Source organism: Limnohabitans sp. DM1 (genome assembly GCF_001269385.1).
In the GTDB taxonomy this organism is placed as follows: domain Bacteria; phylum Pseudomonadota; class Gammaproteobacteria; order Burkholderiales; family Burkholderiaceae_C; genus Limnohabitans_A.
The window spans coordinates 57,672-115,342 of record NZ_CXOO01000026.1; the positions used below are offsets into that span (position 1 = coordinate 57,672).

At 59.6% G+C, this 57,671-nt stretch carries 49 protein-coding genes and 1 pseudogene (2 of these 50 cut by a window edge); 18 read left to right on the forward strand and 32 right to left on the reverse strand.

Going from position 1 to position 57,671, the window contains the following annotated elements; genetic code table 11:
* On the forward strand, positions 1-599 hold the 3' portion of the coding sequence (locus tag AMM33_RS10150) for a UDP-2,3-diacylglucosamine diphosphatase (protein WP_090140973.1). The gene continues 205 nt to the left of window position 1, outside the view; 599 of the gene's 804 nt are visible here — the last part of the coding sequence; its start codon lies beyond the left edge, outside the window; its stop codon occupies positions 597-599.
* A 155-nt stretch (positions 600-754) separates the two neighbouring features.
* On the opposite strand, the gene AMM33_RS10155 is transcribed toward AMM33_RS10150, so the two are convergent.
* From AMM33_RS10155 to AMM33_RS10165, 3 genes are read right to left on the reverse strand one after another with little or no spacing between them, the layout of a single operon-like run.
* Positions 755-2,077 carry a 3-deoxy-D-manno-octulosonic acid transferase gene (locus AMM33_RS10155; RefSeq protein ID WP_228768067.1) on the reverse strand — a complete coding sequence of 441 codons (1,323 nt, stop codon included), beginning with the start codon at positions 2,075-2,077 and terminating at the stop codon, positions 755-757.
* A gap of 41 nt (positions 2,078-2,118) precedes the next feature.
* Complete coding sequence (locus tag AMM33_RS10160; RefSeq protein ID WP_090140975.1) at positions 2,119-3,189, reverse strand: glycosyltransferase family 4 protein; 1,071 nt, start codon at positions 3,187-3,189, stop codon at positions 2,119-2,121.
* 28 nt (positions 3,190-3,217) lie between these two features.
* The gene (locus AMM33_RS10165; RefSeq protein WP_090140977.1) at positions 3,218-4,621 is read right to left on the reverse strand and encodes a phosphomannomutase/phosphoglucomutase; all 1,404 of its coding nucleotides are present in this window, start codon (positions 4,619-4,621) and stop codon (positions 3,218-3,220) included.
* A gap of 153 nt (positions 4,622-4,774) precedes the next feature.
* Here AMM33_RS10165 and AMM33_RS10170 point away from each other — a divergent pair, with 153 nt between their 5' ends.
* From AMM33_RS10170 to AMM33_RS10180, 3 genes are read left to right on the forward strand one after another with little or no spacing between them, the layout of a single operon-like run.
* Entirely contained in the window at positions 4,775-6,367 is a 1,593-nt protein-coding gene (locus AMM33_RS10170; RefSeq protein WP_090140980.1) for an Ada metal-binding domain-containing protein, read from the forward strand.
* Complete coding sequence (locus AMM33_RS10175; RefSeq protein WP_090140982.1) at positions 6,364-6,894, forward strand: methylated-DNA--[protein]-cysteine S-methyltransferase; 531 nt, start codon at positions 6,364-6,366, stop codon at positions 6,892-6,894. Before AMM33_RS10170 ends, AMM33_RS10175 begins: the two co-directional genes overlap by 4 nt.
* On the forward strand, positions 6,891-7,787 hold the full coding sequence (locus tag AMM33_RS10180) for a DMT family transporter (protein WP_090140985.1): 897 nt from the start codon (positions 6,891-6,893) through the stop codon (positions 7,785-7,787). The genes AMM33_RS10175 and AMM33_RS10180 overlap by 4 nt, the downstream gene beginning before the upstream one ends.
* A 90-nt stretch (positions 7,788-7,877) precedes the next feature.
* On the opposite strand, the gene AMM33_RS10185 is transcribed toward AMM33_RS10180, so the two are convergent.
* Entirely contained in the window at positions 7,878-8,948 is a 1,071-nt protein-coding gene (locus AMM33_RS10185; protein ID WP_090140987.1) for an RNA methyltransferase, read from the reverse strand.
* A complete protein-coding gene (locus tag AMM33_RS10190) occupies positions 8,948-9,169 on the reverse strand; it encodes a SlyX family protein (protein WP_053175127.1) in 222 nt (73 codons plus the stop codon). Before AMM33_RS10190 ends, AMM33_RS10185 begins: the two co-directional genes overlap by 1 nt.
* Before the next feature lie 264 nt (positions 9,170-9,433).
* Here AMM33_RS10190 and metK point away from each other — a divergent pair, with 264 nt between their 5' ends.
* The 3 genes from metK to AMM33_RS10205 all read left to right on the forward strand — a co-directional run bounded on the left by metK (position 9,434) and on the right by AMM33_RS10205 (position 12,310).
* Complete coding sequence (gene metK / locus AMM33_RS10195) at positions 9,434-10,615, forward strand: methionine adenosyltransferase (protein WP_090141299.1); 1,182 nt, start codon at positions 9,434-9,436, stop codon at positions 10,613-10,615.
* Positions 10,616-10,749: 134 nt separating this feature from the next.
* Positions 10,750-11,388 (forward strand): phosphoribosyltransferase, encoded by a 639-nt coding sequence (locus AMM33_RS10200; protein WP_090140990.1) that lies wholly within the window; start codon positions 10,750-10,752, stop codon positions 11,386-11,388.
* Positions 11,389-11,629: 241 nt separating this feature from the next.
* Positions 11,630-12,310 carry a response regulator gene (locus AMM33_RS10205; protein ID WP_090140992.1) on the forward strand — a complete coding sequence of 227 codons (681 nt, stop codon included), beginning with the start codon at positions 11,630-11,632 and terminating at the stop codon, positions 12,308-12,310.
* A gap of 3 nt (positions 12,311-12,313) precedes the next feature.
* On the opposite strand, the gene AMM33_RS10210 is transcribed toward AMM33_RS10205, so the two are convergent.
* The 17 genes from AMM33_RS10210 to AMM33_RS10290 form a co-directional block, all read right to left on the reverse strand.
* Positions 12,314-14,554 (reverse strand): PAS domain-containing protein, encoded by a 2,241-nt coding sequence (locus AMM33_RS10210; RefSeq protein WP_090140994.1) that lies wholly within the window; start codon positions 14,552-14,554, stop codon positions 12,314-12,316.
* A gap of 53 nt (positions 14,555-14,607) precedes the next feature.
* Positions 14,608-15,042, reverse strand: a complete 435-nt coding sequence (locus AMM33_RS10215; protein ID WP_090140997.1) for a host attachment protein — start codon at positions 15,040-15,042, stop codon at positions 14,608-14,610.
* A gap of 327 nt (positions 15,043-15,369) precedes the next feature.
* Positions 15,370-16,515 carry a BMP family ABC transporter substrate-binding protein gene (locus tag AMM33_RS10220; RefSeq protein WP_090140999.1) on the reverse strand — a complete coding sequence of 382 codons (1,146 nt, stop codon included), beginning with the start codon at positions 16,513-16,515 and terminating at the stop codon, positions 15,370-15,372.
* 44 nt (positions 16,516-16,559) lie between these two features.
* The gene (locus AMM33_RS10225) at positions 16,560-17,480 is read right to left on the reverse strand and encodes an ABC transporter permease (protein WP_090141001.1); all 921 of its coding nucleotides are present in this window, start codon (positions 17,478-17,480) and stop codon (positions 16,560-16,562) included.
* On the reverse strand, positions 17,480-18,553 hold the full coding sequence (locus AMM33_RS10230; protein ID WP_090141003.1) for an ABC transporter permease: 1,074 nt from the start codon (positions 18,551-18,553) through the stop codon (positions 17,480-17,482). Before AMM33_RS10230 ends, AMM33_RS10225 begins: the two co-directional genes overlap by 1 nt.
* Positions 18,540-20,108, reverse strand: coding sequence for an ABC transporter ATP-binding protein (locus AMM33_RS10235; protein WP_090141005.1), 1,569 nt, complete (start codon positions 20,106-20,108; stop codon positions 18,540-18,542). The genes AMM33_RS10230 and AMM33_RS10235 overlap by 14 nt, the downstream gene beginning before the upstream one ends.
* A 39-nt stretch (positions 20,109-20,147) precedes the next feature.
* A complete protein-coding gene (locus tag AMM33_RS10240) occupies positions 20,148-21,098 on the reverse strand; it encodes a LysR family transcriptional regulator (protein ID WP_090141007.1) in 951 nt (316 codons plus the stop codon).
* Complete coding sequence (locus tag AMM33_RS10245; protein WP_090141010.1) at positions 21,095-21,448, reverse strand: hypothetical protein; 354 nt, start codon at positions 21,446-21,448, stop codon at positions 21,095-21,097. The genes AMM33_RS10240 and AMM33_RS10245 overlap by 4 nt, the downstream gene beginning before the upstream one ends.
* Positions 21,449-21,508: 60 nt before the next feature.
* Complete coding sequence (locus tag AMM33_RS10250; protein WP_090141012.1) at positions 21,509-22,351, reverse strand: outer membrane protein OmpK; 843 nt, start codon at positions 22,349-22,351, stop codon at positions 21,509-21,511.
* Between the two features lie 77 nt (positions 22,352-22,428).
* Positions 22,429-24,762, reverse strand: a complete 2,334-nt coding sequence (locus AMM33_RS10255) for an aldehyde dehydrogenase family protein (protein ID WP_090141301.1) — start codon at positions 24,760-24,762, stop codon at positions 22,429-22,431.
* A gap of 43 nt (positions 24,763-24,805) precedes the next feature.
* Complete coding sequence (deoC, locus tag AMM33_RS10260; RefSeq protein ID WP_090141014.1) at positions 24,806-25,732, reverse strand: deoxyribose-phosphate aldolase; 927 nt, start codon at positions 25,730-25,732, stop codon at positions 24,806-24,808.
* Between the two features lie 29 nt (positions 25,733-25,761).
* A complete protein-coding gene (locus AMM33_RS10265; protein ID WP_090141016.1) occupies positions 25,762-26,952 on the reverse strand; it encodes a phosphopentomutase in 1,191 nt (396 codons plus the stop codon).
* Complete coding sequence (gene xapA / locus AMM33_RS10270) at positions 26,949-27,791, reverse strand: xanthosine phosphorylase (RefSeq protein WP_090141017.1); 843 nt, start codon at positions 27,789-27,791, stop codon at positions 26,949-26,951. Before xapA ends, AMM33_RS10265 begins: the two co-directional genes overlap by 4 nt.
* A gap of 11 nt (positions 27,792-27,802) precedes the next feature.
* The gene (locus tag AMM33_RS10275; protein ID WP_090141019.1) at positions 27,803-28,765 is read right to left on the reverse strand and encodes an ABC transporter permease; all 963 of its coding nucleotides are present in this window, start codon (positions 28,763-28,765) and stop codon (positions 27,803-27,805) included.
* Positions 28,766-28,774: 9 nt separating this feature from the next.
* Positions 28,775-29,896 (reverse strand): ABC transporter permease, encoded by a 1,122-nt coding sequence (locus tag AMM33_RS10280; RefSeq protein ID WP_090141021.1) that lies wholly within the window; start codon positions 29,894-29,896, stop codon positions 28,775-28,777.
* Entirely contained in the window at positions 29,893-31,443 is a 1,551-nt protein-coding gene (locus AMM33_RS10285) for an ABC transporter ATP-binding protein (RefSeq protein WP_194945371.1), read from the reverse strand. Before AMM33_RS10285 ends, AMM33_RS10280 begins: the two co-directional genes overlap by 4 nt.
* Before the next feature lie 110 nt (positions 31,444-31,553).
* The gene (locus AMM33_RS10290; protein ID WP_090141023.1) at positions 31,554-32,570 is read right to left on the reverse strand and encodes a BMP family lipoprotein; all 1,017 of its coding nucleotides are present in this window, start codon (positions 32,568-32,570) and stop codon (positions 31,554-31,556) included.
* A gap of 120 nt (positions 32,571-32,690) precedes the next feature.
* Here AMM33_RS10290 and AMM33_RS10295 point away from each other — a divergent pair, with 120 nt between their 5' ends.
* From AMM33_RS10295 to AMM33_RS10315, 5 genes are all read left to right on the forward strand, one after another.
* A complete protein-coding gene (locus AMM33_RS10295; RefSeq protein WP_090141025.1) occupies positions 32,691-33,572 on the forward strand; it encodes a LysR family transcriptional regulator in 882 nt (293 codons plus the stop codon).
* A gap of 140 nt (positions 33,573-33,712) precedes the next feature.
* Positions 33,713-35,185: a xanthine dehydrogenase small subunit gene (gene xdhA / locus AMM33_RS10300; RefSeq protein ID WP_090141305.1), complete on the forward strand. Its 1,473-nt coding sequence runs from the start codon at positions 33,713-33,715 to the stop codon at positions 35,183-35,185.
* A complete protein-coding gene (xdhB, locus tag AMM33_RS10305) occupies positions 35,182-37,473 on the forward strand; it encodes a xanthine dehydrogenase molybdopterin binding subunit (protein WP_090141027.1) in 2,292 nt (763 codons plus the stop codon). The genes xdhA and xdhB overlap by 4 nt, the downstream gene beginning before the upstream one ends.
* Before the next feature lie 226 nt (positions 37,474-37,699).
* Positions 37,700-39,034: a guanine deaminase gene (guaD, locus tag AMM33_RS10310; RefSeq protein WP_090141307.1), complete on the forward strand. Its 1,335-nt coding sequence runs from the start codon at positions 37,700-37,702 to the stop codon at positions 39,032-39,034.
* A gap of 922 nt (positions 39,035-39,956) precedes the next feature.
* Positions 39,957-40,190, forward strand: coding sequence for an oxidoreductase-like domain-containing protein (locus AMM33_RS10315; protein ID WP_090141029.1), 234 nt, complete (start codon positions 39,957-39,959; stop codon positions 40,188-40,190).
* On the opposite strand, the gene AMM33_RS10320 is transcribed toward AMM33_RS10315, so the two are convergent.
* Together AMM33_RS10320 and AMM33_RS10325 are read right to left on the reverse strand one after the other, a co-directional pair.
* The gene (locus AMM33_RS10320; protein ID WP_090141309.1) at positions 40,183-40,608 is read right to left on the reverse strand and encodes an SRPBCC domain-containing protein; all 426 of its coding nucleotides are present in this window, start codon (positions 40,606-40,608) and stop codon (positions 40,183-40,185) included. The genes AMM33_RS10315 and AMM33_RS10320 overlap by 8 nt on opposite strands.
* Before the next feature lie 58 nt (positions 40,609-40,666).
* Positions 40,667-41,749: a PA0069 family radical SAM protein gene (locus AMM33_RS10325; protein ID WP_090141031.1), complete on the reverse strand. Its 1,083-nt coding sequence runs from the start codon at positions 41,747-41,749 to the stop codon at positions 40,667-40,669.
* A gap of 221 nt (positions 41,750-41,970) precedes the next feature.
* Between AMM33_RS10325 and AMM33_RS10330 the strand changes: the two genes are divergently transcribed.
* Positions 41,971-42,501, forward strand: coding sequence for an HdeD family acid-resistance protein (locus AMM33_RS10330; protein ID WP_194945372.1), 531 nt, complete (start codon positions 41,971-41,973; stop codon positions 42,499-42,501).
* A gap of 51 nt (positions 42,502-42,552) precedes the next feature.
* Here AMM33_RS10330 and AMM33_RS10335 read toward each other — a convergent pair whose 3' ends face one another.
* From AMM33_RS10335 to AMM33_RS10350, 4 genes are read right to left on the reverse strand one after another with little or no spacing between them, the layout of a single operon-like run.
* Positions 42,553-43,740, reverse strand: a complete 1,188-nt coding sequence (locus AMM33_RS10335; RefSeq protein ID WP_228768068.1) for a hypothetical protein — start codon at positions 43,738-43,740, stop codon at positions 42,553-42,555.
* Between the two features lie 11 nt (positions 43,741-43,751).
* Positions 43,752-46,580 (reverse strand): ATP-binding protein, encoded by a 2,829-nt coding sequence (locus AMM33_RS10340; RefSeq protein WP_090141312.1) that lies wholly within the window; start codon positions 46,578-46,580, stop codon positions 43,752-43,754.
* A gap of 7 nt (positions 46,581-46,587) precedes the next feature.
* Positions 46,588-47,298 carry a hypothetical protein gene (locus tag AMM33_RS10345; protein ID WP_090141035.1) on the reverse strand — a complete coding sequence of 237 codons (711 nt, stop codon included), beginning with the start codon at positions 47,296-47,298 and terminating at the stop codon, positions 46,588-46,590.
* Between the two features lie 22 nt (positions 47,299-47,320).
* Entirely contained in the window at positions 47,321-48,700 is a 1,380-nt protein-coding gene (locus AMM33_RS10350) for a hypothetical protein (RefSeq protein ID WP_228768080.1), read from the reverse strand.
* Between the two features lie 125 nt (positions 48,701-48,825).
* Between AMM33_RS10350 and AMM33_RS10355 the strand changes: the two genes are divergently transcribed.
* A complete protein-coding gene (locus AMM33_RS10355; protein ID WP_090141036.1) occupies positions 48,826-49,389 on the forward strand; it encodes a DNA-3-methyladenine glycosylase I in 564 nt (187 codons plus the stop codon).
* A 66-nt stretch (positions 49,390-49,455) separates the two neighbouring features.
* Here AMM33_RS10355 and AMM33_RS10360 read toward each other — a convergent pair whose 3' ends face one another.
* Genes AMM33_RS10360 through AMM33_RS10370 form a run of 3 tightly spaced genes read right to left on the reverse strand, consistent with a single transcriptional unit; the run spans position 49,456 to position 53,731 of the window.
* Entirely contained in the window at positions 49,456-50,631 is a 1,176-nt protein-coding gene (locus AMM33_RS10360) for an efflux RND transporter periplasmic adaptor subunit (protein WP_090141039.1), read from the reverse strand.
* A 14-nt stretch (positions 50,632-50,645) separates the two neighbouring features.
* Positions 50,646-53,003, reverse strand: coding sequence for an ABC transporter permease (locus AMM33_RS10365; protein ID WP_090141041.1), 2,358 nt, complete (start codon positions 53,001-53,003; stop codon positions 50,646-50,648).
* Positions 53,004-53,005: 2 nt separating this feature from the next.
* The gene (locus tag AMM33_RS10370; protein WP_090141043.1) at positions 53,006-53,731 is read right to left on the reverse strand and encodes an ABC transporter ATP-binding protein; all 726 of its coding nucleotides are present in this window, start codon (positions 53,729-53,731) and stop codon (positions 53,006-53,008) included.
* Between the two features lie 252 nt (positions 53,732-53,983).
* On the opposite strand from AMM33_RS10370, the gene AMM33_RS21930 reads away from it, so the two are divergent.
* Positions 53,984-54,559: a DUF4377 domain-containing protein gene (locus AMM33_RS21930; RefSeq protein WP_194945374.1), complete on the forward strand. Its 576-nt coding sequence runs from the start codon at positions 53,984-53,986 to the stop codon at positions 54,557-54,559.
* On the forward strand, positions 54,556-55,035 hold the full coding sequence (locus AMM33_RS10380; protein ID WP_090141047.1) for a hypothetical protein: 480 nt from the start codon (positions 54,556-54,558) through the stop codon (positions 55,033-55,035). The genes AMM33_RS21930 and AMM33_RS10380 overlap by 4 nt, the downstream gene beginning before the upstream one ends.
* 187 nt (positions 55,036-55,222) lie before the next feature.
* On the opposite strand, the pseudogene AMM33_RS10385 reads toward AMM33_RS10380, so the two are convergent.
* Positions 55,223-55,616, reverse strand: a pseudogene (locus AMM33_RS10385) (4-oxalocrotonate tautomerase family protein).
* A gap of 289 nt (positions 55,617-55,905) precedes the next feature.
* Here AMM33_RS10385 and AMM33_RS10390 point away from each other — a divergent pair.
* On the forward strand, positions 55,906-56,613 hold the full coding sequence (locus tag AMM33_RS10390) for a LysR substrate-binding domain-containing protein (RefSeq protein ID WP_090141049.1): 708 nt from the start codon (positions 55,906-55,908) through the stop codon (positions 56,611-56,613).
* 104 nt (positions 56,614-56,717) lie between these two features.
* On the forward strand, positions 56,718-57,671 hold the 5' portion of the coding sequence (locus tag AMM33_RS10395; RefSeq protein WP_090141314.1) for a D-alanyl-D-alanine carboxypeptidase family protein. Its footprint extends 309 nt past the window's final position; 954 of the gene's 1,263 nt are visible here — the first part of the coding sequence; its start codon is at positions 56,718-56,720; its stop codon lies off the right edge, out of view.

Here is a 57,671-nt window from a genome sequence, read left to right on the forward strand (position 1 = left end):
GGGTGGGCGACGATGCCGTGCCGCTGGACCCGTTTTTGCAACGCTGCGCTGAGGTGCTGCGGCAAGCTTCGCGTCGCTTGCATGTGGGCTTCATGCCCGGCAACCGGGACTTTCTGGTTGGCCCCGACTTTCTCTCAGCCTGCGGCGTGCAGGCATTGACCGACCCGACCGTGCTCTGCCTGGGCAGCCAGCGCCTCTTGCTGACCCACGGCGACGCCTTGTGCCTGGAAGACAAAGCCTATCAAGCCTTTCGCCTGCAGGCGCGCAACCCGCAGTGGCAGCAAGCTTTTCTGGCCAAGACTCTGGAAGAACGCATGGCATTCGCCCGCAGCCTGCGCCAGTTGAGTGAATCACAAAAACACCCAGGCATGCACTTTGCCGATGCCGACCTGCCCATGAGCCTGGCCTGGCTGGCCCAAACCCAAGCCGACCGACTCATCCACGGCCACACCCATCGCCCTGCCGAGCATCCTTTGGGAAGCGCTCAAAGGCATGTGCTCAGCGACTGGTCCTTGGACCACCCCCCGCAGCGCGCCGAAGTGATGCGCTTGCAACGCGACGGTGCATGGGCGCGTCACAGCCTGCTGACTGCCCATTGAAGGCATTGGTCCTGCACGCTGGAATTTGAATTTTTTTCAGCGTCACCCCACAGGTTGGCAGCAACAGAGCCGACATTGCTGGCTTCGGCGAAAGCCCTTGTCGGGGCTGAAGCCGCCGACCTACAAATACACACCCCCTATAGGCCGAGAGGAGGCTATTCCTTCAGCATGGCTTGGGCGTAGCGGTCGGCAGCACCTCGGCTTTGGGCGATCAAGGTCAGGCCTGCCTGTTGGGCCTGAGCCAAGGCTTGTGGTGCTTCCAGCCAGGCCAGCACCTGATTCAAGGCGCCGTCCATATCGCGCACTCGCGCTGCCGCGCCAGCCTCTTCAGCCTGTTGCGAAGCTTCTGCAAAGTTGAAGGTGTGCGGCCCCATGACGATGGGACAGCCAAATGCAGCCGCTTCGATCAGGTTTTGCCCGCCCAAGGGCATGAAACTGCCGCCCAGCAAGGCCATGTCGGCCATCTGAAAGTAAACCGGCATCTCGCCCAGGCTGTCGCCCAGCCAGACGTCGGCCTTAAGGGCCGCTGCGGGCCAGGGCTCAGGCGCTGGGGGCAAGGCGCTGCGCCGAAAAACCGCCCAGCCGCGACCCTGCACCTGTTGGTGCACTTCCTCAAAACGCTGGGGGTGACGCGGCACCAAGAGCCACAGCACGCCCATCGCCTTGAAAGCTTGCGCGCGGTCCACATTGGCCGCCAAAGCGTCCAGCCACAGGTTTTCTTCGCCTTCTCGGGTGCTGGCCAGCATGACCACCGGCCGGGCCGAACCTTGCGCCTTCAAACCGGCACGCCATTGCAGGGCCAGCGCTTTCGCCTCGGGTTGCGGCTTGACGTCGAATTTGAGGTTGCCTAAAACCGCCAAAACCTTGGCCCCCAAAGCCTGCAAGCGCTGGGCATCGGCATCCGATTGGGCAAAAACACCGCTCAAGCCCCGGTAAGCAGGCCCTGACAGGCTGGGCCAACGCTTTGCTGCTTGAAAGGATTTGTCATTCAAACGGGCATTGACCAGGTACAAGGGCACCGCTTGCTGTTGGCAGGCGCGGACCAAGGCGGGCCAGACTTCGGTTTCCATGAGCAGGCCACAACAGGGGCGGTGGTGCTTCAAAAAACGGCGCGTGGCCTCTGGCGTGTCCCAAGGCAACCAGACTTGCGCGTCACCGGGCAGCAGCAGCGCCTGGCCTTGCGCCCTGCCGGTGGCGGTGCTGTGGGTCAGCAACAAACGCATACCCGGAAGGCGCTGACGCAAGGCGTCGATCAACAGGGCTGCGGCGCGGGTTTCTCCCAAAGACACGGCATGCACCCACACCGCTCCGGCCTGCGCAGGCGGGGTGTCGTAATGCCCAAAGCGCTCAGGCACCTGCTGCAAATAGCCGGGCTCGGTGCGTCCACGCCGCTGCAATTTGCGGCGCAACAGGGGCTGCAAGGCCTGCATGAGCAGTGCGTAGCCGCCCAGCGTGAAGCTTTCCTGGAGGTGCTGCATGCGACGCCCCCACGCACTGAGCGGCTGGGCTCTGCCAGCCATCACCGGGTAAACAGCTGCGTGTACACGTCAGCAATGCCCTGGGCTTCTTTGGCCAGAGAAAATTGCGCGATCACCCGCTCACGCGCCGCCCGGCCCATGGCCAGCGCCTGGTCCTGATCGCGCAAGACCTTGAGCACCGCTTGCGCCAGGCCCGGGGCGTCACCGGGCTCCACCATCTCACCCGTCAGTCCGGGCACCGTGATCAAATCAAAAGCGCCGGTGCGCGAGCACACCAGGGCGCATTCCGCCGATGCGGCCTCGAACGGGGTCAGGCCAAAGGGCTCATAGCGCGGGCAGGCCACACACAGCAGGCAACGCTGGTACCACAGGTGGATATCGCTGGTCGGCAATTGCCCCAGAAAGATGATGCGCTCGCTCAGCCCTGCGGCAGCGATTTTGGCGATCAAGGCGTCCTGATACGCCTTGTGCTTGGGCAAGGCCATGCCGGTGATGACTGCCGTGGCGCCGGGCAATTGCGGCAGGGCTTCGATCATGGCGTCCACAAACACATCGGTGCCCTTGGTGGGCCGAATGCGGCCAAACACGCCAATGCCGTATTCACCCGGCAAGCCCGATTCCTTCCAGGCGGTGCGCTTGTCTGCCGGTGGCGAAAAACGTGACAGGTCAATGCCATGCGGCACCACCGCCGTGGTGTTGGGCACAAAGGCGGCGGCCTCTTGGGTGGTCGAAATAACCGCGTCCATTTTGGAGATCAACCAGCGAGGGAAAGCGCTGTGCAAATGCTTGGCCGCCGAGGTGAACACCAGCTTGATGGGCAGGCGCAAGACATCGCGCGCAAAAATGGCTGCCACCATTTCCGGATCACGGCGCACATGCCAGATGCGAAACGCCCGGCCCTCGGGCGGCTTGCGCGAGATTTTGATGGCCTCGCGCAAACTCATGCCGTCAATGCCGTTGGACATGCGCGTTCCGCAAAACCCCAGTCGCCATTGCTGCGCCTGCAAAGGCACCAGCGCATTGATGGTGGCCGACACGCCGGTGTAGCGCTCTTTCAAATTGAAAACGATGACCTCGGGGTCGGGGCTGAGCACGGAGCTGGCGGAATTCATGAGGAGAGCTTTCTGGAAGGAGGCGTGTTCAGTGCGCAGAGGCTTCGATCTGCGCATCGGGCTTGACCGAACGCAGCAGGGCCAGCATTTCGCCTTCGATGCGGTGCAGCGCCGCTTCGGTCTGGCCTTCAAAGCGCAGCACCAGCACGGGGGTGGTATTAGAGGCACGGATCAGGCCAAAGCCATCGGGCCAGTCCACGCGCAGCCCGTCGATGTCCGACACCTTGGCGGGCGCAGTGAAGGCGCTGGCCGCCTTGGCTTGCAGGGCGCGGGTCACGCTGTGCGGCTCGCCTTCGGCGCACTTCACATTCAACTCGGGCGTGCTGAAACTGGTGGGCAAGGCGTTGAGCACGGCGTTGGCATCCGGGCTCTTGCTGACGATTTCCAGCAAGCGGCAACCGGCGTAAGTGCCATCGTCAAAACCGTACCAGCGCTCCTTGAAGAAGATGTGTCCGCTCATCTCGCCGCCCAGCGGGGCCTGGCCGCCTTCGGCCTCAATCGCTTTCATCTTGGCCTTGATCAAGGAGTGGCCGGTTTTGTACATCAAGGCCTTGCCGCCAGCGGCCTCAATGGCCGGGGCCAGGCGCTGCGAGCACTTCACGTCAAACAAAATGGTGCCGCCGGGCACGCGGCTGAGCACGTCCTGGGCAAACAGCTGCATCTGGCGGTCGGGGTAAATGTTGTTGCCGTCTTGGGTCACGATGCCCAGGCGGTCGCCGTCACCGTCAAACGCCAGGCCCAACTCGGCCCCGGAGGTTTTCAGGGCGTTCATCAGGTCTTGCAGGTTTTCGGGCTTGCTGGGGTCGGGGTGGTGGTTGGGAAATTCGCCATCGACCTCGCTGAACAGCTCGATCACTTCGCAGCCCAGGGCGCGGAAAATGCCGGGCGCCGAGGCCCCTGCGATGCCGTTGCCCGAGTCCACCACGATCTTCATGGGACGGGCCAATTGGATGTCGCCCACGATGCGCTGGGTGTAGTCGGCCAGCACATCCAAATGCGACACGCTGCCACCGGCCTTGAGCTGCCAGGTTTCGGCTTCCATCATCTGGCGCAGGGCCTGGATTTCGTCGCCGTAAATGGCACGGCCCGCCAAGACCATCTTGAAGCCGTTGTAGTCCTTGGGGTTGTGACTGCCGGTGACCTGGATGCCGCTTTGGCAGGCGGTGTTGGCCGCAAAGTAGAGCATGGGCGTGGTGGCCATGCCGATGTCGATAACCTGTATGCCTGCGGCCACCAGACCGCGAATCAGCGCGGCCGACAAGCCAGGCCCGCTCAGGCGGCCATCACGCCCGACAGCCACCTGGGTCTGGCCCTCGGCCAGCGCTTGGGTGCCAAATGCCTTGCCCAGGCCTTCGGCCACTTGCTCGTTCAGCGTGGACGGCACCACGCCGCGGATGTCGTAGGCTTTGAAGATGGAGGAGGTGACTTGCATGGGATGAACCAATCAAAAGCCATCAGGCTTGGTTTATGAATTGAATGCGCATTGTAGGCGGCAAGGGCTGGCCAAACAGGGCATCACCATGGGTCCGAAAACAGCACAAACCCGCCGCTTGTGCACACCCGTTTGCCGATAACATGACCGTCAATGCGGCCCCTTCAAACTCCCCCACCCACACAAGCTGCCAGTGAATCAGGCCTGGACGCGCAGCGCTGTTACCAAGCCATGGCCGACAAGGATGCGGCGTGGGATGGGCTTTTTTTCACCGGTGTGACCTCCACCGGCATTTATTGCCGCCCGGTTTGCCGGGTGAAACTGCCCCGCCAAGCCAACTGCCGCTTTTTTGAAACAGCCGCTCAAGCCGAAGCGCAGGGCTTCAGGCCCTGCCTGCGCTGCCGCCCGGAACTGGCACCCGCACGTCGCTTTTGGTCCACCACCGACGCCCAGGCGGTGCTGGCCGAATGCGCGGCCCAACAATTGCAATCGGCCATTCAGCAAGGCCTCAAGCCGCCCAGCATGGCCGCATTGGCGGCGCAGCTGGGCGTGAGCGACCGGCACCTGAGGCGCCTGTTTTTGCGCCATTGGCAGGTCTCGCCCCTGCAATACCTGCAAACCCAAAGGCTGCTGCACGCCAAACAGTGGCTGCAAGACAGCCCCCTGTCGGTGGCCCATGTGGCGCGTGCCAGTGGCTTTGGCTCGGCCAGGCGCCTGTACGCCGCATTTGCCCAGCACTACCAACTCAGCCCGGGGCAACTTCGAACCACAAGCGTGCAGCAGCGCAAGGCCCCCCAGCCCGGCACCGCGCTGGTTTTGCACTACCGCCCGCCTTGTCAAATCGCCACGCTTTGGCAGTTTCTGAGAGACCGCAGCTTGAGCGGCATGGAAAGCTGGGAGGGCCAAGGCCCGGACGCCGTGTTGCGCAGGACGGTGCGCTGTCCCCATGCAAGCCACGCCATCACCGGCTGGCTGGAACTGCGCTGGGACCGCACGCAAGCCGTGGTGCACCTGCTTGCCAGCGCCTCATTGGACCCCGTGTTGCCCCAGGTGGTGGCGCAGGTGCGGGACTGGCTGGACCTGGACGCCGAGCCCGCCCGCATCGCACAGGTCATTGGGCGTGATTTTCCGCAAGCCCTGGGCCAACGTCTGCCCGGCTGTCTGGATGGTTTCGAGCTGGCCGTGCGGGCCATTTTGGGCCAGCAAATCAGCGTCAAAGCCGCCCGCACGCTGGGGCAAAGGCTGGTCAACACACTGGGCGAGCCCTGCAACACCCCCTGGCCCGAGCTGAACCGCACGTTTCCCAGCCCGGCCACTTTGGCGCGAGAAGAAAACGCCGCACACATGGGCAGCCTGGGCTTGGTGCGTCAACGTCAAAAAGCCATACAGGCCCTGGCGCGGGCGGTCGAATCGGGCAGCCTGGACCTCAGCCGCCAAGCCAAACTGGAGCCCACCTTGCAGGCGCTCATGGCCTTGCCCGGCATCGGCCCCTGGACGGCGCACTACATCGCCATGCGCGCCCTGCGCTGGGCAGACGCCTGGCCCGTGCAGGACGTGGCCTTGCAAACCGCCTTGGGCGTGCGTCAGCACCCGCGTCCCACCCAAGCCCTGGAAGCCTTGGGCCAGGCCTGGCGGCCCTGCCGCAGCTATGCCCTGATCGCGGCCTGGCAGCGCTCGGCCCCTCAACCCGAGCGATCCGATCACCCCGAGCCCCACAACCAGAACCACAACCACCCCGCACCATGACACCCCTGTTGACCCAACAATGGAACAGCCCCTTGGGGCCGATGATCCTGGCCGCTTCAGACTTGGGCCTGTGCGGCGTCTGGTTTGAAGGCCAGCGGCATGGCCCCAGCGATGAACGCCTGCGCGGCTGGACAAGCGTCACCGCACACCCGCTGCTGCAAGACGCCTGCGCGCAATTGCAGGCCTATTTCGCAGGCGATCTGAACCGCTTTGATCTGCCACTGGACCTGTCGGCCGGCACCGCATTCCAGCAATCGGTTTGGCGGGCTTTGCTGGGCATCCCGTCTGGCCAAAGCCAAAGTTATGGCGGCCTGGCCCGGCAGCTGAGCAACCCCAAGGCAGTCCGGGCGGTGGGCGCTGCCGTGGGGCGCAACCCGGTGAGTATCATCGTGCCCTGTCACCGCATCCTGGGCGGCGATGGCCAGCTCACGGGCTATGCAGGCGGGCTGTGGCGCAAACAGGCGCTGCTCCAACTTGAAGGCCACCCCATCGCCCTGCCCTCCTCTGCTTCCCTCTTTCCTGAATGACCACTTCTCACGCCAAAGGCTGGCTGGCCGACTTTTTGATTCTGTCGGCCATCTGGGGCTCGTCCTTTTTGTTCATGCGCATGGCGGCCATCGAATTGGGTGCCTTGCCCACCGCCGCCATTCGGGTGGCCATTGCCGCTGTTTTTTTGCTGCCTATCATGCTGGCCAAAGGGCACTGGGCTGAGCTGCGCCGTCATTGGAAACCCGTGCTGTTTGTGGGCGCACTCAACAGCGGCATTCCGTTTGCCCTGTATTCGTTTGCGGTCATGCACATCACCACGGGTTTTTCATCCATCTTGAACGCCACCGTGCCTTTGTTTGGCGCAGTGGTGGCCTGGCTCTGGCTGGGCGACAAGCCCAGCCTGTCACGCACCGTGGGTCTGGCCATCGGTTTTGGCGGCGTGGTGCTGCTGGCCGGTGGACAGGCCAGCTTCAAACCCAACGCCTCGGGCATAGCCCCCGCATGGGCGGTGCTGGCTTGTCTGGCGGCCACCACCTGCTATGCGCTGGCGGCCAGCTTCACCAAAAAACACATCCCCAGCCTGCCCCCGCTGGTCACCGCCACCGGCAGCCAAATCGGGGCCACCTTGGCTTTGCTGTTGCCAGCGCTGTGGTGGCGCCCCGACCACTGGCCCAGCGCCTCGGTCTGGTGGTCCTTGATCACCGTTGGCGTGCTGTGCACCGGCGTGGCCTACATCCTCTATTTCAGACTCATCGAAGTGGCGGGGCCAGCACGCGCTTTGACGGTCACGTTTTTGGTGCCCGTCTTTGCCATCGCTTACGGCGTGCTGTTTCTAGGCGAAACCGTCACCGCCTGGATGCTGCTGTGCGGCGCGGTGATTTTGCTGGGCACATCACTGTCCAGCGGGCTGGTCAAACTGCCGGGGCGTTGAGCGGGGGGCCATGCATTTGTAGGTCGGCGGCTTCAGCCCCGACATGGGGCCTTCGCAAAACCAACAACGTCGGACTCTGCGAGTGCCGACCTACGGGGCGTGGTGCGTGGCCTGAGGCTTCGAGCCTGACATGAACATTTTCACGGGCTGTCCGCGCTGCACATCGCGGGCGCGCAACTGGCCGCAGCCGCCGTCCACATCCTGCCCTGCGGATTGGCGCAGTTTGGTCAGCACACCACGCTGGTGAAGGGTGCGGGCGATGTCGGCGGCGCGTTCCCAACTCGGCCGGGCATAAGGCAGATCGGGCACTGCGTTGTAGGGGATCATGTTCATCAGCGCGTATTTGCCTTTCAGCAAACGCACAATGCCTTCGACCTCTTCGGCGCTGTCGTTGACGCCTTCGATCAAGGTCCATTGGTACTGGATCGGATAGCCCGTCGCGCGGGCATAAATCTCACCGGCTTCCACCAAATCTTGTGGGTCAAAGCGCGGGGCTCGCGGCAGCAGCTGACCTCGCAAATCGGCACGCGTGGTGTGCAGAGACAAAGCCAAGGCAGGCTTGACGCGGCCTTGCGGCAAACGTTCGAACACGCGTGCATCGCCCACCGTGGAAAACACCAGATTCTTGTGCCCGATATTGCCCACCGTGCCCAGCAGGTCGATGGCGTCCATCACCGCATCCAGGTTGTGCGAAGGCTCTCCCATGCCCATGAAGACCACTTTTTTAACGGGCCTGAGCATGCGGGCCAAAGCGACCTGCGCCACGATCTCCGCACTGCCCACCTGGCGAATCAGGCCTTCACGGCCGGTCATGCAAAACACACAGCCCACTGCGCAACCGACCTGGCTGGAAACACACAAGCCATCGCGCGGCAGCAGCACGCTTTCCACCGTCTGGCCGTCTTGCAGACCCACCAGCAAGCGCGCCGAGCCATCTTGAGCCGGGTGCTGTTCGCGCAAGGTGACCAAGGCTGCGAGGGCCTCACTCAAAGCAGGCAGCGCCTCACGCACCGCCGTGGGCATGAAGCTTTCCAGCGGCCTGCGCCCACTGTTTTGCGGTTTGGCTTGGGTCCACAGACGCAGCACGCGCTGCTCGTGCCGCTCGTTGGCGCCCAGGGCACGCAAATGGACCCGAATGTCCTGAATGCTGTGGAAGTTCATCAGTAATGCGGCGGAATCTCGTCACGCAAATTGCGCACTTCAGCGCCACCGCCCGACTCGGGCAGCCGCTCGCGCATCTGGCGCAGTTCCTGAATGAGCGCGTCAATTTGCTGCTGCTGGCGGTACACCTGCGCATTGAGCTGGTCCAGCAGGTCTTCGGTAAAGCCCGCCTTGATTTCCAGATCAACCAGGCGGTTTTCAATAGGGGTGGGTATGTCCATGGGCTGTATTGGACCTGATTTTTTGACGCACGCAGAGGTTACGCCAAAAGTGTCGGACTCTGCGAGTACCGACATACGGGGGCCGTGTATTTGCCGGTCAAAGCCCCTGACATGGGCGCCCTGCCAAGTTGATACAATCCGCGCATCGCCGAGTTAACTGAACTACTTGCAGGGCGATTCACAAATTCTGCTAAAGCGTTCGCCAGGCTCCGGGTTTTCAGGGTCGGCAACGCCGACAAACCTTTGAAAACAGGAGCCTTTTTCATGTCCAACGACTACCTCTTTACTTCCGAATCCGTCTCGGAAGGCCACCCCGACAAAGTCGCCGACCAGATCTCTGATGCGATCCTGGACGCCATCTTTGCGCAAGACCCTCTGAGCCGCGTGGCCGCCGAAACCCTGACCAACACCGGCCTGGTCGTGTTGGCTGGTGAAATCACCACGCAAGCCAATGTGGATTACATCCAGGTGGCGCGTGACACCATCAAACGCATCGGCTATGACAACACCGACTACGGCATCGACCACAAAGGCTGCGCTGTGTTGGTGGCTTATGACAAGCAGTCCAACGACATCGCCCAGGGCGTGGACCACGCGTCCGACGACTTTTTGAACATTGGCGCGGGTGACCAGGGCCTGATGTTTGGCTTCGCCTGCAGCGAAACACCCGAGCTGATGCCCGCCCCGATTTACTACGCCCACCGCCTGATGGAGCGCCAGGCCCAGCTGCGCAAAGATGGCCGTCTGCCCTTCTTGCGCCCCGACGCCAAGAGCCAGGTGACCATGCGTTATGTGGACGGCAAACCCCACAGCATCGACACCGTGGTGCTGTCCACCCAGCACAGCCCCGACCAGTCGGAAACCGCCACCAAGATGAAGGCCAGCTTCACCGAAGCCATCATCGAAGAGATCATCAAGCCCGTGCTGCCCAAAGAGTGGCTGCAAGACACCAAATACCTGATCAACCCCACAGGCCGCTTCGTCATTGGCGGCCCCCAGGGTGACTGCGGCCTCACGGGTCGCAAAATCATTGTGGACACCTACGGCGGCGCTTGCCCCCACGGTGGTGGCGCGTTTTCGGGCAAAGACCCGTCCAAAGTGGACCGCTCGGCCGCTTACGCTGCTCGCTATGTGGCCAAGAACATCGTGGCCGCTGGTCTGGCCACCCAGTGCCAAGTGCAGGTCGCTTACGCGATTGGCGTGGCACGCCCCATGAACATCACCGTCAACACGGCAGGCACTGGCGTGATCGCTGATGACAAGTTGTCTGCCATGGTGGCCGAACACTTTGACCTGCGCCCCAAAGGCATCATCCAGATGCTGGACCTGCTGCGCCCCATCTACAGCAAGACCGCAGCCTACGGCCACTTTGGCCGTGACGAGCCTGACTTCACTTGGGAACGCACGGATCGCGCAGCCGCCTTGCGTGCGGCCGCCGGGCTGTAAACAGACGCGTGTGTGGGCCGGTGTGTGAAGTCGCTCACACACCTTGCCAGCACCAGCCGCTTTCTGAAAGGATCGCGGCTTTTTTTGCGGCTTTTCCTGAACAATGCACGTCTGCCCATCACACAGGACATGCCATGTTCAAAGACCGACTGGATGCCGCGCAGCAATTGGCGCACGCGCTGATTGGATATCGCGGTCAACACCCCCTGATTCTGGCCATTCCCCGAGGGGCGGTGCCCATGGGGCAATGGATCGCCCGGCAACTGGGGGGCGAGCTGGACGTGGTGTTGGTGCGCAAATTGCGCGCGCCTCATCAGGATGAACTGGCCGTGGGCGCCATGGATGAACACGGCAACGCCTTCATCGCCCCGTGGGCGCATGAAGTGGGCGCCGACGCCGCCTATCTGGACCTTGAAAAAGCCCGTCAGATGCACACCCTGCGCCAGCGCCGGGCCTTGTACACGCCAGTGCGCACACCGATTGATCCAAAGGGCCGCCTGGTCATCGTGGTGGACGACGGTCTGGCCACCGGCGCCACGATGCTGGCGGCCCTCCAGGCCGTGCGCCGGCAGGCACCTGCCAAATTGGTGTGCGCCATTCCCGTGGCCAGTGCACACGCGCTGCGCCAAGTGCGTGCGCTGGCAGACGACACCATTTGCCTGTCCACGCCCGACGACTTTCAGGCCGTGGCACAGTTTTACAGGCACTTTCCCGCAGTGGAAGACTCAGAGGCTGTGGCCGTGCTGAGGGAGCACTTGCCGCCACAGGTCTGATGGACATTCGCTCACAGGTTCGGCCCGGTGAAGAGTTCAACATCTAAAGAGGTTGTCAATGGCATCAGCCCCGACATGGGCCTGTCCCGCAGCAATCAAACGTCGGACCTGAGGGTGCCAACCTACGGGGAGGGTGAGCATTCGTAGGTCGGAGGCGTCAGCCTCGACGTAGGGCCTGTGCCGCAATGAACAATTGAACGCGTCTGTGTGACATTGGAATTCAGTTTTGTATCATCGCCCGATGCAAGCCAACCCTTCCAACGAACAGACGCCCCCTTTGCGACAGCTTTTGCTGGTGGAGGACAACCCGCTTTTTGCCGAGCAGATCACCGATGCCATGCGCGGTCTGCCAGACCGTTGGAACGTGCTGGAATTCAGCGAAGGTCTGCAGGCCAAAGCATTTGTCGGCGTGGCGCTCAAGCCTTTTGACCTGGCGCTGATCGATCTGGGCTTGCCCGATGTCAGTGGTATTGAAGTGATCCGCGCTTGCCGTGAACACTTTGCCGACATGCCCATTGTGGTGATTTCGGTGGTCGCTTCGGAAACGGCCGTACTGGCGGCCATCGAGGCCGGTGCCAACGGCTATATCCTGAAAGACGAATCCATCGAAGAAATCACCAAGGGGATCGAGCAAGTGCTCAAAGGGGTGTATCCCCTGAGCCCCCGACTGGCGCGCTATTTGTTCAAGCACCTGTCGGTCTGCAGCGAAAAGCCAGAGGAACGTCAACCCGTGAAGCTCTCACCCAGAGAGCATGAAACCTTGCAAGGGCTTGCGCAGGGCCTGAGCTACGAGCAGGTGGCCGAAAGCATGGGGGTGACGCTGTCAACGGTGCAGTCCAATGTGCGCAGCCTGTACCGCAAGCTGAATGTGAAATCGCAATCCCAGGCGGTGAGCATGGCGCGCAGCTACCAATTGCTTTGAGTCTTACGTTGAATCGGTTTGCGCCGCCATCCAAACATGCGGCACCTGCAAGATCACTTCGACCCCGGGGTGACGCTCAATCAGCTGGAACTTGCCGCCGATCTCGCGCGCCCGGTACTGCATGTTGTTCAGGCCGCGCCCCCGAACCTTGGGCAGTTGCAGGCCATGTCCGTCGTCACGCACCGAGACCGTGAGCACATCGGTGGGGGCATCGTAGTGCGCTGAAAACCACACATTCTGTGCGCGGGCATGCTTGAAGGCATTGTTGAAGGCTTCTTGAATCAGGCGCAGGGTTTGCAAAATTTGGCGTTGCGGCAAGGCAGGCAAACCCGCCAATTGGCTGTCCCAATGCAGCCGAGGACCGTTGCCAGAAAACCGACGCTCGAGTCGGTGACGCAAGTCAATCAGCGCCTCGTCCAGGGTGATGTGCAGTTGCCCCAATGTATCCACCACCAAATGCAAATCGGCCGTGATTTCGTGCAGAAACTGGGGGAATTCCTCGGGCCGAATGCGGCCCTTTTCGGCCAGCATGCGCACGCCCGCCAACTGCGAACCGAATCCATCGTGCATGTCGCGCATGAGTTGTTCGCGCTCTTGCAGTCGGGACTGTTCGAGTTGCTGTTTGAGCAAGGTGGCACGCGCACTTTCGGCTTCGCGCTTGGCATACACCATGGCGGTCTGGTCGATCAGGACCCCCTCGTAGAGCACTGCCCCGTCGGGCAAGGTTCGCGCCACGGCTTCGGTGCTGACCCAGCGCATCTCGCCACTGAAATGAGAAATCCGGAACTCCATGCTGAATGTGTCACGCTGATCCACAGAGCGGGTGATGAGCTGCCGCCAGGCAGCCCAATCGTCCACATGCAAAATGTCGAGCAGAGGTTGAGGATCGGCCAGAATGCTTTGACGGTCCAGCCCGGTCAGCTCCAAAAACCGTTGACTGACAAATAGAAATTTCCCTCGCTTGACACCCGGGCGATAGACCAGGGTGTAGGTGCCCACCGGAATGTTTTCCGTGACCTCATACGCCATGCGTTCTGCGGCACGCATCTCCAGCAGCTCACGGTCAATGCGCGACTGCTTGAGCGCTGTCGCCAGATTGCGAAAGAGCAAGGTGCCCATGGTCATGAGCATGGCACTGTAGGTGTAGGGAAACAGGAATCCCCCCTCAAAGTCGGCCCGGCCTGTCAGCCGCAGCCAATCGACCATGCCCGACAAGACCAAGATCAGCGCCATGCCAATGGTGATGAGCTTGATGGGATTGCGCGACTGAATGGCCCATCGAACCGAGACCACCAACAAGACCATGGCTGCAAGGAAAAAGGGCAGGAAAAAGGCAATCATCACGGGGCGATGGTTGCCACTGAGCCCCAGCAACATGGGCCCCACCACGGCAAAACCCACCAAGACCAGCACCATCCAGCGGCGCAATTTGTCAAACAATGACAGCATGGTGAGCAAGCCCATGGGGGTAGCCACCAGGCGTGACGAAAACACCATCCAAGTGAACACATCCACACTGACCACAGGGTTGCTCACCGTCAGGTTCAGCAAACTCAGCGCATGGGCGATGGCGGCAATCCCAAACCAAAGGTAAGCAGATTCTTTGCGCAACACCAAGCTCACCGCCAGTGACAAAAACCCCAGGACAGCACTGACCCATGCCAGGCCGCTCAGAAATTCGCTCTTGAGCCATTGAGACATCCAAAAAGCGCCGTCATGCAGCTCAACCAGATCCCCCACCTGAACTTTGGACAAACCATTCATTTGCCGCTCTGTGGCATAGATCTCCACTTCGATGATGTTGTCACCGGCATACCAAAGCCCGGGCGGTGGAGCAAACAGATTGACTTTGTGCAAACAACGCAGCTCTTCCAATTGGCCTTGGTCACAACTGTGGGAGAACTGGCCATTGATGTAGAGCGCGCCGGACAAGCTCATTTTGTTGACAAAAACCCCCAACTGCGTGGGTGGCAATTGCGACAAGGGCAAGGTCATGCGATAGCGCACACGGCTGCCTGCGGGCAAATAATCCTGTGGCTCCAGAATATGGGGCAGTGTCACCTCGCGGCGCCCGGCCAAGCTGCTCAACTCGGCTTTGTCAATGACCCATGTATGGGGTGCAGTGGCCCCTACCGCGTGACTGAATGTGGCGCCCCCAAGAAAGATCAGCAGCCAGGCCATGCAGCCTGCCAGGCGGCGCAGCGCATGACTTGGCCAGGGAACGAGGGCTTGTGAAACATCCATGCCCTGGATGGTAGCGCCTGTGCCCTGAGCAGATGCAACACCCCTGCACTCTCTCAGACCCCGAATTCGATGCGAACCTTCTTCTCCAGCTCTTGGACAGGCAAAGAGGTCAAGTCCAGTGAATGCCTGAGCGAGATGATTTTTTGAACGCCAGGGTCCAATTGCGACAACAGCTCCCCCATGAAGGGATCGGATGCAAACAAAACCAGATCGTGCACGCGGTGCGCCAACACAGCCTCTCGCAGCCACAGCGCCAATTGGTGTGCAAATTCAAGTCGTTCGCGGTGCTTGGGATCCATGCGCGGTGCCAGCCCTGTGCGACCGCCCATCGAATGACCCAAAGGTGCCCTTTCCAGCTCGCTGGCCAGCATGCTGCCCTCCGGGTGCATCCAGTCGGCCAGTTCGATCAATGGCGCCAACAAGCTGGTGCGTTCAAACAATCGGGCCACGGAGGCGTTGGCCGTCAAAATCCAGTGCTTTTGAGCCATATCGGCAGCCTTTCAACCAAAAGTTTCAAACTTGAATTTTTCGGGCTCAGGGCTTGTGGGTCAATTGATCAAGGGGTCTATACCCTTGATCGAACCTTCACCAGCGAACGCAACTGAGGCCCCCTTCGCCCGTGACGTGAGCCGTTTCATCGGAACGTTTTCATGGCCCCATTTGGGGCGACTGGGCCTGAGGGCAGCACATCCATCCAGGCAACGCCCAACACCACAGGCCGATGCTTGAGCGCATGAAAAAAAGGCTGCCAGGACTTTCGCCCTTGCAGCCTTTGTATCCAGAGGCCACTGCGCGCAGTGGCTCCGCCATGCGACTTATTTGCCGCCTGGGATCTTGCCTTCCACGCCCTTGACGTAGAACATCACGCCGCCCAGGAACTTGTCGTCGGCCACCGCGTCTTTGGCCAGCATTTCCTTACCGGCTTGGTCCACGATCGGGCCCTTCCAGATGGAGAAGCTGCCGTCTTTCAGACCGGCTTTGATCTCAGCGATTTTCTTTTGTGTGTCTTCTGGCACGTCAGTGGCCACGTTGACCATGTCGATCGCACCTTCTTTCACGCCCCACCAGGAAGCCTGATTACCGTTCCACTTGCCTTCCAGGGCTTCACCCACGGCCTTCACGTAGTAAGGGCCCCAATTGATCACGGCCGAACCCAAGTGGGCCTTGGGGCCGTAGGCGGTCATGTCGGAGTCCCAGCCGAAGGCACGCTTGCCCATTTTCTCGGCGGTCTGCAGCACAGCCGACGAATCGGTGTTTTGCATCAGCACGTCCGCGCCGCCGTTGATCAGCGAAGTGGCGGCTTCGGTTTCTTTCGGTGGGTTGAACCACTCGTTCACCCAGACCACCTTGGTCTTGATCTTGGGGTTGACCGACTGCGCACCCATGGTGAAGCTGTTGATGTTGCGCACCACCTCAGGGATTGGGATCGAAGCCACCACGCCCAGCGTGTTGGTCTTGGTCATCTTGCCCGCGATCACACCCGCCATGTACGCGCCTTCGTAGGTGCGGCTGTCGTAAGTGCGCATGTTCTCGGCGGTTTTGTAGCCGGTGGCGTGCTCGAACTTCACGCCCTTGTTGTCAGCTGCCACTTTGAGCATGGGCTCCATGTAACCAAAAGTGGTACCAAAAATCAGCTTGTTGCCTTGGGCAGCCATGTCGCGGATCACGCGCTCGGCGTCAGCGCTTTCTGGCACTTTTTCAACGAAGGTGGTGACCACTTTGTCGCCGAAGGCTTTTTCGATTTCCTTGCGGCCGTTGTCGTGCGCAAAGGTCCAGCCGCCGTCGCCCACAGGGCCCACATAAGCAAACGCAATCTTCAGGGGCTCGGCCTTGGCAGGCGCAGCAGCCGGGGCTTCAGCCTTGGGGGCTTCTTCTTTTTTGCCACAGCCGACCAGTGCGGCGGCTGCCACAGCGGTCAGGGCCACCATCTTGACGATGGAGCGCTTGGAGATGTCTGTCATGTCAGGTCCTTTTGAACAGGGTTACAGGGGTTGAAAAAACACAATTATGAACCGGGATAAAACGGTTTACCCAGCGAGGCCGGCATGTTCACGCGAATCCAGGTCGGGTTACGCGAGATTAGGGCCAACACCACGATGGTGGCGATGTAGGGCAGTGCCGTGAGCAACTGGCTGGGCACTTGCACGCCCACCCCCTGCAAATGGAACTGCAGCATGGTCACACCACCAAACAGGTAAGCACCCAGCAAGACCCGTGCCGGTCGCCATGTGGCAAAGGTGGTCAGCGCCAGCGCAATCCAGCCCTTGCCCGCCACCATGCCCTCGACCCACAGCGGGGTGTAAATCACCGAGATGTAAGCCCCAGCCAGTCCGCACAGTGCGCCCCCAGCCACCACCGCTGCCAAACGAATGCGGCGCACCGGGTAGCCCAAAGCGTGTGCCGAAGCGGGCGATTCGCCCACCGCCCGCAGCACCAAACCGGTGCGGCTTTTGTACAGGAACCAAATCAGGGCCAAAACCAGTGCCATCGCCCCATAAACGAGCGGGTGCTGTTTGAACAAGGCGGGCCCCACCAGCGGAATGTCGGCCAGATACGGCACCGCAAAATGGGGCCGGTCCGGTAGCTTTTCTTTCACATAGCCAATGCCCACAAAGGCAGAAAAACCCACGCCAAACAGACTCAGCGCCAGCCCTGTGGCGTATTGGTTGGTGCCCAACCAAATGACCAGCACCCCAAAAATGGCCGCCAACACTGCGCCAGCGCCCATGCCCGCCGCAAAGCCCAACCAGTCGTTGCCGGTGTGTACGACGGCAGCAAAGCCCGCGATGGCCGCGCACAGCATCATGCCCTCGGCCCCCAGGTTCACCACCCCGGCTTTTTCATTGATCAGCAAGCCCAAAGCGGCAATGGCCAGCACCGTCCCCGCGTTCAGGGTGGCTGCGATCAGCAATGCATACGACTCCATCACACGCCCCCTTTCTTGACCGCTACCCAGCGCAGACGGTAGGCCACCAGCGTGTCACACGCCAACAAACAAAACAGCAGCAAACCCTGGAATACACCCGTGATCGACTTGGGCAGGCCCAGGCGCGATTGCGCCAACTCGCCGCCGATATAGAACATGCTCATCAGTACGGCCGACAGCACCATGCCGGCCGGGTGCAAGCGCCCGACAAAGGCCACGATGATCGCGGCAAAACCGTAGCCTGCAGGCACATAGGGCGTCAGCTGCCCAATGGGCCCAGCCACCTCCAAAGCGCCCGCCAAACCCGCTGCGCCGCCCGAGACCATGAGCGCCACCCACAGCGCCTTGCGCGAAGAAAAGCCCGCATACCGCGCCGCATCAGGGGCCAATCCGCCCACCTGCTGGGCAAAGCCCGCCCGGGTGCGGAACAAGAACACCCACAGCAAGCCGGCACCCACCAGCGCCAAGAGCAAGCCCACGCTCACGCGCGAACCGCTCATCAAACGCGGAATCTGCGTGACCGCCTCGAAGGTTTTGGACTGCGGAAAATTGAAACCCGCCGGGTCTTTCCAAGGGCCATAAACCAAATAGCTCAGCACCATGTCGGCCACGTACACCAGCATCAGGCTGACCAAAATTTCACTGGCATTGAAGCGGTCGCGCAGCAGCGCCGTGATGCCCGCCCACAGCATGCCGCCCAGCACGCCCGCCAGCAACACGGCCAACACGATCCAGCGGCCCGTGTCTTTGTCGGCCAACAAGGCCACGCCCCCGGCGCACACCGCGCCAATGACAAACTGCCCCTCGGCCCCGATGTTCCAGACGTTGGACCGAAAACACACCGACAAACCCAAAGCAATGACCAAGAGCGGCGTGGCCTTGACCATCAGCTCGCCCAGGGCGTAGCTGGTTTTGATGGGCTCCCAAAAAAACATCTGCAGACCACGCACCGGGTCTTTGCCCAGCGCCATGAACAGCACCACACCCAGCAGCACGGTGAGCACCAGCGCCAGCAGGGGCGAGGCATAAGTCCACAGGCGCGAAGCTTGGGGACGGGGTTCAAGCCGCAGCATGTTGGGCTCCTTGTTGGGCAGTCGCGGCAGAAACGGCAGAAACGGAATCTGGCCACAAGCCGCTCATCCACTCGCCAATGCGCTCCACCGTGGCCTCGGCCCGCACCACCGAAGGGGACAAGCGCCCCTTGGCGATCACATGCAATCGGTCAGACAACTCGAACAATTCTTCCAACTCCTCACTCACCACCAGCACCGCACAACCCGCGTCGCGCAGCGCCAAAATCTCGGCGCGAATCTGCGCCGCCGCGCCCACGTCCACACCCCAAGTGGGTTGCGAGACGATGAGCAGCTTGGGAGCCGCGCTGATTTCGCGCCCCACAATGAACTTTTGCAAATTGCCGCCCGACAGCGACTGCGCGGCGGCATCCGGGCCAGACGCTTTGACCTTGAAGCGATCGATGATGCTGCGGGCCTGATCGGCCAGCGCCCCCATGCGTACCCAGCCGCCCGCGCCCACGGCCTCGCTGCGTGTGAGCAACAGGTTTTGCGACAGGCTGAGCGAAGGCACAGCGCCCCGGCCCAAGCGCTCTTCGGGCACAAAATGCAGACCCATCTGCCTGCGCGGCACCGGCCCCAAAGCCGCCACCGCCTGGCCCGCAAGGCTCACACTGGCCGCGCTACACTGCACGCCCGCCCGGGTGTCTTCACCCGACAAAGCCCACATCAGCTCTCTTTGGCCATTGCCCGACACCCCGGCCAGGCCCACCACCTCGCCTGCACGCACCTGCAGGCTGATGCCGTCCAGGTCCACGCCAAACGGGTCTTGCCGCGTGAGGCTCAGGCCCCGCACCGACAAGACCACCTCACCCGGCGCACGCGCCACGTGCTGCAAGGCCGGGGGCTCGGCGCCGATCATCAAGCGGCTGAGCGAGGCGTTCGTTTCTTCACGCGGATCGCACACGCCCGTGAGCTTGCCGCCGCGCAGCACGGTGCAGGCACTGCACAACGCCCGGATCTCGTGCAGCTTGTGCGAGATGTACAAAATGCTCACGCCCTGGCTGACCAGCTTGTGCAAAACCACAAACAATTTCTCCACCGCTTGCGGCGTCAACACCGAAGTGGGCTCGTCCAAAATCAAGAGCTTGGGCTCGGTCAGCAAGGCTCGGATGATCTCCACCCGCTGCATCTCGCCCACGCTCAGGGTGTGCACCGGGCGCTCGGGCTCCAGGTCCAGGCCGTATTCGCTGGCCTTGGCCACGATGCGCTCGGTCACTTCGGCCAGGCTCAGCGACTTGTCCAGACCCAGCCAGACGTTTTCGGCCACGGTGAGCGTGTCAAATAAGCTGAAGTGCTGAAACACCATGCTGATGCCCAGCTTGCGCGCTTCTTGCGGGTTGCGGATATTGACCGGCTGGCCGTTGAACACCACCTGGCCTTCGTCGGGTTTGACCGAGCCGTAAATGATTTTCATCAGGGTGGATTTGCCCGCGCCGTTTTCGCCCAGCACAGCATGGGCCTGGCCGGGCATCACGGTCAGCGACACGTCCTGATTGGCCACCACGCCCGGGTAGCGTTTGGTGATGCCTTGCAAAGACAAAAGGGGTGTGGTCATGTCTGTGGGTGTTCTTGTTGGTTTTGTCGTCAGGAAGATTCAGGCAGCTGTCGGGGGCGACAACTGCAAAGCGCTGATTTTCACCTGTTCTCGCAGCCAACGGGCCGCCTCGGCGTTGTGGCTGCGTTCGTGCCAAAGCTGGTAATAGACCATCTTGGGAAAAGGCACCGGGCATGGCAGCAAGGCCAAGCCCGAAGGCAGGTCGCCCTCGAGAAAGCGCTGGCAGTAGTGTCGCCCTGTGGTCAGCACAAGCAAACTCGATGCCACCATGCGCGGCATCAGGCCAAAGTGGGCGCAGCGTGCGGCAATGTGGCGCGACAGGTTCAGACGGTCCAGGTGTTCGTCGATCACGCCGCGCCAACCCGGATAGGCCGGCATAGGCGCAATGTGCTCGCAGGCCAACCAGTCTTCTTGCGTCCAGCCCCGGCGCACCGCTGGATGCTTGCTGCTGACGAGACACATGATGTCGTCTTCAAACAACTGGGCGCGGTGCAGCTCCTCGCTGGGCTGAGCCCAGTTGCCAATCACCACGTCGATCAGGCCCTGGCCCAGATCGTGCGCGTATTGGGCCTGCGCCGACAAGGCATGCACCTCGACCCGGCAGCCCGGCGCCAATGACTTGATGCGGGCCATGACCGAGGGCAAAAACAGCGGGTCCAGCGTGTCGCTGGCGGCAATGCGAAATGTCTCTTGCGCGTGGGCCGGATCAAACGCCCGAGCGGGCGAAAACAAATTTTCGGCCGATTGCAAGATTTGCGTGACAGGCCCCAGCATGCGCAAGCCCACATCGGTGGGCACCATGCCGGTGCCCGAACGCACCAGGATCGGGTCACCCGTCAGCTCGCGCAGGCGCTTGAGCGCCACCGACACAGCCGGCTGCTGCTGGCCCAGGCGCATGGCGGTTTTGGAGACACTGCGTTCGGTGAGCAAGGTGTGAAGGGTACGAATGAGTTGAAGGTCGATCTTGTCGAAAAGATGCGGCTGCTTCATATGAAAACCCAGATAGACCTTATGCCTTGGCGCACGCACATTTCAGGGTTAACCCTGGAATATTTGGTAAACATCCATGCTATTGGATTGCTCAGGCCCATGGCTTTGTCCCTGTTTTTCTCAGTGTTAGTCAGCACCGTTGTCAACCCGAAATGCTGTTGGAATGCAGGCGAATGTAACACTTGCGATTGTGATGAATCGCAGTCCAAGCTGAGCGCTGTCATTAGACACGCCAATACCGCAGACAGTGTCTGCGCAATTGCCGTCACCTGTTGGCTCCAAAAAATTGATCCCCAAAAAAAAGGCACCGTCTGGTGCCCAAATACCTTGAAGAAAAAACGGATTTCCACTTTTAATCCTATCCGGTGCCGAGCGCATACAAACGCTTGGCACCGGCATCGGATCAATGATCAGAAGTTGTATTTCAGTGAGTAAATCAACCCATCAGACAGGCCAACGGTCCCCAACTTGTTGTAAGCGTATCGGTAGGAGATGCCAGCCGTTGCCTGTTTATTGATGTTGTAGAAAGCACCGATACCACCGTTGTGGCCAACCGAACTGCCTGTCACTCGGTTTCCGTTGCCATCTGCCATAACCAAAAATGGATCCTTACGACCAAACTCGGTATCGTGCCACCATGACAAACGAACGTTTTTATCCAAGACCTGAAGGGGGTAAGAGGCGGTAAAGCCAATCATGCCGCCATTGGCCTTGCCACTGACATTGGTCTTGTACTCATTGCGAAAAGCGACGAAAGGCTTGATGCTGAGCTTGCCAGCCGAAACATCGGTCCCCAAGCCAAGCATGCGATCTTGATCGGTGAAACCATTGTCATTGAAGTTGTAAAACCGGCCATAAAGCATCACCGGCAGACCACTCACTTCGGCCATCTTGTAGCGACCGACCAACTTAAAGGCAGTGCGACTGTCTCGTGCTGGATCTGCCGCATTGTTTGGATCCTTGCCAGGGTTTTCGAAATCGATGAAGCCATAGATGTCACCCCAGTTCCCGCCTATGCCGCCTTCAATTTCCATGTAAGGGAAGCTCTTTTTCTTGCCCAAGCCGCTGTGACTTGTTTTGCTGACGGTCTTGTCGGTCCAATCCAAATACTGCACGCCGACATTGGCAAATGCATAGTCGGCTGCAGCATATTGGGGAGTGGCATAAGCTGCTACAGCCAGGCCACACACCGCCATGACGCGTCCCAGAGTAACCGGACGGCCTACCGCTGTATTTAATAATTTCGATTGCATGATGTCTCCTTCAGAGGTTAGTGGGGGCGTGACTGATCCTCGGGTGCCCCCGTTGATGAAATTACAAAAATGGAAAACTAGATGCCGTAAGGCACCCACACGTTTTTGATCTGGCTGGAATGACGAAGCAATTCATCTGCAGCTGCTTGCTTGTCACACCACCAGTCACGACCTCGGCCCCCATCAACCCAAGTTCTCTTGAGTGTGGATGCCGAAAGTTTCTCGATCTCAGCGCACCCTGATCGATCAGCTTGGTGGAACCAAACAGCGTCAACATCCGCGTGGGATGCGAGGGTTGCGCCCAGACTCATAGGGTCGCCTGTGATGAGGTTAATCACCCCACCAGGCACATCGGATGCTTCAATGGTCTTGTAAAAAGTCGTTGCGATGGTTGGTAGCACCGTGGATGGCACCGCCACAACCCGATTGCCTAACGCAATTGCCGAACAACAAAGCGAAACCAATGCGACCAATGGAGACTCATCGGGGCAAACAACACCGATAACACCCAATGGCTCGTGCAGTGCAGTCACCAGGCCATGAACTGGTGGCCTGTGGACGCGACCATCCAGTTTGTCTGCCCATGCGGCGTAAAGGAAAACACGTTCAATCGCTTTTTCTACCTCAGCCTTGGCATCGGACTCAGACATAACCGTCTTTAGTAAATCAACATAAATCGATTGCTGGTCGGATAAATTCTCTGCCATGAAGAACAAAACTTGCGCACGTGCATGGCTCGTTTGCTTTGTCCATGAAGTGGACTTGCGCGCAGCCTCTACTGCATTGCGAATGTCTTTTCTGTTGCCCTGTGAGACGCTACCAATCCAGTGATCGCCAGAAAAAATATCTTGGCTGTAACCACTGTCGGGGCGTGTTTGCGTTCCCCCCACAAAGAGCTTGTTGGTTTGATCAACGCCTTTGCGCGATGTATGCGAGATGGGTGATTTCTGAAATCTTGATGGCACCGAAGATACAGGGTCAGAGCGACGGCGCAAATACTCCAACATGCCTTCATGACCACCCTCCCGGCCAAATCCGGATTCCTTGTAGCCACCAAAACCACATGCAGCATCAAACTGATTAGCGGTGTTGATCCAGACAACGCCCGCCTGCACCCTCGGCGCCATTTCGAGAGCCACGTTAATGGACTCGCTCCAAATACTTGCGGCCAAACCAAATCGACTGTTGTTGGCCAATTCCACGGCCTCGTTGGGAGTTCTGAAGCTGGTCGACACCAAAACAGGACCAAATATTTCTTCCTGCATCAATGTTGAACAAGTCTCCAGACCTGAAATCAAGGTCGGCGGACAAAAGCACCCTTGCTCTGAAGATGCAGCTTCTGACTGGAAAACCTGCCCGCCTTCTTGCCTTCCCAGTTCGATGTATTGGCGAACACGTTGCAACTGCTCCGTGGAAATCAACGCCCCCATATCGGTGCATTTATCCAAGGGATCACCGACACGAATTTGCGCCATTCGATCACGCAACTTACTGAGAAACGAAGCCTCAATAGACTCTTGAACAAGAAGACGTGAACCGGCACAGCAAACCTGCCCCTGGTTGAACCAGATGCTGTTCACGACCCCCTCTACAGCGGCGTCCAGATCGGCATCAGCAAAGACGATGAACGGTGACTTACCGCCCAGTTCAAGACTCAATTTTTTACCACTGCCTGCGGTGGACTCACGAATGCGTCGCCCAACTTCTGTAGACCCCGTAAAAGCAATCTTCGCAACATCGGGATGACTCACAATCGCTTCACCCGTCGAAGGTCCACCAGTGACAAGGTTGAACACCCCCGGCGGCAAGCCAACCTCTTCACACAATTTGACAAAGTACAAAGCCGTTAATGACGTCAGTTCTGCAGGCTTGAAAACTACCGTGTTGCCAGCAGCCAAGGCGGGTGCAACTTTCCAAGCCAACATCAACAGTGGAAAATTCCAAGGAACGATCTGACCGACGACACCCAATGACACATGCTCAGGATATTGGTCAGACAGCAGCTGTGCCCAGCCTGCATGGTGATAAAAGTGTCGGATAGCCAAAGGAATATCGACATCACGGGTCTCGCGGATAGGTTTGCCGTTGTCCAGGGTTTCAAGCACGGCCAGCATACGACTGTGCCGTTGCATGGCCCGAGCCAGTGCGTAAAGGTATTTGGCGCGACCAAAGCCTCCCAAAGCTCGCCAGCCATCCAGTGCATCCGCAGCAGCGCGAACAGCATCATTCACATGTTTGGCATTGGCTTGCGCTATTTCAGCAAGCAAGGTGCCATTCGCAGGGTTGTGGGATTGAATGCGCTCATCGCTTTGGAGCCAAACGCCATTGATGTAAAGATCAAAAGACCTTTTGTGATCATCAAGCCATTTTTGCGCTGGTGAATCCGACTCTGGAGAAGGTCCATATTCCATGGTTTGGAGAATTTCAGTAACTGTAGGCATGTTTATTGAATGGTCATGGCATTGCATGTCGATGCGCTGCGGAATAAGAACCGGTGATGTGGTGCTCTAGTTGACGCTCAATGTCCGTCAACAAACTGGACGCCCCAAAGCGGAAAAAATGCGGATTCAGCCATTCATCACCCAGCTCTTCCTTCATCAACACCAGATACTGAAGTGCCAGCTTTGCGCTGGCTATGCCGCCAGCAGGCTTGTAACCAACTTTGTGTGTGGTCAACGCCGCGTAATCACGAATTGCACGCGTCATCACCAAAGAAACGTCCAACGTTGCGTTGACAGATTCTTTGCCGGTAGAGGTCTTAATGAAATCCGCACCTGCCATCATGCAAACCCAAGATGCCTTCGCAACGTTTTCAAATGTCTGCAGGTCTCCCGTTGCCAGAATGGCTTTGACATGTGCCTCACCACAAGCCTTGCGGTAGTCGCACATTTCCTGATAAAGCGCTTGCCAGTTTCCTTGCAAAACATGTTTTCGAGTGATGACAATGTCGATTTCCGCCGCGCCCGCCTTGACGGAAAGTTCGATTTCACGGAGCTTGGTTTCATGACTCGACAAGCCTGCAGGAAAACCGGTGGACACAGCTGCGACAGGAATACCTGTCCCCTGCAACACTTCGACGGCCGTGGGGATCATGTCGTGATAAACACAAACGGCCCCCGTCTTTAAACCGCCCTTAAGGCCAAGCGCGTCTAGCATGTCTTTCCTCAACGGATTTCTTGCCTTGGCACACAAACGCTTGACACGCCCCTCGGTGTCATCACCTGAAAGCGTTGTCAAATCCATGCACTCAATGGCACGCACCAGCCATGCCGCTTGCCACTCTTTTTTCAACGAACGACTGTTGCTGAGGTGCTGCGTTCTCCGAAGAATCGCGGGGTGATTAACGCGCAGGTTTTCTATCCAGGACAGATCCAGCGACATGCCAGGATTTCTTGATATGTGTACGGTGCTCAAATTGCGACTCCATGCTGCAAAGGAGGTAAGCCCAAATGCGCCGACAGGGTTTGACCTATATCTGCAAAACTGTTGCGACGACCAATCGGGCCGGCTCGAAAATTTTTCCCAAAATAAATTTGCGGCACGTATTCGCGTGTGTGGTCCGTGCCCGGCCAAGTTGGATCACATCCGTGATCGGCAGTCAATACGCACAAATCATCAACGCCAAGTCGTGCTTCAAGTTCAGGCCATCTCTTATCAAAATATTCAAGCGCTTTGGCGTACCCTTCGACATCTCTTCGGTGACCAAAGTTTTGGTCAAAGTCAACGAAGTTTGCAAAAACAATCGACCCATCTGGTGCATCAGCAAGCGCGTCCAGAGTGCGATTAAAAACATCGGCGTTATCAACAGTTTTTGCATGCGAGGAAATACCTCTCATTGAAAAAATATCAGCAATTTTTCCGATGGCGTAAACGCTTCGACCCGCCCAAGCTGCCAGATCCAACAGCGTCACACCGGGGGGGGCTACAGCAATATCTTTTCTATTCGAGGTTCTTTGATATGACCCTGAACTTCCGCTGAACGGACGTGCGATCACACGCGCAATGTTGTATGGCCGGAGCAACTCAAAAGCTGTATTGCAGATTTCATACAACCGACTCACAGGGACAATATCTTCATGTGCAGCCACCTGAAAAACAGAGTCTGCCGAGGTATACACAATGGGTGCACCTGTCTCCATGTGGCGGTCGCCCCATTTTTCAATGATCTGAGTTCCCGATGCGTGACAGTTGCCCAGTACACCAGGCAGCAGGCAAGCGTGCATCCAGTCATGAAGGAACTTTTCAGGAAAAGATTGGGCGGCTGAACGGAAGTATCCCCAATCGGAAAGAACAGGAACGCCAGCCATCTCCCAATGGCCGCTGGGCGTATCCTTGCCTACAGATAATTCCTGAGCTGCCCCATAGGCAGCGCTGAAGCCGTCACGCAACTTCAAACCATCAGGCCAAAGGCCTGTTGCCAATTGCATCGCAGCCCCCAGGCCCAATCGTTCAAGATGAGGCAAGCTCAAGGGTCGCCCTCTGGCCGAGCGATAAGACGCTATATGCCCAAAGGTATTGGCACCTTGGTCACCAAACTTGTCAGCATCTGGTGCCGCACCAACTCCAAGGGAGTCCAGCACCAAAATGATCGCACGGCTCATGCAGTCACCGCCGTACCGGCTTTCAAAGAACGGAGGTAATTGAGGATCAAACGTGTGAGTCCTTTGGAGCCAATGGCTGCGTATTTCAAAGTCTGCTCATGCGAGAGTTCAACATCAGATAAACCCTCGGCCAAATTGGTGATCGTGGCAATGGCAGCCACTTTCAGGCCGCAATGCCGTGCTGAAATAACCTCTGGAACAATCGATTGACCCACAACATCACCGCCAATGATCTGCATCATCTTGATCTCAGCCACTGTCTCAAAGCAAGGCCCGCCATATGACACATAAACACCTTCATGCCAGTCAACCTGGGATTCTTCAGCAGCAGTTTTCAGCTTGGCTCGTAAATCTCGGTCATAGGCATTTGCCAGGCTCACAAAACGAGGGCCAAATCGGTCGTCATTCGGCCCTACCAGGGGTGTCCCGGGCATTGTGTTGATGTGGTCGTTCAGAACCACCAGTTCACCCGGCCCAACTTCTGGACGCAAAGATCCTGCAGCACAGGTCAGCAACATGGATTCGCAGCCCATCAACTTGAAGGTTCGGACAGCGGATGTCATCACGGACATGCCTTTGCCCTCATAAAAATGGCCACGTCCACGCATGCACACCACTGGAAGACCTTCCAGATTCCCGGCGACCAGTTCACCCGCATGGCCTTGAACGGTTGAAACCGGGAAGCCCGGTAACTCCGAATACGGTATGACGACCGCATTCTCAATTTGCTCCGCCAAGGCACCCAGACCTGAGCCCAAAACCATGGCAACGCGGGGTGTGAAATCCGGCTTGAGGCGGCGGAAAACTTCCAGGGCTTCGTAGGGTTGGTTATTGTTCATCTGCTCCACTTTCAACGTGATTTGACATAGGGGACGCCCACGGCTTTGGGGGCGACAGCTTTTCCAGCCAATCCGGCCAGCACCAACACCGTGAGGATGTACGGTGCCATCTGGATGAACTGAACAGGAATTTCACCGATCACAGGCAAAGCCACGCCTTGCAATCGAAACTGAAGAGCGTCAGTCAACGCAAACAACATGCATGCCCAGAAAGTGGGCCATGGCTGCCACCTTCCAAAAATCAATGCAGCCAAAGCAAGAAAACCCTTGCCTGCCGTCATGTCGCGCATGAATGCATTACCGTGTGCTGTAGACAAGTAGGCACCTGCCAAACCACACAGAACACCATTGAGCAAAAGGGCTTGATACCGAATGATCGCGACAGAGATACCCGCTGTATCTGCTGCATGGGGGTTTTCACCCACGGCACGCAGACGCAATCCAAAGCGAGTCTTGAACAACATCCAAGCAACCAAAGGAACAGCCAGCCAAGAGAGGTAAACCAGCACGTTGTGACCGCTCAACATCCGCGTGTAAACAGGCCCTATCAGGGGCACCTGACTGATCGCATCAGCAAAGGGCCAAGTCAATCCTTGGAATCGCGCTGCACCTTCAAGACCAGGTGTCTGTCCTCCTAAATTGAACCAAGCAGATGCCAATGTGGCTGTCGTACCTGCCGCGATGATGTTGATCGCCATGCCAGAGACCATTTGATTGCCGCTGTATGTAATTGCTGACAGCCCGTGCAATGCAGAAAGAGCAACGGCAACCACCATCGCCGCCAAAACACCAAGCCAGGGGTTGGCTGTCACTGCAGCAACTGCTGCTGCAGCAAAAGCGGCTGCTAGCATTTTTCCTTCAAGGCCAATATCAACCACCCCAGACCGTTCAGCCAATATCCCAGCAAAGGATGCCAAGATCAAAGGTACTGACAAACGAACCGTGGAATCCAGCAATGAATAAATCAGATCCATGATGAGGCCTTATGTGCGAGCGCGGATAAGTTTGATAACGGGTTTGCGAAACATGTTTTCCAAAGCTCCACAAAAAATGATGATCAAACCTTCAATAATGACCACCATTTCGCGCGTCAAGGTGGGTATCTCCATCGACAACTCAGTCCCGCCTTGGGCAAGGGCACCAAATAAGAATGCCGATAGAAGAATCCCGAAAGGATGGTTGCGTCCCATCAGTGCAACAGCTATTCCGACAAAACCAACTCCGCCTGTAAAACCTACCAATAAGCGGTGATGCACACCCTGAATGTCATTGACGGCAATCATTCCACCCAGTGCGCCGGACAAGCACATCACCAACACGATGACTTTTTTGACGTGGACGCCTGCATAACGCGCTGCGGCTTCGTTTTGTCCCACTGTCCGTATGACAAAGCCCCAACGGCTTCGCCAAACAAACCAATAAAAAAGGATCAGCAAGGCCATGGCCAAGAAAGTACTGATGTTCAAAGGTGTTGTCGGCCAACGCCCAAGTCCAAGAGAGTTCAAGATGTCATGCAGATACGGCAGCCAGGTGACAGACGAAAATTCTGCTGTTTCAGGAGCCTGCTGTCCTGGGGCAATCATCACGCGCACCAACAGGTAATTCATCAATGCACTGGCAATGAAGTTGAACATGATGGTGGTCACCACCACATGGCTGCCACGGTATGCTTGAAGCCAACCAGGTATGTATGCCCATGCGGCACCAAACAAAGCTGCGACAGCCAACGAAACCAGCCAAATCCAAGGCGCTGGCAAAGTTGGAAAGGCTAAACAGACCAAGGCCACACCCAAGCCCGCCATGTAAGCCTGACCTTCGACACCAATATTGAAAAGACCAGCGTGGAATGCAAGGGCTACCGCCATACCCGCAAAAATAAAATTGGTTGTGTAATAAAGCGTATAGCCCCACACATCCGCCGATCCAAATGCCCCTCTCGCAAGGACCTTGACTGCATCCCATGGATTGGCACCAATGATGTAGATCACGATCGCCGAGATCACCAAGGCAGCCAAAAGATTCACCAGAGGCAAAGCCACGCTCAAAATGAGCTTTTCCAATCCACTCTCTGATGCGGCACGTTGAGGCAATTTTTGCTTGCTCATGTTGAAACTCCTGCCATCCACAATCCAATTTTTTGCTCATCCGCATCAGATCGGGTGGTGCTACCGACAATCTTTCCTGCACACATCACCAGGATGCGATCTGATAAAGCGAGAATTTCATCTAATTCGACCGACACCAAAAGAATGGCTTTGCCTTTCGCTCTTAAATTTTTGATTTGCTCATGGATAAATTCAATCGCACCGATATCCACCCCTCGTGTCGGCTGGCCGATCAATAACAACTCGGGCTCACTCGCCATTTCCCTGGCCAGTACCAATTTCTGCTGGTTACCGCCAGACAGCAAACTGGTTTTGATGTCTGTCACGGTGGGGCGAATGTCAAACTGCTTGATGAAAGCTTCGGCCCGCTGAACGCTCTTGCTGGGTGGCATGTATGTGTTGAGCCAGCCGAGATGCAAATCTTCATCGTCGTGGTAACCGAGGACAGCGTTTTCATGAACACTAAACGTCTTGACTACGCCATCCCTCAGCCGATCTTCGGGAACATGTGCCACGCCCAATGCGCGCATTTGCTTTGCACAGCCCTCTTTCCCAAGCAATGATGTGATGTCTTTTTGGTTGAGCCTGATTTGCCCACTGGTCGGGCGGCGCAAGCCACTGAGAACCTGCAACAACTCGGATTGCCCGTTACCAGACACACCGGCAATACCGACAATTTCACCCTCTGCGATATCGAAACTGATCTCTTTCAAGAGATCCACGCCACGGCGATCACGGACACCTAAATTGTGGATATGCAAAATCTTCTTGCCCAACGATTGCGAAAGGGGTCCCGGTTCATGACTGACAATTTTCCGGCCCACCATCAGTTCGGCAAGCTTTTCGGTATCGGTGTTTTTCGTTACCAGCGTATCAATCACGCGTCCAGTGCGCATCACTGTGACCGCATCCGTCACGCTCATGATTTCTTTGAGTTTGTGTGTGATCAATATGATTGTTTTGCCTTGCTGTTTGAGCACATCCAGAATGGAAAACAATTGTTCGGCCTCTTTGGGGGTCAAGACCGCCGTAGGCTCATCCAGTATCAAAACATCGGCACCACGATAAAGAGCCTTGATAATTTCCACACGTTGCTGCTGCCCTACGGAAAGATCGCTGGTTAGCGCAGTGAAATCAACGCTCAAATTGAATTGGTTATTGATTTCTTGAAGCCTGGCCACGGCAACTTGCTTGCCTTTTTTCAGAAGCCATCCAGCCTCATGACCGAGCAAAATATTTTCGAGCACGGTGAAGTTGTCTACCAACATGAAATGTTGATGAACCATGCCAACGCCTAACGCTATAGCATCTTGGCTGGTTTTGATTTTTACCTTTTCCCCATCGATAAGGATTTCACCTGAGTCCGCCTCATAAAACCCATAGAGGATGTTCATCAAGGTGGACTTACCGGCACCGTTTTCACCCACAATGCCGTGGATATGGCCCGATTGAATTTTCAGATTCACATCTGCATTGGCGTGCACTGCGCCGAATCGTTTGTCGATGGCAACAAACTCTATGGCAGGGTATTTTTCAATTTTGGACATCGTCGTATGAGCACACCGACCTCTTGCGAGGATCGGTGGAGCAGAAGTACCTTTAGGAACGTTTAGATCAGTGGCTCACGCCCGGCTGAGCGTTAAAACACTTGTAGGCATCAAACAGGACACGCATTGTTTGTCACGTAATCGTGTACCTTGATCTTTCCACTGACGATGTCTTCTTCTGCTTTTTTCAAGCGTGCAGCCAACTCCTTGGAGATGAATTTTTGATTGTGCTCATCCATCGCCAAACTGATGCCTTTATTGGACAAACCGTAAGTCACCACGCCTGACTTCCACTGCTGTTGACGTACCATTTTGAAAGCCTCGTACAAAGCCGTGTCCACATGTTTAACCATGGAGGTCAACATCGTCCCTGGATGCAAGTGGTTCTGATTGGAATCAACGCCAATGGCAAAACGGCCCTTGTCCTTAGCGGCTTGCAGAACACCCGTACCCGTATTGCCAGCAGCAGCAAAAATCACATCTACACCTCGGTCAAATTGACTGATGGCCAACTCGCCACCCCGTGTTGGGTCCCTAAAGGCAGCAGGCGTCGTTCCCACCATGTTGGTAATTACCTCAATTTTGGGGTTGTAATATTTGGCACCTTGCGAATAGCCGCAGCCAAAACGACGAATCAACGGCTGGTCCATACCACCGACAAAACCGACCTTAGATGCCTTACTCGAAGACGCGGCGGAAATACCAGCCAAAAATGAGCCTTCTTCTTCACGGAACATGGCACTCTGAACATTAGGGTAGTCAGCTTCTGGTTTGACATTCACCAGCACAAATTTGACGTCGGGAAACTCTGGTGCAAGCTTGCCTACGATGGTGCGCTGCGCGAAACCCGTAGCAAAAATCACCGTCGCACCGCGCCGGATCAAATTGCGGAAAATTTGTTCACGCTGACTGTCTGCAGTCACTTCGGCTTCGAGGTATGCCACATTGAAATCCTTCTTGAACCGCTCTGCGCCATCGAACGCAGACTGGTTGAAAGATTTGTCATGTTTGCCGCCCATGTCGAAGATGACTGCTGGGGTAAATGACTGCGCTTGAACAGATGTCAGCGAAACAGTTATGCATGCACATGTGATCGTACTGATCAGATAGCGACGAGTTGATTTCATAGTTGTCTCCTTGTGGGTCGGTTGAAAATTTCAGTCGATGATGCCCCCCTGCAATCCATACGACAAATATTATTTTTGTCTATCATTCATATTCTTAAACTATGACGATTCGGGTAAACCATGACTTTTGATCTGCGTTCCATGCGCTATTTCGTCGCTGTTGCTGAAGAGCTGAACATCTCTAAAGCTGCTGAACGCCTGCACATCAGCCAGCCACCTCTCAGCCTTCAGATACAGCGACTTGAAGATGAGCTTGGCTTCCAGTTGCTACAACGTCACAAACGTGGTGTGACACTCACCCATGCAGGTCAAGCTCTCGCGCAAGAAGCCAAAGCAGTCATGTCACGTATGGTGCAAGCTGTAGATACCGTGCAACAAATCGGACGCGGCGAGTTGGGACGACTACAAATAGGCATCATTGGTTCGGCCATGTGGGGAGACTTTCCCAACTTGATACAGCGTTTCACGCAAAGCTATCCGGAAGTTGCTTGGGGTCTCCAGGAACTGAATCCATCAGGACAAATTTCCGCATTGGAAGACAAGCGGATAGACATTGGCTTTTGGCGCGGCGTAGACACCAAAGCCCCTCACTTCGAAAGCGTGCTGGTCTCCCAAGAAGAGGTTCATGTGGCTGTCAACAACGACCATCCGCTTTGTCAGAAGTCACGACTTCAACTGTCGGACTTGGCCAACGAAAATTTTTTGAGCATGCACACCGCCTATTCTGACTTCGCTGCCTATCTCAACCGCTGTTGCCTAAAACAGGGTTTTGAGCCACATATTTTTCAACATGCCAATGAACCGCAAACCTTACTGGCCATGGTGAGTGCTGGGATGGGCATCACGCTTTTGCCTCAATCACTTTCCAAAATCAGATGGCCTAAAGTGAAATTTCTACGGCTCCATAAAAATGCGCCTTCAGCTGATCTGTATCTTTTTTACAGAAAAGATGAACTGTCGCCGGTCGTGAACAAGTTTGTACAGATGATCAAAAAGCGTTGAGCACGCAACAACAATCTTTGGCATCCAAATCGTTTATAGACACTGCAGACCATGCCTCAAACTCAATAATCTATATCTGAAATTTTGCATACTCCCCAAGAGGGTTTGCACTAGCATGCGGCACGCTATGGACCATGCTCATGAATAACCTTCATCACCCGAATTTTGAAACACCTCTGCGCTTTTGGCACCGCGATGCGGTGGTTGAGCGCCATCACATACCCCCAGACCGCACCCTGCTCGACCTCCTGCGCGAGGACCTGCGCCTCACCGCCACCAAAGAGGGCTGTGCCGCAGGCGACTGCGGGGCCTGCACCGTGGTGGTGGCCGAGGCGGTGGACGGGTGCTTGCATTACCGCGCCGTCAACAGTTGCATCAAGCCTGCACAGGCCATTGATGGCATGGCCTTGTGGACGGCCGCTGATCTGGCCCAGAGCGACGGCACGCTGCACCCGGTGCAGCAAGCCATGGTGGCGTGTCACGGCTCGCAATGCGGCTTTTGCACGCCCGGTTTTGTGATGAGCCTGTTTGCGCTTTACCAGCGCACGGTGGCGCAGGGCCAGGCCGTCGACAGCCACAGCGCCCACGAAGCTCTGTCGGGCAACCTGTGCCGCTGCACCGGCTACCGGCCCATCGTGCAGGCCGCTTGCAGCTTGCAGGCCGATGCCGCGCAGGCCGTGGATGAGAAGCCCATCGTGGCGGCGCTGCACCAGCTGGCGGCCACCCCCCAAACCGATGGCGATTACCTGCGCCCAATCACCCTGCCCGCTTTGCTGCAAGCCCGCGCCCAGCACCCGCAAGCGCAGCTGATCGCCGGGGCCACCGACGCCGGGCTGTGGATCACGCAGGGCCTGCGCCGCCTGCCGCAAATCATTGACCTGACCCGCGTGGCTGAGCTGCGACGGGTGGAGCGCTACCCGCAACACATCGCCATTGGCGCGGCGGTGAATTTGCAAGACGCGTTTGAGGCGCTGGCCGTTGACCGGCCAGTGGTCGCGCCCTTTGGCGAGCGCTTCGCGGGCTGGCCGGTGCGCCAGTCGGGCACGCTGGGCGGCAACGTGGCCAACGGCTCGCCGATTGGCGACAGCATGCCGCTCTTGATCGCGCTGGGTGCGCAGGTGGTGCTCATGGCCCACCGAAAGGGAAAAGTCGTGCACCGCCATGTGCCGCTGGACCGGTTCTACACCGGCTACCGCCAAAGCCTGCTGGCCGCCGACGAGGTACTGGCCTGGGTGGTGGTGCCCCGCCCTGCCCCCGGCGAATGGCTGGGCGCTTACAAGGTGTCCAAACGGCAAGAAGACGACATCTCGGCCGTGTGCTTGGCGGTGCAGCTGCATGTGCAAGATGGTCACATCACCACAGCCCGCATCGGCGCAGGCGGTGTGGCCGCCACGCCCGCACGGGCGGTGCAGACCGAGGCCGCGCTGATCGGCCAGCCTTGGAACGAAACCACTCTGGCAGCGGCACAACAAGCCATCGCACAAGAGTTTTCACCGCTCAGCGATTTGCGCGCCAGCGCCGATTACCGCAGAACCATCTTGGGCCAACTGCTGCGCCGCGCCTGGCTGGAGAGCACAGGGTACAAGACCATTCGACTGGAGGCACTCGCATGAACACGCCATCCAACACCCAAAGCAGCACCCACCGCTTCCACGAAAGCGCCACCGCGCAGGTGCAAGGCCGCGCCAGCTACATCGACGACCTGCCGCTGATGGAGGGCACGCTGCACGCCGCCCCGCTGATGAGCCCGGTGGCCAATGCGCAGCTGATCGACATGGACCTAGAGGCGGTGTTGGCCGCGCCCGGCGTGGCAGGGGTGGTCACCACGCAAGACATTCCCGGTGACCCACTGCTGGCGACCTTTGTGCACGACGAAACCATTTTTGCCGGGCCGCAGCTCATGCATGTGGGCCAGGTGATGGGCTTGGTGGTGGGGCACAGCCACACGCAAGCACGGCAAGCCGCCCGCCAAATGCGGCTGCAAACCACACAAGCCACGCCCTTGCTGCATGCACGAGAGGCCCAACAAGCGGGCAGCTTTGTGCTGCCCCAAGTCACGGTGCAACGCGGCGATGCAGCGCAGGGGCTGGCCCAAGCCCCGCACCGCTTGCAAGGCTCGTTGGAGATCGGTGGGCAAGAACACTTTTATTTGGAAAGCCAGATCGCCTATGCGATTCCGCAAGACAACGGTCAATGGCTGATACACAGCGGCACGCAGCACCCCGGCGAAGTGCAGCACTGGGTGGCGCACGCGCTGCACATCCCGCTGTCGCAGGTGCGGGTGGTGTGCCGGCGCATGGGCGGCGGCTTTGGCGGCAAAGAAACTCAGGCCGGGCATTTGGCCGTGTGGGCCGCGCTGGCCGCGCACAAGTTCGGTCGACCGGTCAAGATGCGGCTGGACCGGGGCGACGACATCCTGATCACCGGCAAACGTCACCCCTTCAGCCACGACTGGCAAGTGGGCTTTGATGCAGATGGCCGCGTGCTGGGTTTGGATTCGGTGCAGTTGGTCCACTGCGGCCACAGCGCCGACCTGAGCGGCCCGGTGGCCGACCGCGCGATCTTCCACACCGACAACGCCTACTACCTGAGCGACCTTCACATCACTTCGCAGCGCTGCAAAACCCACACCCAAAGCCACACCGCGTTTCGCGGCTTTGGCGGGCCGCAAGGTGTGCTGCTCATCGAGACCGTCATGGGGGACATCGCCCGCCACCTCGGCGTGGACGCGCTCGATGTGCGCTTGGCCAACCTGTACGGTGTGGGGGAGCGCGACACCACGCCTTACGGCATGAAGGTCGAAGACAACATCCTGCACCCGCTGATGACGCAACTGGCCGAGCGCTGCGATTACCGCGCACGCCGCCAAGCCATCAGCGATTGGAACGCCCAGCACAGCGTGATCAAAAAAGGCCTGGCCCTCACCCCGGTCAAGTTCGGCATCAGCTTCACCGCCACGCAGTTCAACCAAGCGGGGGCGGTGGTTTCGGTCTACACCGACGGCAGCGTGCGCGTGAACCACGGCGGCACCGAAATGGGCCAGGGCCTGCACACCAAGGTGTGTGGCTTGGTGGCCCGCGTGCTGGGCCTGCCCGCCGCTCAAGTGCAGGCCAGCGCCAGCGACACCGACCAAGTGGCCAACGCCAGCGCCACGGCTGCGTCCAGCGGCACCGACCTCAATGGCCGCGCCGCCGAAAACGCCGCGCTGCAGGTGCGCCAAAACATCGCCGCCTGCATCGCCAAGGCCGATGCTTGCAGCGCTGATACCGTGCGTTTTGAAGGCGGGCAGGTCATCACCCCCGTGCGCCAGCGCAGCTTCACCGAAGCCGTTCAATACGCCTACGGCCAGCGCGTGCAGCTGTGGAGCGACGGCTTTTACGCCACACCCAAAATCCACTACGACCGCACCACCCTGACCGGCCGGCCGTTTTATTACTTCGCCTACGGCGCGGCCTGCAGCGAGGTGGCCATCGACACCTTGACAGGCGAGTACCGCGTGCTGCGCACCGACATCCTGCACGACGTGGGGCATTCGCTGCACCCCGAGATCGACATCGGCCAGATCGAAGGCGGCTTCGCCCAAGGCCTGGGCTGGCTCACCACCGAAGAGCTGGTCTGGAACGCCCAAGGCGAGCTGCTCACCAAGGGCGCCAGCACCTACAAAATCCCCACCGCCGCCGACATGCCCGCGCAACTCAACATCGACCTGTGGCACGAGGCCAACCGCGAGGACAACGTGGGCGGCAGCAAAGCCGTGGGCGAGCCGCCCTTCATGCTGGCCATCAGTGTGTTCGAGGCCCTGCGCGACGCCATCGGCGCCACGCGCCCTGGCCGCACGCCCATCCACCTCGACACCCCTGCCACACCCGAGCGCGTGCTGAACGCTATCCTTGCCCCATGACAGTCGCTGAACGGACATCATTCTTTGACTCCCCCAGCCCTTTGGGGGGGTTAAGCGAAAGGTCAATGGCGCGCCTTGATGTAGGAGCCCACCCTGTGGGCGATGGACTTGGGACACGCCCCAAAAACCATCGCCCACGGGGTGGGCTCCTACAGGTTCGTTGAGGTCACATCCCCATCCAATTTTGCAAACCTTTTTTTTACCTGTTTTGATCACGAGCCTGCCCATGCAACACGCCCCCCAACCGACCGAATGCCAAGGCTGGCGCGCAGGCCTGCTGTGGTTTCCTGACTCGACCCAGGCGCAAGCCCAGCACGAAACCGATGGCCTGCTGGTCACAGCCCGCGAAGCCGATGGCATCGTGCGCATTCAGGCCATCGGCTCTTACCGCGATCTCGCCCCGCACTACCCCGACCTGCCTGTGACCCACTGGCCAGGCCTGTGCATCGCGCCTGGCTTTGTCGATTTGCACATCCATTACCCCCAAACCGATGTGATCGGCTCGCCCGCCGATGGCCTGCTGCCTTGGCTGGAGCACTACACCTTCCCGCACGAAAAGCATTTTTCAGAGCCTGCCTACGCCCATGAAGTGACCGCATTTTTCATGGACGAGCTGGTGCGCCACGGCGTGACGACCGCGCTTTGCTTTGCCACCGCCCACCCCGAGTCGGTGGATGTGTTCATGGCCGAGGCGCAAAAGCGCCACCTGCGCATGATCACCGGCAAGGTGCTTCAAGACCGCCACAGCCCCAACGGCCTGCGCGACACCGACACCGCCTTGAGCCTGCGCCAGACCGAAGAGTTGATCCGCCGCTGGCACGGCGTGGATCGCCTGGGCTATGCCATCACCCCCCGCTTTGCGCCCACCAGCACCCGCGAGCAACTGCATGGCGCAGGCGAGATCGCGCAGCAGTTTCCGGATGTGTGGATCCAGTCGCATGTGGCCGAAAACCTCGACGAAATCCGCTGGGTGCACGAACTTTTTCCCGAGGCGCGCAGTTATCTGGATGTGTACGACCGCGCAGGCCTGCTACGCCAGCGCTCGGTGTATGCGCACTGCATTTACCTGGACGACACCGACCGCAGACGCATGGCAGAAGTGGGCGCAACAGCCGCCGTCAGCCCCACCAGCAACCTGTTTCTGGGCAGTGGATTCTTCGACTACACCGCCTCGGACGCAGCCGGTCTGCGCTACGGCCTCGCCAGCGATGTGGGCGGCGGCACCAGCTTCAGCCCCTTCCACACCATGCACGCGGCCTACACCGTGGCCCGGCAAAGTGTGGGCCGTCCGGGCATCAGCCTGGCACCCGAACACCTGTGGTGGCAACACACAGCAGGTGCCGCGGCCGCGCTGGACCTGGGCGGAAAAGTCGGCAACCTGCTGCCCGGCTGCGAAGCCGACTTTGTGGTGATCAACCCCCAAGCCACGCCCCTGCTGGCCCGGCGCACGGCGCAAACCGAGACCCTGGCCGAATGGCTGTTCGCGATGATCGTGCTGGGCGATGAGCGCTTGATTGCGCACACCGTGGTGCAGGGGCAGCCAATCAACATCAACGAGTAGGTCGACGTCAACAGAGTCGACATGGGCCTGCGCCGAAGCGTCCAAGCGTCGGACCGGACGGTGCCGACCTACAGGGAGCCACGCTGTCCTGTAGGTCGGTACTCGAAGAGTCCGACGTTGCTGGCTCAAGCACCTCAGCCGAAACCAAATCAGGAGGCCAGGCTCTGGGGTCAATGTCGGGGTCTTCGACCGCCGACCTACGGGACGGGGAGCCACGCTGTCCTGTAGGTCGGTACTCAAAGAGTCCGACGTTGCTGGCTCAAGCACCTCAGCCGAAACCAAATCAGGAGGCCAGGCTCTGGGGTCAATGTCGGGGTCTTCGACCGCCGACCTACGGGGAGCCACGCTGTCCTGTAGGTCGGTACTCAAAGAGTCCGACGTTGCTGGCTCAAGCACCTCGGCCGAAACCAAATCGGGAGCCCTGACTCAAGGGTCAAAGTCGGGGTCTTCGACCACCGACCTACGGGGAGCCACGCTGTTCCGTAGGTCGGTACTCGAAGAGTCCGACGTTGCTGGCTCAAGCACCTCGGCCGAAACCAAATCGGGAGCCCTGACTCAAAGCTCAGTGTCGGGGTCTTCGACCGCCGACCTACGAAAGATCGGGCTGCTCCGTAGGTCGGTACTCGAAGAGTCCGACGTTGCTGGCTCAAGCACCTCAGCCGAAACCAAATCGGGAGCCCTGGCTCAAAGGTCAGTGCGGGGTCTTCGACCGCCGACCTACGAAAACCCACAGGCCTTGCCCTGTAGGTCGGTACTCGAAGAGTCCGACGTTTGCGCGCTTGGGCGCTATATTGATTCAACTATTGCGGGCTTCAGCAGGCCCATGTCGGGGTCTTCGACCACCGACCTACGAAAACCCACAGTTGGGGTCTGCGACCGCCGATCTACAAAAAACCCTGCAAGAGCTGATCGACAATACGGCATGACCTCGAATGAAGAACACCCCATCATCGACCCCAACGAGGCCCAGCGCGCATCCGTGCGCCGAGGCATTGCGCAATTTCAGGAGCGTCTGCAAGCGGCTGGACACGACTTCAGGGAACCGCCCCCCGAGCCCACCTCGTGCTGTGGGCGAGGCTGCAATGGTTGTGTGTGGGAAAGCTACGACGCCGCGCTGATGTTCTGGTACGAAGACGCGGGCGCTTTGCTCAATTGACCCGCGCCAACTCCAAGCCCAAGCGGTCCAGGTTCTGCGCGTTGGCAGGCTCCAAAATGTGTTTCATGGCTTGTGCGAACGCAGCATCGTCAAACACCTGAAGCCAGTCCACGCGCGTGCCATCGCCCTCGGGCGTGAGCGTGATGGTGAGCCTGAACAAAGGCGCGCAGGTGTGGTCGATCACCACCTGACGGTCGGGTTCAATGTGGGCAAACACCGAGGTGTTGGCATAACGCGTGCCGTCGGGTCCGACCATGTCAAACACCCAATGCCCGCCCGTACGAAACTCAAAAACCTCAAATGCGTTGCTGAACCCGTTAGGCCCCCACCAACGGGCCAACCGCTCAGGGGCCTGGATGGCGGCAAAAATGGCTTGAGGCGTGAAAACGAAATGCCGACTGTTTTGGAATGTGCTCATGAAAAGAATGCTTTGCAGGTGTTTGTCCGAGTAAACCACAAGCACTTGAGCGAGCCCCTCAAAACAAACCCATCTGCCCCACCGTTGACGGTGGCCTGAATCCATCCACATTCCAGTCGCGGCGCATGCGGTTCAGGCCCAAGCGCCTGCAGGCCTTGGCAAAGCGCTGGGCGATCAAATCAGCCCAGATACCCTGGCCGCTGCGGCGCGTGGCAAAGCTGGCGTCGTAGTCCTTGCCGCCGTGCAGGTCGTGCATGCGGGCCATGACGCGCGCGGCGCGGTCGGGGTAATGCAGGTCCAGCCATTGCCGAAACAGCGGTGCCAGCTCCCAGGGCAGGCGCAGCACCACATAAAACGCGCTGGTGGCTCCGGCGTCGCGAGCGGCTTCAAGCACCTGCTCCATGTCGTCGTTGATGAAGGGGATTTGCGGCGACACGCTCACACCCACCGGGATGCCCGCATCGGCCAGCGTGCGGATGGTGCGCAAGCGCCGCCAGGGTGCGGCAGCGCGGGGCTCCATGCGACGGGCCAGGTCGGCGTCGAGGGTGGTCACGCTGACATACACGCCTGCCTGCCCGCGTGCCGCCATGGGCGCGAGCAAGTCAATGTCACGCTCAATGCCGCTGCCCTTGGTGACCACCGACATGGGGTGATGGCAGTCATGCAGCACCTGCAGCACTTCGCGGCTCAGGCGCAGTTCACGGTCCAGCGGCTGGTAAGCGTCGGTGATGGTGCCCAGCGCCATCATGCCGGGCTTGTAACGCGGGCTGGCCAGCTCATGAATCAAGCGTTCTTTCAGCCCCCGCTTGGCGATGAGCCGGGTCTCGAAATCCAGCCCGGGCGACAGGCCCAAGTAGCTGTGCGATGGGCGGGCATAGCAATAGCTGCAACCGTGCTCGCAGCCCCGGTAGGGGTTGATTGAGCGGTCAAAGCCGATGTCGGGTGAGGTGTTTCGGCTGATGGCGCTTTTGGCCTCTTCCCAGGTCCAGGTGGTGGCGATGCGCGTGGCCTCTTCGGGTTCGGCCGCCCAGCCGTCATCAAAGGGCTCACGGGCATCGCGTTCAAAGCGATGCGCCAGGCGCGTGGCGCTGCCACGGCCTTTGATCTGGCTGATGGGGACGGTGATGGGGGTTGCTTGCATGCTGTGTATTTATACAGCATTCAGGGGAGCAGCAGAACTCCAAACCGACGGTCATATGCCCCATGTGTGAACAGGACCACAGTACCGACTGATTTTGATCAACCCTGCCCATTGATCAGTTTGTCAATGACCCCGTCTCACACCACAATGGCCGCACTTTCATGGTCATCACATGGATGGGCAACCCGCCACATGAAAGTTCAACACAGGATCAATCGACCATGGTGAATTCAAATTATTTGATGTGGTTGGGCGTTGTCTCATTGGTGCTGGGTTTCCTTGCACTGTTGAACCCCGTGGCCTCCACGATTGCCGCTGAAATGATCGTTGCTTGGTCGCTCATGCTGGTGGGGATTGGGCAAATGGTTTCTGCTTTCAAGCAGAAAGCCGCAGACAACCGCTGGAGTCTGGGACTTCTGGGGGCACTGTGTTTTTTCCTGGGCATGTATTTGGTCTACCGCCCTGTCGTTGGTGCCTTGACCCTGACCATGATTGTGGCGGTCTTCATTCTGGTGGAAGGCTTGCTGAAGGCCTACCTGGCTTTGCGCTTCAAAGGGACTCCTTATTTTTGGGGCATTTTGCTTTCAGCAGTCCTGTCCATACTTTTGGCGATTTTGATTTTCAGCAATTACCCAGAATCAGCCATGACCATTTTGGGAATTTTGTTGGCCGTAGAACTCATCTCCATTGGCATCAATTTGTTGGCCTTGAGCAGACTCCTGACACTGAATTTGAAATCGTCCACGGCCTGAAAGCAGTGCAGCTCACAAAAAGCTGCACAACATTCAAAGGATGGGAATCCTTCAAACCCATCCTTCCTGCTCGGCCTTCACGCCCGAGTCACGCATGAAATCGCGTAAATCGGCCAAAGCCGTAGGCAAATGGGCGGCCTCTTGCAACTGAGCCAACACCCGCCGGTCGTAGTCATTCAACGCACGCGTGATGCCGTCCTTCCAGACATCGGGTGACATTTTTTCGGGCGTCCAACTCAGGCCCGCATCGACCCACAGCTGCCCGGCTGTCAAAGCGATCTGAATGCCCGCTGGATCAGGATCGCAGCTGATGGCTGCGGGTGCAGGCGCCTGCGACAGCAACCAGCGCATGGCCTGCAGCCATGCATCAGAGGGTCTTCCGGGCAGCCAGACCAGGCACACCCCCGCTGGCAGCTGCGCCGCCTGACGTTCGAAACTGGCGCGGTTTTCCACCAGCCAATAACGCTTGGGCGCCTGACAGACCGACCAGGGGGCGGCCCATTGGCGGCAGGGCACGCCCACAAAGCCCATGTGCTGCAAGGCCAGCACCTGAACGCTTTGTGTTTCCGTGCTTTTTTTCTGCAGTCCCAATGAGCCGGCCAGCCACAACAAAGGCTCAAATCGGCCAATGCCCAGGTTTTCAAGCGACAGGTGCGCGTCCAGCCATTCCCATTCGGAGGCCGTGATGCCCTTGGTGTGGCCGCGCGCCGCCAAGGCGAAGTCTTGCCGAAGCCCGGTGCGTTGGGCCTGCTGCCACTCCAGCAGCGCCAGCAACAGGGGCAGGCGCTGGGCTTGCACAGTGGCGTTGCCTTGGGCTGCGGCCTGGGCGGCAGCGGCCAGCCAAGGGTGTTCATCGGCCAGTGCCCGCCACTGCGCAGCCAGGTCATCACGCTGGGCGGCGTGTTGGGCGGCCGTGGTCACGCCTGCGGCTTGCTGCACGGCGGGCAAATCACGCCACACGATCCTGGACACACGCCATTGGCCCGACTTGAATTCTTCCTTGACCGCCAGCGCCCCGGCTGCCAACAAGCCGTCACGCAAGTCATCCACCCTGTCCAGTGCGTCCATGCCCGCTGCATCCAGCAGGCTTTGCCAGGCCCGCTCTTGCGCATGCGACTTGAGCCAGCGCTGCAGCACCGCCAGCTGCGCCGGCCGCAGGGCTGGCAAGGTCACGAAGTTTTGAAAACTTTGCCGCGTGCGCTTGTGCTTGCCACGCATCTCGATGTGCCACGCCGTCACCAGCATCCTCCTTACACGGGCACCAGCACCGGTTGTCCGCGCCGCTTGGCCACGGCAATCGGGGGTGCCCAGCGGCTGTCACGCGGCTTTTTGCTGGTGACCAGCGTGATCTCGGCGGGCTCAAACACTTCGAGGTTGTGCGTGATGGGCGTGGTCAACACGTATTGCGCCTGGGTCGAGCGCAAGAAGTGCCCCACCAATTGAATGTTGCGCACGTCCAGGTGGGCAAAGGGCTCGTCAATGAACACAAAGCCACCCGAAGCGCTTTCTTCGTCCTTGAGCAAACCCACCAGCAAAATCAGCGATTTGATGACCTGTTGACCGCCCGAGGCTTCGCCGTCATTCAGTCCAATGCTGCCCTTGCCATCAAAGTTGAAATTGACCTTGAGCCCGGCCTGCGCCAGCACCGAGTCTTCGTTTTCCAAAGCAGGCAAATCGGCCGACACCTCCACCCCGGCCAGGCTGCCCAGCTCCTGGATGTTGCTGCGGTAACGGCGCACCGTGCTGCGCAAGACTTCGATGTAGCTCTCGCGGGCGTTGAGCACGGCGGTGGCGGCCTGGGCGTTTTTGACCTGGTGGTCTTGCAGGCTGAAGGTCTGCTCGCGCACCTTGGCTTCCATGCGGCGGTAGCGCTCTTCCACAGTGGCGTCTTTTTCCCAGGTGTCCAGTTGCAGCTCGGCTTCGACCGACTCCATGCGCAACTTGGCTTGTCTTTCGTTGTCGTATTTGTCCAGCAGGCTTTGCAAGGCATCGGCCGAGCGCCAGCCCGGCGGAATTTGCCGTTTGCGGTGCTGCGAGGCATCCACCTCGGCCGTGAGTTGCTGGCGGCGCTGGAGCACTTCTGCGGCCAGGCGATCGGCTTCCTGGTTTTTGTGGCGCAGGCTTTGCTCTTGCTGGCGGTATTGGCTGTCGGCCACCTGGTATTGGCTTTTGGCCTGCATATAGGCGCTGTCGAGCTTTTGCCAGTGCATGCTGGCGGCCATGCGCGCTTGCTTGGCCGCTGGCCAGGCCTGGCGGGCGTCGGCAAACTCTTCGGCGCGCCGGGCCAGCTCCTCGGCGGCAGAGTGCCCCGCCAGGGCCTGCTCACAGTCCTTGATCTGGCGCTTGAGGTCCATCAGCGCTTGCGTCAGTGGCCCCAGCTGGGCATCAAGGCGGCGCACATCGTTTTCAAGGGCGTCACGCTGCGACTGCAAGGCCGCTGCGCCCAACTGGTGGTCACGCGGCTCCACCCACACCGAACGGGCACCTCGGCCATCAAAGGTGTAGGCCTCGGGTGTGATCCAGTTGCCTGCCGACTGGCGCCCCTCGCGGGGGCTGTCCACGCAGCGCAAGTTGTTCAGTTGCTGGGCCAGCCAGCGCGGCAGCTTGCCGTCCACACGCACCTGCGCCAGCAGGCTTTGCGGGTCGGCCTTGGGCAGCGCCTCGCCGGGCTCCACGATGTAGTGGCGGTAACGCAGCTCAGAGGCCAGCGCATCGGCAGCAGCCACATCACCGGGCTGGTCCAGCAAGACCACCCAGCGCAAAGGCCGCAAAACGCCCTCGACCGCAGCGCGCCAATGCTCGTTGTGCACATCCACCACTTCGGCCAGAAATCGGTGGCCGATATTTTGGGCCTGCAAACGCTGGCGCAATGCGCGGGCGTCTGGTGGGTGCGGGGGCGTGCGTTGGCCGTCCAGCGACTGCAAAGCATTGTCGGCTTGCGTTTTCTTGTCCAGCACCACGCTGCGCCGGGCCTGTGCGTCTTGCATGCGGGTTTGCAAATCCTGCAAATGCGCATGCAGCGATTCGGCATCGCTTTCCTTGTCCACCAGGGCCAGCAGCTGCGCCTCGCGCTTGTTCAAGTCTTCCAGGGGCCGCTCCAGGTCGCGGGTCTGGTCGCGCTGCACAGCGGCGGCGTCTCGCTCGACCAACAAACGCTGCTCATCGGCTTCGGCTTGCGTGCGGGCCTTGAGCAAGCCCAGCAGCTGGGCGTTTTGTTCGGCCCGCTCTGCCTTGTGGGCGGCCAGGCGCAGCCGGTCGCGGTGCAATTCGCGGCTGCTTTGGGTCAGCTTTTGGCGTTTGCCCTGCCATTCGAGCACCGGAATCACTTCGGTGGCCAGGCGCTCGCGCTCTTGCACCTTGTGCTGCCATTGCTTGTAGAGCGTGACCTTGTTTTGCAATTCGGCCAGCTGGGCTTTGCTGTGGTCCAGTTCTTTTTCGGCCTGCTGCATCTCACGGCTCAACTGGCTTTGGTGGTCGCGAGCGGTGTCATAGGCGTTCAACACTTCCTGATCGCCAAACACATCAAACACCAGGCGCAGCAGCTCTCGCGGGCTGTACTCGCACAGGCGGTCGGTCTGCCCCTGCTCCAGCGACAAAACTTTGGCAATGGCGGGCGACAAACCCGCGTCAGACAGCACCCGCGCCCAGGCTTCGACGCCCATGGTGCGCAGCTCTTTGTCGGGCCGCTCGCTGAGCTGCTCGATGCTCACATCGCCTTCAACCACCATGTAGCGGCGCTGCCAGTCGCCGCCATTGCGCTCGATGCGGCAGGCCAGCGTGACCTGATCGCTGTAGAGCAACTGCCGCGCAAACGGGCGGCTGGACGTTTGCCGCGTGTGCGGCTTGTTGTCCACCACGGCGCGCAGCCACGCCACTTGCGCACCGGCATGGCGGGCATAGGTTTTGTAGTCACGCGGCTGCGAGCATTTGAGGCCCAGCAGGGTGCGCATCGCGTCCAGCAAGGTGGTTTTGCCCGAGCCGTTGGGCCCGGCAATGGTGATGATCGACGCGTCCAGCGGCAAGCTCACGCGCTGGCAATAGTCCCAATGGACGAGTTCAAGGTTTTGCAAATGGAACATGGTGCAATCAATCGGGTTGGGCAGCAGGGTCTGTCTGGGCAACCACATCCTGCGCGGCATCCTGAGCAGCCTGTAGCGCATGCTCACGCGCCAGCACATCGGCCAGGGCGCCGTTCAGGATACGTGGGGCCATCACGTCATAGTCCAGCAGCACATCGAGCAAGGGACCTTCCTTGATGTCATCGCCTGAACGCACGATGAAGCCGTGGCGCTCCAGCAATTTGAGGTTGCCGTCCAGCCGCATCTTTTTGCCCAGCTGGGTGCCATAGTCTTCAAGCAAAGCCTTGTACGACAGCACCGGGCTCACGCTTTGCGCCGAAGGCAGGGGTTTGCTGCTGGCAAACATTTCGTTTTGCGGGGCATCGGGCGCCACCCGGCTGGTCTGGCGCTCGCGCTTGGGCAGCACGATCAAGGCCCACAAAACCACCAGCAAGGCCACCGCGTCGCGGGGCAAGTCCAGGTTGTTGTTGGCGTTCAGGCCCGCCTCGCCCAGCACATGGTTTTGTGGCGCGGGCAGCAAGGCCAGGCAGACATGGTCGGCGTAAATGTTGTCTACCCAGCGCAGGCCCACCTGCGCCAGGCGCTGCTCCACCAGCGCAAACAGCTCGGCATCGGACAGCGCCCGCCTGACCCTGGGGTGTTGGCGCGGCAGGTATTTGCGAGAGAGCAACTCGGCGATCAGCAAGGCCGCATCGTCGGTGAGGGTGTTCAGGGTCATGATTGGAAAAAATGCAAAGTGTTCAGACGGGCGTGTTTGGGGCGGCTTCCCCTGTGGGCGCGGCGCTTTCAGGGGTATCGGGCGCATGGATGCTGCGCAGCAGGCCTGCGCTCAGGTGCGACACCGCCGGGTGGTCCAGCGCCTGCACCTCGGTTTGCCACTGCACGCGCCAGGGCTGGCGGGCCAGTTGGCCGGTGGGGCCGGGCAAGTCTTGGGCCTGCGCATCGCCCAACAGCGGCATGAGCTGGGTTTTGTAGGCCACCTGGGCGTAGCGGGCATGGTCTTCTCCGTCCAGCGGGTGCAGCACCGCCTGGCTGATGTCGTACCAATGCACCGGGGCTGCATCTGAACCCTGTGCACCGGGCTCAGCCCCGGCCAACACGCCCCACTGCGCCAGCAAATCCGACAAGGCGCCCAGCTCTTGCGGCAAGGCCACGGCCGTCAGATCGCCCACGGGCGCGGCCTGCGCCGTGGGCAAGGCCTCGGCCAGCTGCGCCTTTGGCCGGTCGCGCTCAAACTCGGCTTCGGTCACATCCAGCATGTCGTGCGGCGACAGCACGCTCAAACCCACAGGCTGCGCGATGGCCGCCTCCATCAGGCTCTCCAGCCCGGCCTGGGTTTGCAGCCACAGCTTCACATCGGTGCTGGTGATGCCAGTGGTGCCCAGGGTCACACGCTGGCGGTCCACCTGTTGCAAAGCCCGGTTGAACTGGCTGGCCATGGCCAACAGACGCGACTGCGCCTGCCCCAGCCCGCGTGCAGCTTGCTCCATGCGCAGCTGGCCGCGCGCATTGCCAATGATGGCGGTGATCGTGTCCGAGGCCTTGTCAATCAGGCGCGAGGCCCGGTCATAACGCTTGCGCGCCTCACGCAGACGAAACTCCGAGCCGCTGGCAATCGCATCGGCAAACTCATGGTGCAGGCGGCCCAGCTGGGCTTGCAGCATCTGCACTTGCGCGCCGTCCAGCGTGCCCAGGCGGTCAGCGCCCACCACCTGGCCCAATAAACCACTCAGCTCGTCTTCAGACTGCTGCGTCAAAGGCGCCAACATGGTCGCCACCTGCTGCGCCAGCGCCGTCAAACCATAGTGGCGCTGGGTTTCGTCCCAGCTGAGCAAAGCCGCTTCGCGCAAGCGCTTGACCACACTGTCCAGCGCCTCAGGGCGCACGGCATAAAACAACTGGTCCAAAACCTCGCGCGACAAGTAGGCACTGCCTTGCTGTACCAAGGTCAGCAGCACCCAGACCCGCAGCCGCACCAGGCCCCCAGGGCCTTGAAACAGGCTGCGCAAGGCCTCCACCAGCGCGGCGTTGTTTTCAATTTGATACGCCAGGGGCGAATCTGCCACGGCATCGGGGTCTCGAAAATAATCGGCAAAGGCCGATTCCATGTCTGGCGTCACACTCAAAACGGCTCCCTGAAATTTGTCTGCGCATTGTGCCAAGAGACCCGCTGGCAACAGTCACGCAAAAAGAAAGATTGTCCAATAACACCCCCGGTAAACTCCACCTCAACCTGAGGAGATGTATGCAACGCTGCCCTTGGTGCGAAGGCTTTGAGCTTTACCGCCACTACCACGACACCGAATGGGGCGTGCCCCTGCGCGATGACCGGGCCTTGTTTGAGCTGATCAACCTCGAAGGCGCACAGGCCGGGCTGTCCTGGTCCACGGTGCTGAAAAAGCGCGAGACCTATCGCACAGCCTTTGACCAGTTTGACCCGGAAAAAATCGCCCACTACGACGCACACAAAGTGGCCGAACTGCTGGCCAACCCCGGCATCGTGCGCAACCGCCTGAAGGTGGCCGCCACCATCAGCAACGCCCAGGCCTATTTGGCGCTGCAAGCCAGCGGCCAAAGTTTCAGCCAATTTGTCTGGCAGTTTGTAGATGGCCAGCCCCTGCAACACCAGCGCCGCAGCCTGAGCGAAGTGCCCGCCCAGACCCCGCAATCGGACGCCATGAGCAAAGCCTTGCGCAAGGCAGGCTTCAAGTTTGTGGGCTCCACCATTTGCTATGCCTTCATGCAAGCATCCGGCATGGTCAACGACCACCTGGTCAGCTGCCACCGGCATGCCCCGCTGAGCGCTTGAATCTGGCCAGCCATCACCCGTACAAGCCATGCTGAACGCCAAAGCACGTTTGCAGGCCCACGCCCATCATGATTTGCGCCAACGAACCCTGGCCCCATCCTGGAGTTCATTGCCAGGGTAACGCACCACCACCTCGCCCGGCACAAGCCCTTCGGTCACCTCAGCTTCCTGCAAATTCCGGTGATCCAGCGTGAGGGCGCGCTGGCGTGCCCGGCCATCTTGAATCACAAAAACACACCAGGCCTGTCCGCATCGAAACAAGGCGCTGGCAGGCACCTTGAGCACCTTGTCGGCCTGCCAGACCACAATGCGCGCCGTCAATCGAAAACCATCGCCCAAAGCTGGCGGCGGGTCATCCAAATCAACGATCACATTGACGCGCTTTTCCTCAATGCCCAAAGCCGACACCTTGGTGAAGGCATAGTTTTCCACCCGGCGAACCCGGGCGTGCAGGACCTGCTGGCCACCCCAGCCTTCGATCAGCACCGGCATGCCGGGCGCGACTTTGACCGCTTCGGTCGACAGCAATTCGACCACGCCCTCCAGATGAGCCACATCGCCCAGGCTCATCAAGGGGGTGCCCATGGCCACCACCCGTTCGCTGGGGTCGATGATGCGCAGCACCCGCGAGGCCCTGGGAGCACGCACCTCCAGCCAACCCTGCGCGCCTGCCTGTGCAGCTCGGATGGCGTCCATGGCCGCTTGCGCAAGCTGGACATCGGCCGCTGCCGCACGGGCACGAAACCGCGCCGCCTCCAGTGCCGAAGTGGCCGACCTCTCTTTTTGGGTGGCCTGCTCCAGGCCTTGCGGCGCAATGAAGCCCTGTGCCTGCAGCTGCTGCATACGCTGCAATTCACGCTGCGCCTGGCTCAGCTCATCGGCAGACTGGCGCACGCGCTGCTGCGCTTCACGCTGCAGGGCTTGTGCAGAGGCCACGCGTGCCGTCAACTCGATGCGCTCGCGCTCGGACAAAGGCAGGGGCGCAATGCGCGCAAGCAACTGTTGCTCATCCACCCAATCGCCATCGCGCAGTGCAATGCGCGCCAGGCGTCCTGACACAGGCGCAGACAGCAAGAACCGATCATGGCTGCGCGTCTCCCCCAGATCGTCCACCGTGACCTGCATGTGCCCAGTCTGCACAGCCACGCCATCCACCGCCAAAGGCGCAGGCCAAAGCACCAACACCACCGCCGCCACGCTGACAGCACCGGCAAAGACCAAACCCATCCGCTTCCAGATCATGTTCACCCCCCTCTTCACTCTCTTGTCTTGAGGACCGCGATCAGGTCCAGTTGCCGAATGCGCCTGGCCACCAGCACACCCGATAAAGCCGACGCCACCAGCGCCGCCAACACCGCATAGGCATAGGACCATGGCGTGAGCACCAAGGGCACCCGAAACATGTCCCGGTCAAACATCGGCACCAGCATCGCGCACAAACCGTAGCCAATGGCCAAGCCTGCAGGAATGGCCAGCAGCAGCAACACCAGCTGTTCACCCAACAAGAGAAAAACCACCTCGCGCTGGGTGAAACCCAGCACAGACAAACTGGCCAACTCGTTGCCCCGCTCAGACAGGGCAATGCGCGCGCTGTTGTAGACCATGCCTGCAATGATCACGCAGGCAAACACCAGCAAGATGCTGCTGAAGAAAAAGAAGGCCCGCTCCATGGTCTGGCGCACACTTTGCTGGACCGCGTGCGCCACGGCAATGCCCGCCACCACAGGCATGCGCTTGAGGCGCTCATACACCTGCAGCGCCTTGTCGGCCTCAATGCGCAAAAAAGCTCCCGAGCTGGTGTTGTCTTCACCCAGCAAGCGCGCCAAAGCCCGTGCATCCATATAGGCCCCCAGCCCCAGCATCTCGTCGACCACCGAGACCACCGGAATGTCAAGCACGGGCCTGCGCCCCTCCAGGGCCTCCAGGGTCAGCCGATCACCTGGCACAACACCCAGAATGTCGGCGAGCTTGGCCGACAGCACTAGGCCCTGCGGTGGCAGATCGACAGCATGCCCATCGGCACCCAGCAACTGGTGTTGCCCCTTGCCTTGCGTCAGCCCCATGACGTCAATGCATTTGCGCCGATGGCCATGCACCAGCCAGGCGGGCAGTGCACGAAAGGATTCCACCTGGATGACCCCATCCATCCCCCCCATCGCCATCAAGGCCCGAGGGCCCAGGGCCTCGTTGTAGGTCACCATCACGTCGTATCGCTGCACCTGGTTGAACTGCACCGACAACATGTGATTGGGCGCATCCATGGCAAAACGCCCCATGAGAAGCAAGCCCATCGCGCACGCGATGCCCAACACAGACCCCAGGGCACGCCAGGGGCGCCGCACCAGATTGCGCGCAATCATGCGCACCGAAGCGGGCAAGCCAAGGGCCCAGCGCTGCTGCAGCCAAGTGCCCGCCCGATACCTTGCAGGCGCTTGAGGCCGCATGGCCTCGGCCGGTGCCAACAAGATCGCCCTGCGCACAGACAGCCAGGCCCCCGCTCCCGCAGACAACAAGCTCACGCCCACACACAGCCCGATCAGCGCGGGATCGGCCACAAAGCGCAAGGACGGAAAGTGGAAAAAAGCGCGGTAAATGTCCACAAACTTCTGTCCCAACACCAGGCCCAGCGGCACGCCCAGAAACAAGCCAATCACCACGGTGACCAAAGCAAACTGGAAGTAATGCAGGCCCACGCGAAAGTCCGTGAAGCCAAAGGCCTTGAGCAAGCCAATCTGCGGGCGCTGTGTGGCCACCAGGCGCGACAGCACCACGTACAACAAAAAAGCCGAGACCGCCAGAAACAAGCTCGGCAAAGCCGTGGTCATGACACCCAGCTCACCCAATTCGTCGGTCAGAAAACGGTGCGACAGCTGGGTATCGCGGCCATGGGCATTCAGGCCACCATAACGCAGCAGCAAGCCGTCCAGCGCAGCCATCACCGCTTGCTCGCTCGCACCCCGCCACAAGGACAAACTCACATCATTGAAAGCCCCCTGCATGTCAAACGCCGGGGCCAGCGTCTCGTGTGCGATCCACATCACCCCATAACGCCGGTTGTCGGGAAAAACCATCCCGTGGCCCACCTCATAAACAAACTCGGGCGACAAGGCAATGCCCACAATCACCAGCTCCTTTTTTCGGCCATGCAACAACACGCCCAGCTTGTCTGCCACTTGCAAGCCATTGGCCGTTGCAAACACCTCGCTGACCAGCACCTGATCCGAGGCCCCTGCATCCAGGTAACGACCACGCACCAACTGCAAATCATTGAGCAAAGGCCTGTGCGTGCTGGGCACCGAGACCAGCTTGGCAATAGCCGGCTCGGCCAGTCCTGGCACATCCACCGTCACCTCGACCACCAGGCGCGTCTGCACCTGGGCCACCCCAGGCCATTGGCGCATCTGCTCGGCCAGCGAATCGGGGGCACGCCGCAGGTGGGCAAACACATCCGCAAAACGGTGCGTCTGGTAGTAATCGGTTTGCGCCAGCAACAGTGACTGGTAAGTGCCCCTGAGGGCCAGCAGCACCGAAATGCCACAGGCCACCACCAAAGCCGCTGCGACCAATTGCCCGCGCAAATGCCACAGGTCACGCCAGAGCATGCGGCCCAGCATGTTCACCACGAAATCTCCTCGGGCGACGCCTTGGTGGCATTGCGCTGAACCTCGACAATGCGGCCACTGCTGATGCGGATCACCCGGTCTGCCATGGCCGCAATGGCCGCGTTGTGCGTGATCACCACCGTGATCGTGCCCAGCGTTTGATTGACGTGCTGCAGGACCGAGAGCACCAGCTTGCCCGTGGGGTAGTCCAGTGCCCCCGTGGGCTCGTCACACAGCAGCACATCCGGGCGCTTGACAATGGCGCGGGCAATGGCCACCCGCTGCTGCTCGCCACCGGACAATTGCGACGGGAAATGATTGCGCCGCTCCACCATGCCCACCAGGCCCAAGGCCTCGTCAGGGTCCATGGGACTGGCGGCGATTTCGGTCACCAAGGCCACATTTTCAAAAGCGGTCAGGCTCGGGATCAGGTTGTAAAACTGGAAAACAAATCCCACATGCTCGCGCCGAAACTGCGTCAGATCGGCCACCGTGGCCGAAGTCAATTCATGGTCGCGGTAGCGCACCCGCCCCGATGTGGGCCGATCCAGCCCACCCAGAATATTCAGCAGCGTGGACTTGCCACTGCCCGATGCCCCCAGCAACACCACAAACTCACCTGGCTGCAAATCCAGATCCACATCGCGCAGCGCATGGATCTCGTTGTCACCCATGCGGTACACCTTGGAAATGTGATCCAGGTGAAACACCGCCTGCTGCACCTTGGCAACATCAACCATGCTGTGGGCTTGACCCGATATAGCGCTCAATGGTGCATCTTCCGTGTTGCAATGGGTCACGTCTTTTGTCACGTCTTTTGTCACGTCTTTTTTTGGGGGGCACGCCTGCCAGACGCTTTCCATCAAGACAATGCTGCAACAGGCCCCATTCGGTGTCGGTCAACTGCTTCACATTGGCAAAAAATCTCATCAGCTCAAAGCGGCTACCATGCACCCCCTTGCATGGATGACCTAACGCCATCACACAGCACCATGAAAAAACTTATGTCCCACAAAGCGCTCTGCGCCAGCCTTATCGCCCTCATGGGCCTGCTCAACTGCGGCACATCCTTTGCACAAATCTGCACCCGCGAATACGCCCCCGTGTGCGGTCATGTTGCTGGTGACCCCGCCCCTCGCACATTTGCCAACCGCTGCATGTTGGACGCAGCCAAAGCCACCGTGGTGTCTCAAGGCGAATGCACAACCCAGCCCACGCCCATGGTCGGCTCTGACGTGGACGCCCACGGCTGCAAAGGCTCTGCTGGCTTTCAATGGAACAAAGAACTGAACCAATGCGTACGCCCCTGGATGAGCAGTGCCATCACGCTGGAGGTGGCTCCCCACCGCCGCACCTGCACCGGCTTGATCGAGATGCAATGCCTCATGGTGCGCGAACGCGTGCCCGGCCAGCCAACACCAAAATGGGAACCCCTGTTTGGCAACATCGCAGGGTTCACACACGTACCCGGCCATCGCTACACATTGCGCGTGCGCAAAGACCACATTGAGAACCCGCCCGCCGATGCGTCCAACACCAGCTACACACTACTGAAGGTTTTGCCATGACCCTGCGCACCCCCCTGTGGCTGCTGATCGGCATCTGCTTGGGCGCAGCTTGTGCCACGCTGTATTTTTCATGGGCCAAAGAATTCATCGCCGTTGACCGCTGCCTGGACGCTGGCGGCAGCTACGAAGAACGCTGGCAAACCTGCAACCTCCACCAAAGCGAAGAGTCCGCTGAAAAATTCTCGGTCTACACAGGTACGCTTGATGGCCAACAAGTGCATCTGCAAATCCGGGACGATTTCCAGACCTACCGAATGATCCAGGACGGTCTGCGCATGGAGGGCGACGTCAACACCGAAAAGGGCTTTGAGCAAGACCACAACGCCGTGGTCTACGTCCTCGACTGGAAAAGAGATGAGCCACGGCAAACCCGTTTATTGCTTGACCAACAGGGGGGCGTTGCCCAACTGCGGCTGATCGGAGCCGACCTGAAACTTCAAAAAGATGTGGCACTGCGCGCGGAGGCCACCTATTGATTCGGCCCTGTGAAGTTTTCAATGCGAAAAACTGTTGTAGGTCGGCGGTCGAAAACCCCGACATGGGCCTGTGCCGAAACCCATAACGTCGGACTCTGCGAGTACCGACCTACGAGATGACCTTTCTCACGCATTTCAAACTTCAGCGTGCCAGGTCAATAGGCGCGCTGAATCGAGACGCCACCGCTCACCCTTGATGCGCCCTGTACTCCTGTGTCAAGCCACCATAGCCCCAAGCCCCCGCCCGCACATCGTGCACATGGATGTAGCTTTCGTGGTGAAGGTTGGGCATCAAGGCTGAAAAACCGTCAAACACCGCCCGGATGTAGGCCGATTTTTCGGCACGCCTGTTGGTCTCGTCGGTGATCTTGATCTCGACATAGGCGCTGGAGCGCCCTTGATCGGCCAATGTGCGACCGCCCACTACCCAATGCTCGGGTTCGACATAACGCACAGCTATGGAGATGAGTTCGGGTTTTTTTGTGCAGCATCCGGGCTGTCAAATCAGTCAGCAATGTGGCCACCTCACGGGTGGTTTGCGCATGGGCTGAGCCGCTGAGCAAGACATTCAAAATAGGCATGTTTTTTTCTCCTGTGAATGAAGGTTGCAACTTTATGCACACAAGCAAACCTTGGAAACAGCAAAAAAAGCAAATCGGTTAACCGTTAATTGCAAAACGAACCTATAGATTCGGCCCGATGAAGTCGGAGCTGCGTGTTGCCAGTTGGGAGGATTTTGTGGGAGCTTGCCAGCCAAGCGAAAAGCCTGTGGTCCACAAGCGTCTGATCGCCAGCAGGGCTTGCGCCCATGAGGTGCAAGGTTAAAGCCACCCTGCAAACTTCACAGGGCCGGATCAATAGAATGACCCCATGCCTTTTCACCTGGACGACCTTGCACTTTTTGCCCGCATTGCGGCACTGGGCTCACTGTCAGCGGCCGCCCGCGAACGCGACATCCCGGTCAGCCAAGTCACACGCTCACTGACGCGGCTGGAAACCGCCTGCGGCGCACGCCTGATGCACCGCAGCACCCACGGCCTGAGCCTGACGGACGAAGGCGACACGCTGCTCGCTCATGGGCAGCACATGCTCAATACAGCCGATGTGCTCGGGGCAGAACTGCAAATGCGCAAAGGCCAGCCCAGCGGCTGGGTGCGTGTGGGTGTGAGCGCCTCGGTGGCTGAGGCCGTGATCGCCCCCAGCCTGCCCGGCCTGTATGGGCTTTACCCGCAACTGCACATCGACATCGTGGTGGACGACCGCCTGGCCGACATGGCCCGCGACGGCATAGACATCGCCATCCGCACGGGCGACGTGCACAGCGACAACCTGGTGGCCCGCACCATGGGCTACGCCAGCCGCACCCTGTATGCCAGCCCCGCCTATCTGGCCCAGCACGGCACACCCCAGACACCCGACGAACTGGCCCGCCACCACCTGATCGGCGAACTGGTGCCCCTGCTGCAGGGCAGCTTTGAAGTGCGCGACATCCCCGTCTATGCCGTGATGCTGCCCGAGCGGCACCGGCTGCCCAAGATCAGGGCTTGTGCGGACTACTGGGCGGGGTGTTTGGGGTAAGCACGGACTGATGACCACAGTCCAGCCAGTTAAGCCCATTGAGCGGCAGACCACGGGCGCACCATCACCAATCGGTGACAATCGACACCCTGCCTGCGATCACCATGAAAACCAAGACCTCCTCCCTCCTTCCTGTCCTCTTCGCCATCGCTGCTGGCGCTTTGATCCCCCACCCAGCCACCTTCGCTGCCCCCCACAAAGCTGCCAAGCCTGCGGCCCATCAAAAGGCCGCCTCCAACAAAAAGGCCGCTGCCGCCGCTAACGCCCTGCCACCCCTGGCGGCTGAAACCGCTTTGGCGGCCAATGCCCCTGCGCTGCCCGCCAAAGCCTGGCTGCTGATGGACTTCGACTCCGGCCAGGTGCTCGCCTCGGCCAACGCCGACGAAGCCCTGCCGCCCGCGTCGCTCACCAAAATGATGACCAGCTACCTGATCGAGCAAGCGCTGCGCTCGGGCAAGCTCAAGCCCACCGACCTGGTCTCGGTCAGTGAGAACGCTTGGTGCCGGGGCACCAGCGCCGAGTCGTGCATGTACCTGCCACTGAACAGCCAGGCCACCGTCATCGACATCCTGCGCGGCATCATCATTCAGTCGGGCAACGACGCCTCCAAGGCGATTGCCGAGCACATGGCCGGCTCCGAAGCGGGCTTTGCCAAGCTGATGAACGCCGAGGCCCGTCGCTTGGGCATGACGCACACGAACTTCGTGAATCCCACGGGCCTGCCGGACCCGGCGCACAAATCGTCTGCGCGAGATCTGGCCATCCTGGCACGCGCCATCATCCGCGACGGCGCTGAGTACTACCCCCTCTACGCGGAACGCGAGTTCAAGTACAACGGCATCAAGCAAGGCAACCGCAACGCCCTGCTCTACACCGACCCCAGCGTGGACGGCCTGAAAACTGGCCACACCGCTGAAGCGGGCTACTGCCTGGTCACCTCGTCCAAGCGCAACGACATGCGCCTGATCTCGGTCATCCTCAACACCAACAGCCCTCAAGCACGGGCTGACCAATCGCGCACCCTGCTCGGCTGGGGGTTTAGCAGCTTCGAAAAAGCC

Coding starts and splice junctions, on each gene's coding strand:
- AMM33_RS10155 (WP_228768067.1), bottom strand. CDS start 2,077: ATGCAGCACCTCCAGGAAAGCTTCACGCTGGGCGGCTACGCACTGCTC.
- AMM33_RS10160 (WP_090140975.1), bottom strand. CDS start 3,189: ATGAATTCCGCCAGCTCCGTGCTCAGCCCCGACCCCGAGGTCATCGTT.
- AMM33_RS10165 (WP_090140977.1), bottom strand. CDS start 4,621: ATGCAAGTCACCTCCTCCATCTTCAAAGCCTACGACATCCGCGGCGTG.
- AMM33_RS10170 (WP_090140980.1), top strand. CDS start 4,775: ATGCGGCCCCTTCAAACTCCCCCACCCACACAAGCTGCCAGTGAATCA.
- AMM33_RS10175 (WP_090140982.1), top strand. CDS start 6,364: ATGACACCCCTGTTGACCCAACAATGGAACAGCCCCTTGGGGCCGATG.
- AMM33_RS10180 (WP_090140985.1), top strand. CDS start 6,891: ATGACCACTTCTCACGCCAAAGGCTGGCTGGCCGACTTTTTGATTCTG.
- AMM33_RS10185 (WP_090140987.1), bottom strand. CDS start 8,948: ATGAACTTCCACAGCATTCAGGACATTCGGGTCCATTTGCGTGCCCTG.
- AMM33_RS10190 (WP_053175127.1), bottom strand. CDS start 9,169: ATGGACATACCCACCCCTATTGAAAACCGCCTGGTTGATCTGGAAATC.
- metK (WP_090141299.1), top strand. CDS start 9,434: ATGTCCAACGACTACCTCTTTACTTCCGAATCCGTCTCGGAAGGCCAC.
- AMM33_RS10200 (WP_090140990.1), top strand. CDS start 10,750: ATGTTCAAAGACCGACTGGATGCCGCGCAGCAATTGGCGCACGCGCTG.
- AMM33_RS10205 (WP_090140992.1), top strand. CDS start 11,630: ATGCAAGCCAACCCTTCCAACGAACAGACGCCCCCTTTGCGACAGCTT.
- AMM33_RS10210 (WP_090140994.1), bottom strand. CDS start 14,554: ATGGATGTTTCACAAGCCCTCGTTCCCTGGCCAAGTCATGCGCTGCGC.
- AMM33_RS10215 (WP_090140997.1), bottom strand. CDS start 15,042: ATGGCTCAAAAGCACTGGATTTTGACGGCCAACGCCTCCGTGGCCCGA.
- AMM33_RS10220 (WP_090140999.1), bottom strand. CDS start 16,515: ATGACAGACATCTCCAAGCGCTCCATCGTCAAGATGGTGGCCCTGACC.
- AMM33_RS10225 (WP_090141001.1), bottom strand. CDS start 17,480: ATGGAGTCGTATGCATTGCTGATCGCAGCCACCCTGAACGCGGGGACG.
- AMM33_RS10230 (WP_090141003.1), bottom strand. CDS start 18,553: ATGCTGCGGCTTGAACCCCGTCCCCAAGCTTCGCGCCTGTGGACTTAT.
- AMM33_RS10235 (WP_090141005.1), bottom strand. CDS start 20,108: ATGACCACACCCCTTTTGTCTTTGCAAGGCATCACCAAACGCTACCCG.
- AMM33_RS10240 (WP_090141007.1), bottom strand. CDS start 21,098: ATGAAGCAGCCGCATCTTTTCGACAAGATCGACCTTCAACTCATTCGT.
- AMM33_RS10250 (WP_090141012.1), bottom strand. CDS start 22,351: ATGCAATCGAAATTATTAAATACAGCGGTAGGCCGTCCGGTTACTCTG.
- AMM33_RS10255 (WP_090141301.1), bottom strand. CDS start 24,762: ATGGAATATGGACCTTCTCCAGAGTCGGATTCACCAGCGCAAAAATGG.
- deoC (WP_090141014.1), bottom strand. CDS start 25,732: ATGTCGCTGGATCTGTCCTGGATAGAAAACCTGCGCGTTAATCACCCC.
- AMM33_RS10265 (WP_090141016.1), bottom strand. CDS start 26,952: ATGAGCCGTGCGATCATTTTGGTGCTGGACTCCCTTGGAGTTGGTGCG.
- xapA (WP_090141017.1), bottom strand. CDS start 27,791: ATGAACAATAACCAACCCTACGAAGCCCTGGAAGTTTTCCGCCGCCTC.
- AMM33_RS10275 (WP_090141019.1), bottom strand. CDS start 28,765: ATGGATCTGATTTATTCATTGCTGGATTCCACGGTTCGTTTGTCAGTA.
- AMM33_RS10280 (WP_090141021.1), bottom strand. CDS start 29,896: ATGAGCAAGCAAAAATTGCCTCAACGTGCCGCATCAGAGAGTGGATTG.
- AMM33_RS10285 (WP_194945371.1), bottom strand. CDS start 31,443: ATGTCCAAAATTGAAAAATACCCTGCCATAGAGTTTGTTGCCATCGAC.
- AMM33_RS10290 (WP_090141023.1), bottom strand. CDS start 32,570: ATGAAATCAACTCGTCGCTATCTGATCAGTACGATCACATGTGCATGC.
- AMM33_RS10295 (WP_090141025.1), top strand. CDS start 32,691: ATGACTTTTGATCTGCGTTCCATGCGCTATTTCGTCGCTGTTGCTGAA.
- xdhA (WP_090141305.1), top strand. CDS start 33,713: ATGAATAACCTTCATCACCCGAATTTTGAAACACCTCTGCGCTTTTGG.
- xdhB (WP_090141027.1), top strand. CDS start 35,182: ATGAACACGCCATCCAACACCCAAAGCAGCACCCACCGCTTCCACGAA.
- guaD (WP_090141307.1), top strand. CDS start 37,700: ATGCAACACGCCCCCCAACCGACCGAATGCCAAGGCTGGCGCGCAGGC.
- AMM33_RS10315 (WP_090141029.1), top strand. CDS start 39,957: ATGACCTCGAATGAAGAACACCCCATCATCGACCCCAACGAGGCCCAG.
- AMM33_RS10320 (WP_090141309.1), bottom strand. CDS start 40,608: ATGAGCACATTCCAAAACAGTCGGCATTTCGTTTTCACGCCTCAAGCC.
- AMM33_RS10325 (WP_090141031.1), bottom strand. CDS start 41,749: ATGCAAGCAACCCCCATCACCGTCCCCATCAGCCAGATCAAAGGCCGT.
- AMM33_RS10330 (WP_194945372.1), top strand. CDS start 41,971: ATGGTGAATTCAAATTATTTGATGTGGTTGGGCGTTGTCTCATTGGTG.
- AMM33_RS10340 (WP_090141312.1), bottom strand. CDS start 46,580: ATGTTCCATTTGCAAAACCTTGAACTCGTCCATTGGGACTATTGCCAG.
- AMM33_RS10345 (WP_090141035.1), bottom strand. CDS start 47,298: ATGACCCTGAACACCCTCACCGACGATGCGGCCTTGCTGATCGCCGAG.
- AMM33_RS10355 (WP_090141036.1), top strand. CDS start 48,826: ATGCAACGCTGCCCTTGGTGCGAAGGCTTTGAGCTTTACCGCCACTAC.
- AMM33_RS10360 (WP_090141039.1), bottom strand. CDS start 50,631: ATGATCTGGAAGCGGATGGGTTTGGTCTTTGCCGGTGCTGTCAGCGTG.
- AMM33_RS10365 (WP_090141041.1), bottom strand. CDS start 53,003: ATGCTGGGCCGCATGCTCTGGCGTGACCTGTGGCATTTGCGCGGGCAA.
- AMM33_RS10370 (WP_090141043.1), bottom strand. CDS start 53,731: ATGGTTGATGTTGCCAAGGTGCAGCAGGCGGTGTTTCACCTGGATCAC.
- AMM33_RS21930 (WP_194945374.1), top strand. CDS start 53,984: ATGAAAAAACTTATGTCCCACAAAGCGCTCTGCGCCAGCCTTATCGCC.
- AMM33_RS10380 (WP_090141047.1), top strand. CDS start 54,556: ATGACCCTGCGCACCCCCCTGTGGCTGCTGATCGGCATCTGCTTGGGC.
- AMM33_RS10390 (WP_090141049.1), top strand. CDS start 55,906: ATGCCTTTTCACCTGGACGACCTTGCACTTTTTGCCCGCATTGCGGCA.